Origin of the sequence: Citrobacter sp. Cf136, assembly GCF_030333815.1 — a bacterium.
GTDB classification, from domain to species: Bacteria; Pseudomonadota; Gammaproteobacteria; order Enterobacterales; family Enterobacteriaceae; genus Citrobacter; species Citrobacter freundii.
In genome coordinates this window covers 1543678-1600995 of the sequence record NZ_JAOWFE010000032.1, presented here as the reverse complement: position 1 = coordinate 1600995, position 57318 = coordinate 1543678, and the positions used below count along the sequence as shown (strand labels likewise).

General features: G+C 51.7%; 58 protein-coding genes (1 of these 58 only partly in view). 36 read left to right on the top strand and 22 right to left on the bottom strand.

The features are described from left to right. Together mdoH and OGV98_RS12280 are read left to right on the top strand one after the other, a co-directional pair. Window positions 1–1820, top strand: the 3' portion of a protein-coding gene (mdoH, locus tag OGV98_RS12285) for a glucans biosynthesis glucosyltransferase MdoH (protein WP_003036122.1). The gene continues 709 nt to the left of window position 1, outside the view; only the last 1820 of its 2529 coding nucleotides appear in the window; its start codon lies beyond the left edge, outside the window; its stop codon occupies window positions 1818–1820. A gap of 76 nt (window positions 1821–1896) precedes the next feature. Further along, the gene (locus OGV98_RS12280) at window positions 1897–2124 is read left to right on the top strand and encodes a YceK/YidQ family lipoprotein (protein WP_003832117.1); all 228 of its coding nucleotides are present in this window, start codon (window positions 1897–1899) and stop codon (window positions 2122–2124) included. On the opposite strand, the gene OGV98_RS12275 is transcribed toward OGV98_RS12280, so the two are convergent. After that, a complete protein-coding gene (locus OGV98_RS12275; protein ID WP_032936472.1) occupies window positions 2125–2502 on the bottom strand; it encodes a MysB family protein in 378 nt (125 codons plus the stop codon). Between the two features lie 693 nt (window positions 2503–3195). Between OGV98_RS12275 and OGV98_RS12270 the strand changes: the two genes are divergently transcribed. Further along, the gene (locus OGV98_RS12270) at window positions 3196–4527 is read left to right on the top strand and encodes a sensor domain-containing diguanylate cyclase (protein ID WP_172960241.1); all 1332 of its coding nucleotides are present in this window, start codon (window positions 3196–3198) and stop codon (window positions 4525–4527) included. A 63-nt stretch (window positions 4528–4590) separates the two neighbouring features. Here OGV98_RS12270 and mdtG read toward each other — a convergent pair whose 3' ends face one another. Both mdtG and OGV98_RS12260 read right to left on the bottom strand, forming a co-directional pair. Further along, window positions 4591–5811, bottom strand: a complete 1221-nt coding sequence (gene mdtG / locus OGV98_RS12265) for a multidrug efflux MFS transporter MdtG (RefSeq protein WP_115489670.1) — start codon at window positions 5809–5811, stop codon at window positions 4591–4593. A gap of 155 nt (window positions 5812–5966) precedes the next feature. Beyond that, window positions 5967–6887: a Kdo(2)-lipid IV(A) acyltransferase gene (locus OGV98_RS12260; RefSeq protein WP_049002775.1), complete on the bottom strand. Its 921-nt coding sequence runs from the start codon at window positions 6885–6887 to the stop codon at window positions 5967–5969. 220 nt (window positions 6888–7107) lie between these two features. On the opposite strand from OGV98_RS12260, the gene trhO reads away from it, so the two are divergent. Further along, window positions 7108–8160, top strand: coding sequence for an oxygen-dependent tRNA uridine(34) hydroxylase TrhO (gene trhO, locus OGV98_RS12255; RefSeq protein WP_044711575.1), 1053 nt, complete (start codon window positions 7108–7110; stop codon window positions 8158–8160). 46 nt (window positions 8161–8206) lie between these two features. Here trhO and OGV98_RS12250 read toward each other — a convergent pair whose 3' ends face one another. The 9 genes from OGV98_RS12250 to mdtH all read right to left on the bottom strand — a co-directional run bounded on the left by OGV98_RS12250 (window position 8207) and on the right by mdtH (window position 14955). Next, window positions 8207–8782: a YceI family protein gene (locus OGV98_RS12250; protein ID WP_003832130.1), complete on the bottom strand. Its 576-nt coding sequence runs from the start codon at window positions 8780–8782 to the stop codon at window positions 8207–8209. Between the two features lies 1 nt (window position 8783). Beyond that, on the bottom strand, window positions 8784–9350 hold the full coding sequence (locus tag OGV98_RS12245; RefSeq protein WP_044700695.1) for a cytochrome b: 567 nt from the start codon (window positions 9348–9350) through the stop codon (window positions 8784–8786). A 263-nt stretch (window positions 9351–9613) separates the two neighbouring features. Continuing rightward, window positions 9614–9727: a YceO family protein gene (locus tag OGV98_RS12240; RefSeq protein ID WP_003846814.1), complete on the bottom strand. Its 114-nt coding sequence runs from the start codon at window positions 9725–9727 to the stop codon at window positions 9614–9616. A 55-nt stretch (window positions 9728–9782) separates the two neighbouring features. Continuing rightward, the gene (gene solA / locus OGV98_RS12235; protein ID WP_003836779.1) at window positions 9783–10898 is read right to left on the bottom strand and encodes an N-methyl-L-tryptophan oxidase; all 1116 of its coding nucleotides are present in this window, start codon (window positions 10896–10898) and stop codon (window positions 9783–9785) included. A 114-nt stretch (window positions 10899–11012) separates the two neighbouring features. Beyond that, window positions 11013–11267: a biofilm formation regulator BssS gene (bssS, locus tag OGV98_RS12230; protein ID WP_181548110.1), complete on the bottom strand. Its 255-nt coding sequence runs from the start codon at window positions 11265–11267 to the stop codon at window positions 11013–11015. Between the two features lie 340 nt (window positions 11268–11607). Continuing rightward, window positions 11608–11853: a DNA damage-inducible protein I gene (dinI, locus tag OGV98_RS12225; protein WP_003036157.1), complete on the bottom strand. Its 246-nt coding sequence runs from the start codon at window positions 11851–11853 to the stop codon at window positions 11608–11610. A 66-nt stretch (window positions 11854–11919) separates the two neighbouring features. Next, window positions 11920–12966 (bottom strand): dihydroorotase, encoded by a 1047-nt coding sequence (gene pyrC / locus OGV98_RS12220; RefSeq protein WP_003036160.1) that lies wholly within the window; start codon window positions 12964–12966, stop codon window positions 11920–11922. A 105-nt stretch (window positions 12967–13071) separates the two neighbouring features. Then, entirely contained in the window at window positions 13072–13632 is a 561-nt protein-coding gene (locus OGV98_RS12215; RefSeq protein ID WP_003836774.1) for a lipoprotein, read from the bottom strand. A gap of 114 nt (window positions 13633–13746) precedes the next feature. Beyond that, window positions 13747–14955, bottom strand: a complete 1209-nt coding sequence (gene mdtH / locus OGV98_RS12210; protein ID WP_210943636.1) for a multidrug efflux MFS transporter MdtH — start codon at window positions 14953–14955, stop codon at window positions 13747–13749. A 259-nt stretch (window positions 14956–15214) separates the two neighbouring features. Between mdtH and rimJ the strand changes: the two genes are divergently transcribed. The 4 genes from rimJ to murJ all read left to right on the top strand — a co-directional run bounded on the left by rimJ (window position 15215) and on the right by murJ (window position 19164). Next, window positions 15215–15799, top strand: a complete 585-nt coding sequence (gene rimJ / locus OGV98_RS12205) for a ribosomal protein S5-alanine N-acetyltransferase (protein ID WP_003832145.1) — start codon at window positions 15215–15217, stop codon at window positions 15797–15799. A 34-nt stretch (window positions 15800–15833) separates the two neighbouring features. Then, a complete protein-coding gene (locus OGV98_RS12200) occupies window positions 15834–16481 on the top strand; it encodes a YceH family protein (RefSeq protein WP_202580620.1) in 648 nt (215 codons plus the stop codon). 1 nt (window position 16482) lies between these two features. Then, window positions 16483–17406 carry a Gfo/Idh/MocA family protein gene (locus OGV98_RS12195; RefSeq protein WP_060855240.1) on the top strand — a complete coding sequence of 308 codons (924 nt, stop codon included), beginning with the start codon at window positions 16483–16485 and terminating at the stop codon, window positions 17404–17406. Between the two features lie 222 nt (window positions 17407–17628). Continuing rightward, window positions 17629–19164 carry a murein biosynthesis integral membrane protein MurJ gene (gene murJ / locus OGV98_RS12190; protein WP_087878701.1) on the top strand — a complete coding sequence of 512 codons (1536 nt, stop codon included), beginning with the start codon at window positions 17629–17631 and terminating at the stop codon, window positions 19162–19164. Between the two features lie 85 nt (window positions 19165–19249). On the opposite strand, the gene flgN is transcribed toward murJ, so the two are convergent. The 3 genes from flgN to flgA form a co-directional block, all read right to left on the bottom strand. Beyond that, window positions 19250–19672 (bottom strand): flagella biosynthesis chaperone FlgN, encoded by a 423-nt coding sequence (gene flgN / locus OGV98_RS12185; protein WP_003036178.1) that lies wholly within the window; start codon window positions 19670–19672, stop codon window positions 19250–19252. Window positions 19673–19675: 3 nt separating this feature from the next. Further along, window positions 19676–19969, bottom strand: a complete 294-nt coding sequence (flgM, locus tag OGV98_RS12180) for a flagellar biosynthesis anti-sigma factor FlgM (protein ID WP_003036183.1) — start codon at window positions 19967–19969, stop codon at window positions 19676–19678. 93 nt (window positions 19970–20062) lie between these two features. After that, on the bottom strand, window positions 20063–20722 hold the full coding sequence (gene flgA / locus OGV98_RS12175) for a flagellar basal body P-ring formation chaperone FlgA (protein WP_003036186.1): 660 nt from the start codon (window positions 20720–20722) through the stop codon (window positions 20063–20065). A 157-nt stretch (window positions 20723–20879) separates the two neighbouring features. Here flgA and flgB point away from each other — a divergent pair, with 157 nt between their 5' ends. The 11 genes from flgB to flgL all read left to right on the top strand — a co-directional run bounded on the left by flgB (window position 20880) and on the right by flgL (window position 30818). Then, complete coding sequence (gene flgB, locus OGV98_RS12170) at window positions 20880–21296, top strand: flagellar basal body rod protein FlgB (protein WP_003846806.1); 417 nt, start codon at window positions 20880–20882, stop codon at window positions 21294–21296. A gap of 3 nt (window positions 21297–21299) precedes the next feature. Further along, the gene (flgC, locus tag OGV98_RS12165; protein WP_003036191.1) at window positions 21300–21704 is read left to right on the top strand and encodes a flagellar basal body rod protein FlgC; all 405 of its coding nucleotides are present in this window, start codon (window positions 21300–21302) and stop codon (window positions 21702–21704) included. Window positions 21705–21715: 11 nt separating this feature from the next. Continuing rightward, window positions 21716–22414, top strand: coding sequence for a flagellar hook assembly protein FlgD (gene flgD / locus OGV98_RS12160; RefSeq protein WP_003836761.1), 699 nt, complete (start codon window positions 21716–21718; stop codon window positions 22412–22414). A gap of 26 nt (window positions 22415–22440) precedes the next feature. Continuing rightward, window positions 22441–23727 carry a flagellar hook protein FlgE gene (gene flgE, locus OGV98_RS12155; protein WP_003846805.1) on the top strand — a complete coding sequence of 429 codons (1287 nt, stop codon included), beginning with the start codon at window positions 22441–22443 and terminating at the stop codon, window positions 23725–23727. Window positions 23728–23747: 20 nt separating this feature from the next. Continuing rightward, entirely contained in the window at window positions 23748–24503 is a 756-nt protein-coding gene (locus OGV98_RS12150) for a flagellar basal body rod protein FlgF (RefSeq protein ID WP_003036200.1), read from the top strand. 13 nt (window positions 24504–24516) lie between these two features. Further along, window positions 24517–25299 (top strand): flagellar basal-body rod protein FlgG, encoded by a 783-nt coding sequence (flgG, locus tag OGV98_RS12145; protein WP_003036202.1) that lies wholly within the window; start codon window positions 24517–24519, stop codon window positions 25297–25299. A gap of 57 nt (window positions 25300–25356) precedes the next feature. Further along, complete coding sequence (gene flgH, locus OGV98_RS12140; protein WP_003836756.1) at window positions 25357–26055, top strand: flagellar basal body L-ring protein FlgH; 699 nt, start codon at window positions 25357–25359, stop codon at window positions 26053–26055. Between the two features lie 33 nt (window positions 26056–26088). Then, window positions 26089–27165, top strand: a complete 1077-nt coding sequence (locus OGV98_RS12135; RefSeq protein ID WP_085954040.1) for a flagellar basal body P-ring protein FlgI — start codon at window positions 26089–26091, stop codon at window positions 27163–27165. After that, window positions 27165–28115 carry a flagellar assembly peptidoglycan hydrolase FlgJ gene (gene flgJ, locus OGV98_RS12130; RefSeq protein ID WP_003836755.1) on the top strand — a complete coding sequence of 317 codons (951 nt, stop codon included), beginning with the start codon at window positions 27165–27167 and terminating at the stop codon, window positions 28113–28115. Before OGV98_RS12135 ends, flgJ begins: the two co-directional genes overlap by 1 nt. Window positions 28116–28179: 64 nt before the next feature. Next, a complete protein-coding gene (gene flgK, locus OGV98_RS12125; RefSeq protein ID WP_049016420.1) occupies window positions 28180–29850 on the top strand; it encodes a flagellar hook-associated protein FlgK in 1671 nt (556 codons plus the stop codon). A 14-nt stretch (window positions 29851–29864) separates the two neighbouring features. Then, window positions 29865–30818 carry a flagellar hook-associated protein FlgL gene (gene flgL, locus OGV98_RS12120; RefSeq protein WP_048216620.1) on the top strand — a complete coding sequence of 318 codons (954 nt, stop codon included), beginning with the start codon at window positions 29865–29867 and terminating at the stop codon, window positions 30816–30818. 77 nt (window positions 30819–30895) lie between these two features. Here the strand turns inward: flgL and OGV98_RS12115 are convergent, their stop codons facing one another. Beyond that, a complete protein-coding gene (locus tag OGV98_RS12115; protein ID WP_137348250.1) occupies window positions 30896–32095 on the bottom strand; it encodes an MFS transporter in 1200 nt (399 codons plus the stop codon). A 21-nt stretch (window positions 32096–32116) separates the two neighbouring features. On the opposite strand from OGV98_RS12115, the gene OGV98_RS12110 reads away from it, so the two are divergent. Next, complete coding sequence (locus tag OGV98_RS12110) at window positions 32117–33142, top strand: LysR family transcriptional regulator (RefSeq protein WP_138828373.1); 1026 nt, start codon at window positions 32117–32119, stop codon at window positions 33140–33142. 40 nt (window positions 33143–33182) lie between these two features. On the opposite strand, the gene rne is transcribed toward OGV98_RS12110, so the two are convergent. Beyond that, window positions 33183–36455 carry a ribonuclease E gene (rne, locus tag OGV98_RS12105; protein WP_202580617.1) on the bottom strand — a complete coding sequence of 1091 codons (3273 nt, stop codon included), beginning with the start codon at window positions 36453–36455 and terminating at the stop codon, window positions 33183–33185. A gap of 699 nt (window positions 36456–37154) precedes the next feature. On the opposite strand from rne, the gene rluC reads away from it, so the two are divergent. Continuing rightward, window positions 37155–38108, top strand: a complete 954-nt coding sequence (rluC, locus tag OGV98_RS12100) for a 23S rRNA pseudouridine(955/2504/2580) synthase RluC (protein WP_003036228.1) — start codon at window positions 37155–37157, stop codon at window positions 38106–38108. A gap of 82 nt (window positions 38109–38190) precedes the next feature. On the opposite strand, the gene OGV98_RS12095 is transcribed toward rluC, so the two are convergent. Next, window positions 38191–38775 carry a Maf family protein gene (locus OGV98_RS12095; protein ID WP_003836743.1) on the bottom strand — a complete coding sequence of 195 codons (585 nt, stop codon included), beginning with the start codon at window positions 38773–38775 and terminating at the stop codon, window positions 38191–38193. Window positions 38776–38972: 197 nt separating this feature from the next. Here OGV98_RS12095 and yceD point away from each other — a divergent pair, with 197 nt between their 5' ends. From yceD to ptsG, 14 genes are all read left to right on the top strand, one after another. Further along, window positions 38973–39494: a 23S rRNA accumulation protein YceD gene (gene yceD / locus OGV98_RS12090; protein ID WP_003036239.1), complete on the top strand. Its 522-nt coding sequence runs from the start codon at window positions 38973–38975 to the stop codon at window positions 39492–39494. Window positions 39495–39510: 16 nt separating this feature from the next. Further along, window positions 39511–39684 carry a 50S ribosomal protein L32 gene (gene rpmF / locus OGV98_RS12085; protein WP_003036242.1) on the top strand — a complete coding sequence of 58 codons (174 nt, stop codon included), beginning with the start codon at window positions 39511–39513 and terminating at the stop codon, window positions 39682–39684. A 122-nt stretch (window positions 39685–39806) separates the two neighbouring features. Then, complete coding sequence (gene plsX, locus OGV98_RS12080; protein ID WP_003846798.1) at window positions 39807–40886, top strand: phosphate acyltransferase PlsX; 1080 nt, start codon at window positions 39807–39809, stop codon at window positions 40884–40886. Window positions 40887–40963: 77 nt separating this feature from the next. Continuing rightward, window positions 40964–41917 carry a beta-ketoacyl-ACP synthase III gene (fabH, locus tag OGV98_RS12075; protein ID WP_003832181.1) on the top strand — a complete coding sequence of 318 codons (954 nt, stop codon included), beginning with the start codon at window positions 40964–40966 and terminating at the stop codon, window positions 41915–41917. Between the two features lie 15 nt (window positions 41918–41932). Then, on the top strand, window positions 41933–42862 hold the full coding sequence (fabD, locus tag OGV98_RS12070) for an ACP S-malonyltransferase (RefSeq protein ID WP_044700679.1): 930 nt from the start codon (window positions 41933–41935) through the stop codon (window positions 42860–42862). A gap of 12 nt (window positions 42863–42874) precedes the next feature. Then, window positions 42875–43609, top strand: coding sequence for a 3-oxoacyl-ACP reductase FabG (gene fabG / locus OGV98_RS12065; RefSeq protein ID WP_003036255.1), 735 nt, complete (start codon window positions 42875–42877; stop codon window positions 43607–43609). Between the two features lie 155 nt (window positions 43610–43764). Beyond that, a complete protein-coding gene (gene acpP / locus OGV98_RS12060; protein ID WP_000103754.1) occupies window positions 43765–44001 on the top strand; it encodes an acyl carrier protein in 237 nt (78 codons plus the stop codon). A gap of 85 nt (window positions 44002–44086) precedes the next feature. Continuing rightward, window positions 44087–45328 (top strand): beta-ketoacyl-ACP synthase II, encoded by a 1242-nt coding sequence (gene fabF / locus OGV98_RS12055; protein ID WP_003036260.1) that lies wholly within the window; start codon window positions 44087–44089, stop codon window positions 45326–45328. A 135-nt stretch (window positions 45329–45463) separates the two neighbouring features. Next, window positions 45464–46273 carry an aminodeoxychorismate lyase gene (gene pabC / locus OGV98_RS12050; protein WP_202580616.1) on the top strand — a complete coding sequence of 270 codons (810 nt, stop codon included), beginning with the start codon at window positions 45464–45466 and terminating at the stop codon, window positions 46271–46273. Window positions 46274–46275: 2 nt separating this feature from the next. Continuing rightward, window positions 46276–47298 (top strand): cell division protein YceG, encoded by a 1023-nt coding sequence (yceG, locus tag OGV98_RS12045; RefSeq protein ID WP_202580615.1) that lies wholly within the window; start codon window positions 46276–46278, stop codon window positions 47296–47298. After that, window positions 47288–47929 (top strand): dTMP kinase, encoded by a 642-nt coding sequence (gene tmk, locus OGV98_RS12040; RefSeq protein WP_003036268.1) that lies wholly within the window; start codon window positions 47288–47290, stop codon window positions 47927–47929. The genes yceG and tmk overlap by 11 nt, the downstream gene beginning before the upstream one ends. Continuing rightward, window positions 47926–48930: a DNA polymerase III subunit delta' gene (holB, locus tag OGV98_RS12035; RefSeq protein ID WP_032948994.1), complete on the top strand. Its 1005-nt coding sequence runs from the start codon at window positions 47926–47928 to the stop codon at window positions 48928–48930. The genes tmk and holB overlap by 4 nt, the downstream gene beginning before the upstream one ends. Window positions 48931–48940: 10 nt before the next feature. Next, window positions 48941–49738, top strand: a complete 798-nt coding sequence (locus OGV98_RS12030) for a metal-dependent hydrolase (protein ID WP_032936194.1) — start codon at window positions 48941–48943, stop codon at window positions 49736–49738. A 293-nt stretch (window positions 49739–50031) separates the two neighbouring features. Beyond that, window positions 50032–51465 (top strand): PTS glucose transporter subunit IIBC, encoded by a 1434-nt coding sequence (ptsG, locus tag OGV98_RS12025; protein ID WP_003836725.1) that lies wholly within the window; start codon window positions 50032–50034, stop codon window positions 51463–51465. 55 nt (window positions 51466–51520) lie between these two features. Here the strand turns inward: ptsG and OGV98_RS12020 are convergent, their stop codons facing one another. The 4 genes from OGV98_RS12020 to OGV98_RS12005 form a co-directional block, all read right to left on the bottom strand. Beyond that, entirely contained in the window at window positions 51521–53299 is a 1779-nt protein-coding gene (locus OGV98_RS12020; RefSeq protein ID WP_202580613.1) for an aminopeptidase P family protein, read from the bottom strand. 16 nt (window positions 53300–53315) lie between these two features. Next, on the bottom strand, window positions 53316–54770 hold the full coding sequence (locus tag OGV98_RS12015; RefSeq protein ID WP_003836722.1) for an AMP nucleosidase: 1455 nt from the start codon (window positions 54768–54770) through the stop codon (window positions 53316–53318). Window positions 54771–54888: 118 nt separating this feature from the next. Then, window positions 54889–56205, bottom strand: a complete 1317-nt coding sequence (gene shiA / locus OGV98_RS12010) for a shikimate transporter (protein WP_003036285.1) — start codon at window positions 56203–56205, stop codon at window positions 54889–54891. Window positions 56206–56449: 244 nt separating this feature from the next. Further along, window positions 56450–56644 (bottom strand): N-acetyltransferase, encoded by a 195-nt coding sequence (locus tag OGV98_RS12005; protein ID WP_202580612.1) that lies wholly within the window; start codon window positions 56642–56644, stop codon window positions 56450–56452. 97 nt (window positions 56645–56741) lie between these two features. Between OGV98_RS12005 and OGV98_RS12000 the strand changes: the two genes are divergently transcribed. Next, window positions 56742–56963: a hypothetical protein gene (locus OGV98_RS12000; RefSeq protein WP_003036289.1), complete on the top strand. Its 222-nt coding sequence runs from the start codon at window positions 56742–56744 to the stop codon at window positions 56961–56963. The last annotated feature ends 355 nt before the right edge of the window (window positions 56964–57318 follow it).

Sequence of the window (57318 nt, the reverse complement as noted above, 5' to 3'; positions counted from 1 at the left end):
CGTTGAATCCTGAACACCGTACGGCGTTGATTATGCCAATCTGTAACGAGGACGTTGATCGCGTATTCGCGGGACTTCGCGCCACGTGGGAGTCGGTCAAAGCAACGGGCAACGCTGAGCATTTCGATGTTTACATTCTGAGCGACAGCTACAATCCTGATATCTGCGTGGCAGAACAAAAAGCGTGGATGGAGCTGATTGCCGAAGTGCAGGGCGAAGGACAGATTTTCTACCGTCGTCGTCGTCGTCGCGTGAAGCGTAAAAGCGGCAACATTGATGACTTCTGCCGTCGCTGGGGAAATCAGTACAGCTACATGGTTGTGCTGGATGCGGACTCAGTGATGAGCGGTGACTGTCTGAGCGGCCTGGTGCGCCTGATGGAAGCGAATCCGAATGCCGGGATTATCCAGTCTTCACCGAAGGCTTCCGGTATGGATACGCTGTATGCGCGCTGTCAACAGTTTGCGACCCGTGTTTATGGGCCGCTGTTTACTGCCGGGCTTCACTTCTGGCAGTTAGGCGAATCACACTACTGGGGCCATAACGCGATTATTCGCGTGAAGCCGTTTATCGAGCACTGTGCGCTCGCGCCGTTACCGGGCGAAGGTTCGTTTGCGGGATCGATTCTCTCCCATGACTTCGTGGAAGCTGCGTTGATGCGTCGTGCTGGCTGGGGCGTGTGGATTGCTTACGATCTGCCGGGCTCTTATGAAGAGCTACCGCCGAACCTGCTGGATGAACTCAAGCGTGACCGTCGCTGGTGCCACGGCAACTTGATGAACTTCCGTCTGTTCCTGGTTAAGGGGATGCACCCGGTTCACCGTGCGGTGTTCCTGACTGGTGTGATGTCCTATCTGTCCGCGCCGCTGTGGTTTATGTTCCTCGCGCTCTCTACCGCATTGCAGGTGGTGCATGCGTTGACGGAACCGCAGTACTTCCTGCAACCGCGTCAGCTATTCCCGGTATGGCCGCAATGGCGACCTGAACTGGCGATCGCGCTGTTTGCTTCAACGATGGTGCTGTTGTTCCTGCCGAAGTTGCTGAGTATTTTGCTCATCTGGTGTAAAGGGACGAAAGAGTACGGTGGGTTCATCCGCGTTACGCTGTCGCTGCTGCTGGAGGTTCTGTTCTCCGTGCTGCTGGCACCGGTGCGCATGCTGTTCCATACCGTCTTCGTCGTGAGCGCTTTCCTCGGTTGGGAAGTGGTGTGGAATTCGCCGCAGCGCGATGACGATTCCACCCCATGGGGTGAAGCGTTTATGCGTCACGGTTCTCAGTTACTGTTGGGGCTGGTGTGGGCTGTGGGTATGGCCTGGCTGGATCTGCGTTTCCTGTTCTGGCTGGCACCGATTGTCTTCTCGCTGATCCTGTCGCCGTTTGTTTCCGTGATTTCCAGTCGTTCCACGGTGGGGTTACGTACCAAGCGCTGGAAGCTGTTCCTGATCCCGGAAGAGTATTCCCCGCCGCAGGTGCTGGTGGATACCGATACTTATCTGGTGATGAACCGTAAACGTACGCTGGACGATGGCTTTATGCATGCGGTGTTTAACCCGTCGTTTAACGCACTGGCCACGGCCATGGCGACTGCACGCCACCGCGCCAGCAACGTGCTGGAGATTGCACGCGATCGTCATGTGGAACAGGCGCTGAACGAAACGCCGGAGAAACTGAATCGCGATCGCCGCCTTGTATTGTTGAGCGATCCAGTGACCATGGCACGTTTACATTATCGCGTCTGGAATTCACCTGATAAGTATTCTTCGTGGGTAAACTACTATCAGGGATTGACTCTGAACCCGTTGGCGCTCAGGAAAAAATAAGCGTTCTGTAACGTGAAAATACCGGCCTGGTGCCGGTATTTTTTTATATTGAATAGAATGAGTCGTGAGGTAGCAGGTGCGAATATTGGCTGTAGGAATAATGATCTTCTTCCTGAGCGGATGCGGCAGCATTATTAGTCGTACCATCCCAGGGCAAGGACACGGAAATCAATACTATCCTGGCGTGCAATGGGATGTTCGGGACTCGGCATGGCGCTACGTCACGATCCTCGATCTGCCATTTTCGCTGGTGTTTGATACGTTGCTGCTGCCGCTCGACATACATCATGGACCTTACGAGTAATTATCGCTCATCCCATTCATCGGCTGCGGTCTGCCCCTCTTCGGTATCAAGGGGAGGTTCCAGCTGGAATTCACCTTCATCCCATTCGTGAAGCGTATTTTCTTCCTGCCACTCCTGGCGAATTTCAATTTCATCATAGTCGCCATCAAAAACGCTCTGAGCCGCTTCTCCGCTCAGCATTGGTAGACATTCACCATCTACATCATCCTCGTCAGCAAAGAATTCCGCCTGCCACATAATGTCGCCATCCTGTAGCACGTATTTTTGGATGCTTAGCTGTTGAACGCTGGCATCGTCTGACTCAAGGTCAGGGTTATCAGCCAGAAACACTTCACGAGCCGCATCAATAGCCTCTTCCAACGTGGCATAAAAATTCATGTCATTCTTTGCCATATTTCTTCTCCTAAGGCGAACAATAAAGGGGGATGATTCAATCTATAGACGGCGATCCGCAGAGCGTCAAACCCGTTAGCTGCGTGGCTAACTCAATCAGATGATTACTGCCTGCAATGCCAACGAGAGCAGGTGAAAGTAACTTCGGTAGTTTATGAAAAAATTTACATTGGCAGATACTGAAGCCTACGTAATATCAGGAAAAAAATTCAAGAAAAAAGAGTAATGTATGTGGTTTGCAATGCAGTAATGAAAATCAAATAAATAAAAGCTGGCGTTATATTAGAAAATCTTCAGTTTTAAACACCATTTTTTATGTGTTTTAGAGGGAGGGATGCGAACGCTTATGAATTAACATTGCATAACCCAATAAAAGTAAAGGAGAAAATTAATGCCCAATACGGAAGTGTTACAGAGGTAATCAATGAAAGTGGCTAAACTTAGTGGTGTCTCTGGAAGTGACAATGCGTCTTTTGCATATAGAGGTTGTGAATGGTGTGAGTGATACTAAAATAGTATACATAATAAAATATTATTAATGACAAAGGTTATAAATCTATAAGAAACCATTAAATAAGAAATGAATTAATGTTATTGAAATTGTGCGGGTATAATAGTTTGCAAAATCTTATGCTTTATTATATAAAATGCAAAATTAAGATTTACCTTAAGGTTGTTATGGATAACTATAATTCAAATAATGGAAGATTAATGGCTTTCTATATAATCTGTTTGGCTAGCTATATTCTTGGTGGTTTGTGTCTTACACAATTTAAATTAACGATGCAAAGTGTCCCGCAAACTGTATATCTGATTATAATTGTAGGGTTGTTCTTTTTATATGGGATAATTTTTCTGTTTATGCTATTTCAGTATCTTTGTAGAAAAGATCTCACCTGCCTCATGATATTAGGCATGGCGTTTCTTGGCAATAACATATTTTTCGTCGAGACTATCTACATCGTTCAGGACTTGATTAATGATTATGCATCAATCGAAAAAAGAACTAACGATATAGCTATATTCTATTACTTTCGGCAGATTAGTTTCATCGCTCTGCTATTTGTTTCATTGAAATGTTATAAAACATCATCGACAGTTATTGAAACCAAAGAAAGAGAACCTTGCTATATCGTTCTGTCATTTTTAATCATGCTAGCTATCGCGGTGATGGCGCACACTCTGGCCAGTTACAACCCTAATTTTACACTCGAGATAACAAGCCTGAAGCCTGATAATGTCACGGTGCACTGGCATATTGGGTACATTTATTCGCTTATTGTATCCTGGGGACTGGTCCTGTTGTATTTAATCATTAAAACCAAAACGCACAACATCTTGTGGAAAAGTATAGGGCTACTGTGTTGCTCTGCAATATTGACCAATGTACTACTTCTGAGCCTGGATGAATATAGCATGTATATTTGGTATGTTAGCCGGGGGATTGAGGTGATAAGTGCCCTGTGTATAATCTCAATACTGATGTACAACACCTTCATCATCTTAAAAAAAGAAAGAGATTCAGCTATTAAAGACGCAATGACTAAAATATATAATCGTAAAATATTCTATAAGTCATTAAAATCATCATTAGCAAAAGGTGCAGTGTGTGTAATGGTTCTGGATATTGATAAATTCAAACGGATTAACGATACCTACGGTCATCAGGAAGGTGACAGAGTAATAATCAGCATTGTCGATATTATCAATAAATCAATCAGAGATACGGATATTTTCGCCAGAATAGGTGGCGAAGAATTTGCGATCCTTCTTAAGTGTAACGAACAAGATGAGGCAATTGTTGTTGCAGAGCGAATTAGGCGAAATGTCGAGAATGGTACGACAATACCAAATTCATATGAGTTAAAAGAAAAAATGACGATAAGTATCGGTGTATATTGCAGTAAAATTGATGATGAATCAGCGGATAAAGTTGTTTCATATGCTGATGCCGCTTTGTATGAAGCCAAAAATTCTGGAAGAAATAAGGTGTGTTACTATTATCATTAAGACTGAAATATATGTCATGTGAGATGATTTTTTATTCTGAACCTGCGAATATAAATATATAAATCATCCCGCGACCTCTGTACTCCGACGACGGCGCAGGCTATTCCACGAGTACAGGGCGTTGAACAGTACGACTCCTGCGGTCACACAGAATACAGCACGAAAACCGTAGTTGGCGGATATCGCTGCCCCCATTAGAGGTCCTGTTACGTTACCAATGTCGCGAAATGACTGGTTATAACTGAAAATACGTCCAGCTATTTGATTAGTCGAGTTATAGACCAGCAGCGTTTGTACCGCCGGGAGCAGAGCGCCGTCGGCCGCCCCCAATAAAAAGCGCAGAATACCAAGCTGCCAGGGCGTCTGGACAAATGACATTGGAATTAGCAGTAACACGGAAACGATCAGCGCGACGATCAGGATCTTCTCCGGGCCAATCCGATCGCCTAATTTGCCAAGTTTAGGGGCGCTGATTAATGCCGCAACGCCGGGGACTGAGGCTATCATCCCACTGATAAACGCAATATTGCCGACGTTGCCAGCCAACTCTCGAACGTACAGTGTCAGTATTGGCGCGATAGAACCGGTGGCTACCTGAATGATCAAAGTGGTGACAAACAGGCTCAGCACCAGTTTGGGGTTCTTTAAAGAGGCCACGACTTCACGAATGTGCAGCATTTCCTTCTTGCTCACTGGCTGGAATCGCTCGCGGATAAAAAATAGCGTCAAGATGAAGCAGACCAGCAGCACGCTGGCGGTGATGAAAAATACGGGGCGCAGTCCGTACTGATCCGCGAGGAGGCCGCCCGCCAGCGGCCCGAGCAGTGCGCCACTAACACCACCGGTGGAAAGCGTTCCCAGTGCCCAGCCGCTTTTATTGCGTGGAACCTGGGTGGCGATCAGTGCATTCGCATTGGGGATGAATCCACCAAGCAGCCCCAACAAGGCGCGCAGGATCAAGAACTGCCAGATATTTTGCGCCAGTCCCATCAGCAGCATCACAACAGCCATACCCAACGCAGATCGTAGCAGCATGATTTTTCGCCCCTTGCGATCGGCAAGGCCACCCCAGAAAGGAGAGGCGATGGCGGAAAAAAGAAAGGTGATGCTGAAGACCAGGCCTGACCACATATTCAGTGCGCTATGTCCCGTGACGCCGAGACTCTCGACGTAAAGGGGCAAAAAGGGCATGACCAGGCTAAATGCTGCGCCGGTTAAAAAACAACCTAACCAGGCAACGGTGAGGTTGCGTTTCCAGTTTATGGGATCATCTGAGGGTGACATAGCGTTCCGCAGTGTGGCGCGCTGTTTGCGCTATCGATTGAATATAAGTAAGCAGGCTAATTATGCGCCTGGTTGATAGTTGCTGCAATGCGGATAGCAGTTAAACCTAAAGCAGGCAGGGAAGGTGTTGCAGCCCACAGGACTGCAACAGTGTTTTAGTACAGGGAAGGAGAACCTTCAGGGCGCGTCTTGAAGCGACGATGCAGCCACATATACTGCTCTGGTGCCATCATGATGCATTGCTCAACAATTTTGTTCATCCACGCAGCAGTGGTCTCTGCGTCGTCCAAAGGCGGTGAACACTCCGGAGGCAGCATAATCAATTGATACCCTTTACCGTCAGGTTTGCGGCGAGGAACAAACGGTACCAGGCAGGCATTGGACATGCGTGAAAGCATCCAGGTCCCAGAGGTCGTTGCGGCCTGTTCAACAGCAAAAAGTGGTACAAACACACTGGCACGAGGGCCGTAATCGTGATCCGGCGCGTACCAGACCACTTCGCCCTTTTTCAACGCTTTAATCATCCCTTTCAGGTCTTTACGATCGAGCATTGATTTATTCGAGCGCATACGGCCCCAGGTTTGTAGCCAGTCGAGAAGCGGGTTGTCGTTAGGGCGATACACACCAATACCCGGCTCCTGCAAACCAAACTGACGCGCACCCAGTTCCAGAGTCAGAAAGTGCAGACCCACTAACAGGATCCCGCGTTTTTGCGCCTGAACGTCACGGATATGTTCCATCCCGATCACTTCAGTCCAGCGTGAAATACGCTTATCGGACCAAAACCAGGCCATCCCGGTTTCCATTACGCCCATGCCCACGGATTCGAAGTTCTTGACGACCATCTGCTTGCGTTCCTGCTCACTCATCTGCGGGAAGCACAGTTCCAGATTTCGGGAAACAATTTTTGCCCGACGTTTCATCAAACGTAGCGCCAGTCGACCTAATGCACAGCCCAACTTAAAGAGGATGGGGTAGGGTAACTGCACAATTAACCAAAGGATGCCAATACCCAGCCAGGTTAACCAATAACGTGGATGCAGTAACGCAGCCGAAAACTTGGGTAAATTCGTCATGTCTATCCTGTCTTCAAACGACCAATTCCCTGTATTGTCGCATTTTTTCGCGCGTATCAAAAATTTGTGACGGGAGAACGGTGATTAATTCCGCAATTGTTGTTGCAACTTTATAGTGAAGTATGAAATGTAGCGTAAAATGTGTGGATGTAAATTGGCGATGTTTGCTTTATTATGCCGCCGATTTCCATTTATTCCCTATTTGCAGGATACGTACACCATGCCAGTGTTACACAACCGCATTTCAAACGACGCCCTCAAAGCCAAAATGCTGGCCGAGACCGAGCCGCGTACGACGATCTCATTCTATAAATATTTCACCATTGCCAATCCTCAGCACACGCGTGATGCACTGTACCAGATGTTCACCGCATTGAACGTCTTCGGGCGAGTATATCTTGCCCATGAAGGAATTAACGCGCAAATCAGCGTACCGCAAAGCAACGTCGAGGCATTTCGCCAGCAACTCTATGCGTTTGATCCTGCATTGAACGATTTACGTCTGAATATTGCGCTGGATGATGACGGTAAATCGTTCTGGGTACTGCGTATGAAAGTCCGTGAACGTATCGTGGCGGATGGTATTGACGATCCTGACTTTGACGCCAGCAACGTGGGGGATTATCTCAAGGCAGCAGAAGTGAATGCCATGCTGGACGATCCTGAAGCGGTATTCATTGATATGCGCAACCACTATGAATATGAGGTGGGTCACTTCGAGAATGCGCTGGAGATCCCGGCAGACACATTCCGCGATCAGTTGCCGAAAGCTGTTGAAATGATGCAGGCGCATAAAGATAAAAAAATCGTGATGTACTGCACGGGTGGGATCCGCTGTGAGAAAGCTAGCGCCTGGATGAAACACAATGGATTTAGCAAAGTCTGGCACATTGAGGGCGGTATTATTGAGTATGCCCGCAAGGCGCGTGAGCAGGGACTTCCGGTGCGTTTTATCGGTAAAAACTTTGTCTTTGATGAGCGCATGGGCGAAAGGATCTCTGAAGATGTTATCGCACATTGCCATCAGTGCGGCACGGCGTGCGATAGCCATACTAATTGCAAAAATGATGGCTGCCATCTGTTGTTTATTCAGTGCCCGGCTTGTGCGCAGAAATATAAAGGCTGCTGTAGCGAGCTGTGTAGCGAAGAGAGTGAGTTGCCGGAAGAGGAACAACGGCGTCGTCGCGCTGGGCGTGAAAATGGCAATAAAATCTTTAATAAATCACGTGGTCAACTGAATACCAAACTGGGTATTCCAGACCCTGCACAATAGTCGCTATGCCGGATGGTGGCTTGAGCCCCATCCGGCCATTCATGCGTTACTTCTGTTGCACACCTTCCACTGAGATGATCAAATCGACTTCCTGCGACGCCGGACCGAGATCGGTGGTGATGTTGAAATCCTTCAGCTTAATCTTACCTTGCGCTTCAAAACCAGCGCGCGTACCGCCCCAAGGATCGCCGCCCTGACCGATGAGCTTCGCGTCCAGCGTAACCGGTTTGGTAACGCCGTTCAGGGTTAAATTACCGGTGATATCCAGGTCATTACCTTCTTTCTTCACGCTGGTGGAGCTGAAGGTCGCCTGCGGGAATTTTGCTACGTTAAGGAAATCTGCGCTGCGCAGATGCTTGTCACGTTCGGCGTGATTAGTGTCAACACTGTTGGTGTTGATGGTTACGTTAACCTTATCGGCTGCGGGATTTTTCTCATCAAAGGTAAACGTACCGTCGAAATCTTTAAATGTGCCGTACAGCCAGCTGTAACCCAGATGCTGAATACGGAAATTAACAAAGGCATGCTGTCCTTCCTTGTCAATTTTGTAATCTGCCGCCACGGCCGACCCGGTGGTGAATAACAGAGAGGCGAGTGTAAGTCCCAGCAGGTTTTTTTTCATTTTAAGCTCCATAGTCAGATGACGATTTTCCCAACATGCGATTGAGGGTATCGTCGTTATCAATAAAGTGATGTTTCAGGGCCATCAGTCCGTGCAGTAAGGATAAAATCACCACGGTCCACGCAAGCCACAGGTGCAAGCTACCGGCGAGGTCGGCCTGAGCACCAGCGTTGGCAACGGTGGCTGGAATGTCGAACCAACCAAAGACGCTTATCGCTTTGCCATCTGCGGTGGAAATTAGATATCCGCTGATGACAATTGAAAAGAGCAGCAAATAAAGAGCGAGGTGACCCATTGCCGCTGCGATGCGGGTTAAACGGGAGTAGCTTGCCAACGCAGCAGGCGGAGGGGAGAACAACCGCCAGATAACGCGGATAACCAGTCCCATCATGAGTAGGATGCCGATGCTTTTATGCAGTTCAGGGGCCTGGTGATACCAGCCGTCATAGTAGCTAAGCGTGACCATCCATAAGCCCAAGGCGAACATGCCATATACAGCAATCGCAACCAGCCAATGTAATGTGGCTGACACTACGCCATAGCGCTGTGAACTATTTTTGAATTGCATAAGCACACCGATTGATATTTCAGAAGTGAATGAAAATGGCGTGTAAAAGACATTAATGCAACTAATAAATAACAATGGTGATGATATTTATTTTTTTGTTCAGTAAAGTTGACTGAATATTGAATTAATCATCAAGGGATTAGTGTGAGAGTAGGTGATAATGCTTGGTTTATGGGTGGTTATGATTTTTATTATTGTTCAGTTTATTGCAATGAAAATTAAGGTAATTTCAATTTTTGTCAATTATTGTCAGCGCGCAGGAATCAGAAAAACATAATATATATTACATCCATAATGGCCAGCAGCGACCATAAAATAATGTAGAGCATAAAATGCTCGCGAATATTATTAACAAGATAGTGAAAGATACGGCGCATTGACGTTATTCCTGTCATTAAAAATGGCCTCACCATCGAGGCCATTCATTTATTATCACTTAAAACGGCTTAGCCTGAAGGGGGTCAGGTCAAAGTCAGACGGTTTGTCCTGAGCGAAGTTTGCCGCAATCTCTCCCAGAACAGAGGCAAACTTAAAGCCATGTCCGCTCAGCCCGGTAATGATTAGCGTGTTGTCGTGCGCTGGCAGAGTATCGATAATAAAGTCTTCATCCGGTGAATTATCGTAAGTGCAGGACGCGCCGTGCAGGCAGCAGCCAACGCCCGGCAGAATTGTGCGCAGGAATGGGAAGGCTTCAGAACCATCGCTGGCTACAGCGGCAAATGGCTTACGCTCATCAGCAGAGTGAATGACTTGTCCGCCGTTGTGCTTACCAATTTTCAGTTCGTCGTTTTCTGCCGGGAAACCGTAGTATTGATCACCATTTGGCAGCTCGCCGGTGAAGGCTGGGAAGTTATTCTTAACGCTGTAGCGCCCATCGGCCTGATACCAGGCGAACACTTTGCGCACCGGTTGTATCGGTAGTTCAGGGACTAAAGCCTGCACCCAGGTACCGGCGCTGATCACTGCTTTTTTCGCGTGGTAGTCACCGTCAGCCGTTTCTACCGTGATGCCATCATCACCGTGATGAATTGCGCTGACCGGGCATTTAAACAGTTGCGCACAGCCTGCTTCTTCCGCCAGACGGATCCAGGTTTTAATTGCTAACTCACTGCGTAAAAAACCGGACTCCGCTTCAAACAGACCGATATAGTTGTCAGGTACACGAATCTCCGGCCAGCGCGCCATGATGGCTGCCGCATCCAGTTGTTCAACGTTGAGTTGCCACTGTTTGGCGCTTTGCGCTGCAGTCGCTAAGAAGGTGGACTCTGCCGGACCGAGGTTGATAACACCGGAGCGAACAAAAATCGGTTCTTCATTATGGGTGGACAGTTCATCCCACAATGTTTGCGCACGTAGTACCAGCGGAACGTATTTTTCACCTTCGCCATAAGCATGACGAATTAATCGAGTGTCGCCGTGGTGGCTGCCCTGCTGATGAGGAGGCATATGTGCATCGATCATCAGAACCTTCAGACCGGCACGAGTGGCATAGTATCCAGCTGCGGCGCCTACTGAGCCGCTGCCAATAATGATTAAGTCGTATTTCATCCGCTTCTCTCTGCAATCGCGATAGTAGCAGGTTAAATAACTGACCCGGAATATTCAACCTGGAAATAAGAAAGGCACCGTTAAGGTGCCTTTTGATGGTTGGATGTATCAGGTTTAATGTCGCTGATACTCATTTACCTGGTAATCGCCAGATTCAATTTTGGCGATTCCTGCTTCTAATATCGAAATAAATTGCCTGGCAACATCAGTGGTTAACCAGAGCGTTTGACCAACTTCAGTCCCATCCTGGTCAGGGCGATTCGGGGTCTGGTAGTGCAAACGCAGCATCAGCGCATCGTAGCTATCAACAGTGCTGATGTCCCACCCTACAAGCGGATGAGTCTGAATGACTTCATTATTCTTTTCCATCATGCCCCCTAATTCGTGTTACTAGACAACGGTTTTCGAGGTTCAATGCGTTTTTTTCTGAAGCAACTTCAGTATATCAATAAATAAGGGTATTCATTGAAAATTTAAAGAGGGAAGGGCATAAATTTTTTGTTTTCAGCGTTATCTGACTAAGAAACCAACATGTTATTCATTTTTTTTTAGTATGTTGCACAATTATTTTGTTGTATTGGTTAAAAGATAATCGGTGAGTTAATATTAAATTAAAAACTCGTCAGAAGAAATGCGCGATTGATTACAGGATAGTGTGTATAAAAAAGCCGGGGCGACCCGGCAAACAAACATCACTGCATATCATTATTTATTCGTTGATGAACCAGTCATCCGCGCTTTCCCAGGTTTCCTGTAGGATCTCGCTGATGCGTTCTTTGTCCTCTTTAGTCGCGCCAATAACCGACAAATTGTTTGCGCCGGCATAACGGACGGTAACGTTACCTTCGTTATCTGGAAAATGGTGCTGAATACGGCGGGAGAGTTCACCTGCCAGTGCGTCAATTGCACCGGCAGGTAAAGGTGAAGTTTTGGCAATAGTGACTTCAATACGCATAGTAGCCCCCTGTGGAATATACTGTTTATTTATACAGTATATTCGCATCAGTTGGCTACACTTTTTTTAGCTTTTTACTGACCAGCGTACCGTTTCGCCACCCAGGAAAGGCACCAGCGTATCGTCTTCCAGTGCAATGCTCTCAGGAACCAGGTGCTCCATGCGTTCCAGCTCAATAAAGGTCTCATTTACCGGCAAGCCATAGAACTGTGGGCCGTTGAGTGAGCAGAAGGCTTCGAAATGGTCGAGCGCATTCATCTCTTCAAACACGGTGGCATAGCTGCCCAGCGCGGTCGGTGCATTAAAACAGCCCGCACAGCCACAGCTTGACTCTTTGCGATGACGAGCGTGCGGCGCTGAGTCGGTACCGAGGAATGCGCGCTTAAACCCGCTGGCAACCAGTTCACGCAGCGCCTGTTGGTGGACGTTACGTTTGAGGATTGGCAGGCAATACAGGTGAGGGCGAATCCCGCCAACCAGCATGTGGTTGCGGTTAAACATCAGGTGCTGTGGCGTAATGGTTGCAGCCAAAAGTTCGTTACCATCGCGCACGTATTCGGCAGCATCTTTGGTGGTGATATGCTCGAACACCACTTTCAGCGAGGTCAAACGCTGACGCAGCGGCTCCATCACCGTTTCAATAAAGCGTGCTTCGCGATCGAAAATATCGATATCTGCATGCGTGACTTCGCCGTGCACCAGCAGTGGCATACCCAATTTTTCCATCCGCTCCAGCACCGGCATGATGGCGTCAATAGAGGTTACGCCATGCGTCGAGTTGGTGGTGGCATTGGCTGGATAGAGTTTTGCCGCGGTGAATACGCCTTCGTTGAATCCACGTTCCAGCTCGTTGGGATCCAGCGTATCCGTTAAGTAGCAGGTCATTAATGGCGTGAAGTCGTGTCCGGCAGGTACCGCGTCAAGAATGCGCTGGCGATAAGCGATAGCCGCGTCAACCGTGGTGACGGGCGGTACCAGGTTCGGCATGACAATGGCGCGGCCATAAACTTCACTGGTATAGGGCACGACAGTTTTTAACATGTCGCCATCGCGAAAGTGAAGATGCCAGTCGTCTGGGCGGCGGATCTTTAAAACCTGGGATGGTGCAGTCATCAATATGCTCCGGCTGAGGATGGTCTTTTTTGCCGGAAACAAAGGATAAGCGGAAACGTTTTCGTTTGCACGAAAAAAAAGGGCGCATCAGCGCCCTCAGTTTTATTAGTCGGTGAACGGGATGATGATTTCACCCGGTTTGACCTCAATACCTTTCGCCAGTTTTTTCGCCAGCGCTTCACCCTGGCTGCTGTCTTCCTTCAGAATGTACGCTGGCTGCTGGTTGAAATAGTTACGCAGCGACTGATTTAAATAAGGCATCAGGGTTTGCAGTACTGACTGCATTTTCTCTGGCGTGACGGTGGCGTCGACGACTTCCATCTCTTGCAGATAAATCGCGCCTTTTTCTTTATTGAAAACCGGTAAGGCTTTCAGCTTCAGCTTCATGGTCGCTTTCTGACTGCCAAAAAGGGAGTTCATGTCCAGGTTGGCATCGCCGGTCAGGGTTACTTTGTTTGGCTCTTCACGACCAATCTGGCTGGCGAGATTATTCAGTACGATATGTGCTTCAGCAACGCCGGGCAAACCGATGTCTTTTGAAAAGTTATTATGCTTTGCCAGGGCTTGATTAATTTCTTGCTCGCTAACCGTGTATTGCGTGAGTTGATTACAACCAACCAACAGGCCGCTGACAATCAGTGCAGCGGCAAAAAAAAACTTTTTCATGGGGTTCCTCAACATGATGCATGTGGCGTAATCGTGACACAAAGCATCATCGAGTACCAGCGCCCCGGACGCCAGCAGAAAAAACTGAAAAGTGCCCGGACGCAGGTTCGGCTATCAGGCGTCTGGTTCCAGCATACCTCGCGTTGGGCGTTTGAGACTGAATTGCCAGCCCAGCGCCAGGAAGGTGATGAAGCCAATAATACCGAGCATCATCCAGGGCAGCTCAGGCTGTGCCAGGGCTTTGCCCATGTCAAACAGCCAGCCGCCGCCGACATAGCCAATTGCGCCACCGATGGCGAGTCCCAGTCGGCTGAAGCCCATATAGCTTCCTCTGGCCCGCGCATTCGCCAGCGAGGCGCTCAGGGTTTCACGCGCCGGTTCGGCGATGATCGAGCCAATATAGAACGTGCAGATAAGGGTGAACAACTGCTGCAAATTCCCGACCAACCCAATGGGCATCATGCTCAGAGACATCACCAGCAGGCCCGCCATCAGACGATGTTCAAGGCGAAAGCGTTTTTCACTCCAGCGGGCAATCGGGTACAGCAGCGTTAAAGAGAGACATGCCTCAATGGCATACATCCATTTCACGGCGGCCGGTGAGCCAGCGATGTCGTTCACCATGATGGGCAGCATCAGCATCACCTGTACCGCCAGCATGTAATAGCCCGCCAGCGTCAGCACATAGGTGACAAAGCGCTTGTCATGCATCACATGGCTCATCCCTTCACGCACCGGAATTTTCACCGTCGACAGCTTCCATGCCGGGAGCAGCCAGGCGTTAAACGCCGCGCACAGAACGAACAAAATTGCGCCGGTGGCACATACCAGACGGAAATCGTATTGCAATAACCAACTGCCGAGTAACGCGCCGACCACGGCCCCGGCGCTATCCTGCATCATCAAAATAGTGAAAAAACGCCCGCGCTTTTCCGGGCGGATCAGCTTGACTACCAGCGCCGAACGGGGAGGGTCAAACAGCGTGCCACCCAGCCCGGAAAGAAAGCAGGAAAACCACAGCAGCCACGGTTCATGCGCAATGCCCATGGTGGCGAACCCGGCTGCGCGCATCAGCATGCCGGTGACGATCATCGGTTTGGCGCCGAAACGGTCAGCAATAGCACCACCGAAAATACCCAACCCCTGCTGGATAAATTGACGTAATCCAAGCGCGATACCGACCATCACGGCGGCCCAGCCCATTTGGTCGACGAAACGAATTGAGATCAGCGGGAAAACGACGAAGAAACCCAGCACGACCAGCATATTATCGATGAGAAGGAAGTATTTACCCAGGTTCCTTGCCTGCGAGACTTGCGACATTTCCCCTCCAGGGAAAAACTCGTCACTCTGGATAGAGTTTAAAAGATAAGCACCTCCTATTCTGCGGTGTCGTCATCGCTTTTCCCACCCTTCGCGGGACAATATTTTTTTATCAAAAGTCCGTCTTGATAGAGAGTTTTCATCAAAATGTGTGAATAATTCAAAAAATGGCATTTTGCTCTTTTCACAGGGTGTATTCGCACAGGTATAGTAATGCGAATAGCGTATTGAAGACGTTACGGGAAGGAGTAGGTATAGAATGTTTGGCTATCGCAGTAACGTGCCAAAAGTGCGCTTAACCACGGACCGCCTGGTCGTGCGTTTAGTGCATGAGCGTGATGCCTGGCGTCTGGCAGATTATTACGCAGAAAATCGTCATTTCTTAAAACCCTGGGAACCTATTCGCGATGAAAGCCACTGCTATCCGTCCGGCTGGCAGGCGCGTCTCAGCATGATCTCTGAGTTTCATAAACAGGGCACCGCTTATTATTTTGCGCTGCTCGATCCGGACGAAAAAGAGATTATCGGCGTTGCGAACTTCTCAAACGTGGTGCGGGGATCCTTCCATGCCTGTTATCTCGGCTACTCCATTGCGCAGAAATGGCAGGGGCAGGGGCTAATGTATGAAGCCTTAACTTCGGCCATCCGTTATATGCAGCGCACGCAGCATATTCACCGCATTATGGCTAACTACATGCCACATAATAAGCGCAGCGGTGACCTGTTGGCGCGACTGGGTTTTGAAAAAGAAGGCTATGCCAAAGACTACCTGCTGATTGACGGGCAGTGGCGCGATCACGTGCTGACGGCGTTGACCACATCAGAATGGACCCCCGGCCGCTAAGTTTCAGATGCAGCCATGATTAATGGAGAAGACGATGAAATACGAATTAACCGCCACCGAAGCACGAGTGATTGGCTGTTTATTAGAAAAACAAGTGACAACGCCGGAACAGTACCCACTCTCCGTTAATGGAGTCGTAACAGCCTGCAATCAAAAAACGAATCGTGAACCGGTGATGAACCTGTCGGAATCGGACGTGCAGGAGCAGTTGGATAACCTGGTTAAGCGACATTTTCTGCGCACGGTGAGCGGCTTTGGCAATCGCGTTACGAAATATGAGCAGCGTTTCTGCAACTCTGAATTTGGCAATCTGAAGCTTAGTGCCGCAGAGGTGGCCGTAATCACTACACTGCTGCTGAGGGGCGCTCAGACGCCTGGTGAATTGCGTAGTCGCGCATCCCGTATGTACGAATTCAGCGATATGACCGAAGTGGAATCGACACTGGAAAATCTGGCAACCCGAGAAGATGGGCCTTATGTGATCCGCCTGGCGCGCGAGCCGGGCAAACGTGAAAGTCGCTATATGCACCTGTTTTGCGGTGAGGTTGATGAAGCCATTGCCGCGGCAGATGAGCTCCCTGCAGCCTCCGGTGATCTGCAGGCTCGCGTGGAAATGCTGGAAACGGAGGTCGCAGAACTTAAGCAGCGACTTGATTCCTTGCTGGCGCACCTGGGAGACTAACGTGAATAAATTACGTATCGGCGTTGTCGGCCTTGGCGGTATTGCACAAAAGGCCTGGCTACCCGTGCTGGGCACCTCCGCGGACTGGACGCTGCAAGGCGCCTTTTCACCTTCGCGCGATAAAGCACAGCGTATCTGTGATACCTGGCGGATACCCTACGTGGATTCACTGGTGAATCTGGCGCAAACCTGCGACGCGGTTTTCGTCCATTCCAGCACCACGACGCACTACGCGGTCGTCAGTGAATTGTTGAATGCCGGAGTTCACGTGTGTGTGGATAAACCGCTGGCGGAAAACCTGCGTGAGGCTGAGCAACTGGTGGAACTGGCCGCGCGGAAAAAACTCACGCTGATGGTCGGGTTTAACCGCCGGTTTGCACCGCTGTACCAGGATCTCAAAACCCAGTTGAGCACCGCAGCGTCTGTACGTATGGATAAGCACCGTACGGATAGCGTTGGGCCGCACGATCTGCGTTTCACTTTGCTGGACGACTATCTGCACGTAGTCGATACCGCATTGTGGTTGGCGGGAGGGCAGGCGCAGTTAAATAACGGCACGCTGCTGACCAATGAATCTGGTGCGATGCTTTACGCCGAGCACCATTTTTCTACCGGTCAAATGCAGATAACGACCAGTATGCATCGCCGTGCCGGTAGCCAGCGTGAGAGCGTGCAGGCGGTGACGGACGGTGGCCTGATTGACGTAACTGATATGCGGGAATGGCGGGAAGAGCGTGGGCAAGGTGTTGTTCATAAGCCGATAGCGGGCTGGCAAACGACCTTAGAACAGCGTGGTTTTGCCGGATGTGCGCGTCATTTCATTGAGTGCGTGCAAAATCAGACGGTTCCCCAGACGGCAGGCGAGCAGGCGCTACTGGCCCAGCGTGTTGTTGAAAAGCTGTGGCGGGAGGCGATGGCTGAATAACCCCCTGTAACATCTGGCGGTAGTAATTCATTGTAATCCAGGTACTATATGCCCACTCAAAATAACACCTCTTTTCAACCATAGGCTGATTTGTCGGCCTGATAAGGCGCTACGGTGTCGCCATCAGGCACAGCAAAAGTGTCGGATGGCGGCGAAAATGCCTTATCCGACCTACGGGCAGGTTTGTCGGGGTTTTGCCTCAGAGTCTGGAATACAACATAGATGAATTTATTAAAGTCGCTGGCAGCCGTCAGCTCGATGACGATGTTTTCACGTGTGCTGGGTTTTGCGCGTGATGCGATTGTCGCCAGAATCTTTGGTGCAGGGATGGCGACAGATGCCTTTTTTGTGGCATTCAAACTTCCTAACCTGCTGCGCCGAATTTTTGCCGAAGGCGCATTTTCGCAGGCGTTTGTGCCGATTCTTGCTGAGTATAAAAGCAAGCAGGGGGAAGATGCTACCCGCGTGTTTGTTGCCTACGTTTCCGGACTGTTGACGCTGGCGCTGGCTGTGGTGACGGTAGCCGGGATGTTGGCTGCGCCATGGGTGATTTTAGTTACCGCGCCGGGGTTTGCCGACACAGCGGATAAATTTGCACTGACCACTCAACTGCTGCGGATCACTTTTCCCTATATTCTACTGATTTCACTGGCCTCACTGGTTGGTGCGATCCTTAACACCTGGAACCGCTTTTCTATTCCTGCGTTTGCCCCGACTTTTCTGAATATCAGCATGATCGGTTTCGCACTGTTTGCGGCCCCTTATTTTCATCCGCCAGTGCTGGCGCTGGCGTGGGCCGTTACCGTGGGTGGCGTGCTACAGCTGATTTATCAGCTTCCGCATCTGAAGAAAATTGGCATGCTGGTACTGCCGCGTGTGAACTTCCGCGATGCGGGGGCGATGCGCGTCGTCAAGCAGATGGGCCCGGCGATCCTTGGGGTATCAGTCAGCCAGATTTCACTGATCATCAATACGATTTTCGCCTCGTTTCTGGCCTCTGGCTCAGTTTCGTGGATGTACTATGCCGACCGTCTGATGGAGTTTCCGTCCGGTGTGCTTGGCGTAGCGCTGGGGACTATCCTGCTGCCATCGCTGTCAAAAAGCTTTTCCAGCGGTAATCATGATGAGTATTGTCGCCTGATGGACTGGGGCCTGCGCTTGTGTTTCCTGTTGGCATTACCGAGTGCCGTAGCGTTGGGTATTCTGGCCAAACCGCTGACGGTGTCTCTGTTCCAGTACGGTAAATTTACTGCCTTTGATGCTGCGATGACCCAGCGTGCGCTGGTGGCGTATTCGGTAGGTTTGATTGGTTTGATCGTGGTGAAAGTGTTGGCTCCGGGCTTTTACTCGCGCCAGGATATAAAAACGCCAGTGAAGATTGCCATTGTGACGCTGATTATGACCCAGGTGATGAACCTGGCGTTTATCGGGCCGTTAAAGCATGCCGGGCTGTCGCTGTCGATTGGTCTGGCGGCGTGTCTGAACGCTTCACTGCTGTACTGGCAGTTGCGTAAGCAGAAAATCTTCACCCCGCAACCGGGCTGGACCTGGTTCCTGGCGCGACTGGTGATTTCCGTGTTGGTGATGTCGGCGGTGCTGATTGGGATGCTCTACATCATGCCAGATTGGTCGCAGGGAACGATGTTATGGCGCCTACTGCGTCTGATGGCGGTCGTGGTGGCAGGTATTGCTGCTTACTTCGCAGCACTCGCTGTACTGGGCTTTAAAGTAAAAGAGTTTGTGCGCCGGACGGCATAAAGAATCAATGCCGGATGGCGGCATAACGCCGTATCCGGCCTACAAAAAGTGTAGGCCTGATAAGCAAAACGTTATCAGGCTTGCATCAGATAGAGAATTTTTTCCCGCCGCGGTGCGCAGCTGAAGTTTGACCGTTTGCGCCATACAACGCCGGTTCCTGGTGCGGTTTCAGCACTTGTATTGCTTGTTGATTACGCTCGATCTGCCCTTCCAGCAGCCAACCATTGTGCTGGTTGAGGTCGCGTAAGTGCTGTGTTTTCTTGGTGATAGTCTGCCAGCGTTCAGCAATCTCATCATTGGCGCTGCGCGTGGCGTCATGCTCCAGGCGGCGCTGTTGCTCAAGATAATCAAGGGTTGCCAGCAGCGAGCTTTTTTCTTCTGTAATACGCTGTAGCTGGCTGCCATTGATATGCCCTGCGGAAAGCTGCTGCTGTTCAGCATCCATTACCGTTTTCAGGTCATTGAGGACAGTTGTCATCTGGTCAAGTATTTCTGACAAACGAGTCATACTTTATTTACTCTGTAGGTAGCTCTGCGCCTCGCGAATCAGCGAGTCGGCAATTTTTCCGGTATCCATTTTCAATTCACCGTTACGGATTGCGGTTTTCAGTGCTTCCACGCGTTCCATATTGATGTCATTGGTGCCGGGCTGCATCAGTTTGGCCTGGGCGTCGCTCAGCATGACGCTGGTGCTGGTGGTCGCGGTGGTTTTTTCCTTCTGCGCTTTTTGTACCGGCGCATCGCTGGTTTCACGCGGCTGAACGGTGCTTACTGGCTTCAATGGTGAGGTACGATCAATGCTCATTTTATTTTTCCTCATCGAGGGGTTACGCTATAGCGGCCCGCTGTAATCATTGGTTGTTTATCTATCGGCACACGCTAAAAAATCTTTAACCTATTATAGGTTAATAAGAATATTCCCATCAGAATCGACGACGCCGCTCACCACCTGGCCTGAAATCATCCGCACTCGCGCATTCTGTGCGACAGCGGCGTTGTTCAGCGCTTTACCTTCGGCATTAACCCGAAAGCCATCTCCGTTGGCAATAACCAGCACGCGCTGACCGGCCTTGATCCGCCATGCCTGGCGCAACATCGAAAGCTGTATCGGTTGGCCCGGGACCAGATCGCGCAGGCTCACAGCATCCTGCACCTGACTCATATCCAGCACCGCGCGCGGCGGTAGTTGGTCCAGCCGACCACGTTTCAGCGTTACGCTGGCTGGGGTCAGGGTGCTACCTCGTGCTACAGGCGCGGCGGCTACTACGTAGTTTCCCGTCGCCTGGACGTTCACCTGCAGATAACGTTTTTCGTTGGCGCAGCGAGCCAGCACATTCACATTACCCCACAGTTTCGCGCTACCTGACACGCTTAATGCCGGTTGCTCACAGCTCGGCAATAAGTTTGGTGACGTTCGGATAGTGACCACCACCTCATCGCTAAATCCGGCCAGGCGCTGGGAAAACCATGCCGTTAGCTGCGAATTCAGGTCTTGCGCCAGCGTCATAGGGCTGAACAGCAGTGCTGCCACGACTATTCCACGTTTAAACGTTTGCATCAAAACCTCGCGCTTTTTCAGGTAATGGCAGGATTTTACCTGTGTGACGCAGTCATCAACGCAACAAATAGCGACGCATTTTGCGTTTATTCCGGCGATAACGCGCGCGTAATGGGATTTAAGCTGTCGGCTGAATTTTGTCATTTGCGGAGGAGATATGCTCGATAAGCTCGACGCCGCCTTACGTTTTCAACAGGAAGCGCTGAATTTGCGCGCCCAACGCCAGGAAATATTGGCGGCCAACATTGCCAATGCCGACACGCCGGGGTACCAGGCGCGCGACCTGGATTTCGCCAGTGAATTAAAAAAAGTCATGGTGCGAGGACGGGAAGAAACCGGCGGCGTTTCGTTGACGCTGACCTCTGCACAACACATTCCGGCCCAGACCGTTTCTTCGCCGTCTACGGAGCTGCTCTACCGTATTCCTGACCAGCCATCTCTTGATGGCAACACGGTGGATATGGACCGGGAGCGCACGCAATTTGCAGACAACAGCCTCAAGTATCAAATGGGGCTGACCGCGCTGGGTGGGCAAATCAAAGGCATGATGAACGTGCTGCAAGGAGGGAACTAATTCGTGGCGCTGTTAAATATTTTTGATATCGCAGGTTCTGCGCTGACGGCTCAGTCTAAACGCCTGAACGTCGCGGCCAGTAACATGGCGAATGCGGATAGCGTCAGCGGGCCCGACGGTCAGCCGTATCGCGCGAAACAGGTTGTTTTTCAGGTAGATGCTGCGCCAGGTGCGGCAACTGGTGGCGTAAAAGTTGCTGACGTCATTGAAAGTCAGGCACCGGATAAGCTGGTTTATGAACCCGGTAATCCGCTGGCCGATGCGAATGGCTACGTAAAAATGCCGAATGTGGACGTCGTTGGTGAGATGGTCAACACCATGTCAGCCTCGCGTAGCTACCAGGCAAACGTCGAAGTGCTCAACACCGTGAAAAGCCTGATGCTCAAAACGCTTACGTTAGGCCAGTAAAGGAGGCGCATATGTCTATTGCTGTAACCATGAATGACCCGAGCAATGCAGGCGTTAAAGCTGCCACCGGGAATAGCTCCCTGACGGGCAGCAATGCCGCTGACCTGCAAAGCAGTTTTCTGACGCTGCTGGTCGCACAACTGAAAAACCAGGATCCTACCAACCCGCTGCAAAACAACGAACTGACTACCCAGTTGGCGCAAATCAGTACCGTGAGCGGGATTGAGAAACTGAACACCACGTTAGGGTCGATCTCCGGGCAGATCGACAACAGTCAGTCGCTGCAGGCCAGTACGCTGATTGGCCACGGGGTCATGATCCCGGGTACCACCATCCTGACCGGTAAAGGGACGGAAGAGGGTGCCAAAACCACGACAACACCATTTGGCGTTGAGCTGCAGCAACCGGCAGATAAGGTTACCGCAACCATTACCGATAAAGACGGCAAAGTGGTACGCACCATTGACATTGGTGGATTGAAAGCGGGCGTTCATACCTTTACCTGGGACGGCACCATGACCGATGGCACGGATGCACCAAGCGGTTCTTACAACGTGTCAATTGCTGCCAGCAATGGTGGAACGCAACTGGTGGCACAGCCGCTTCAGTTTGCGCTGGTGCAGGGCGTTATTCGCAGTAACGGCGGTAATACGCTGGATCTTGGCACCTATGGAACCACCACCCTCGACGAAGTACGGCAGATAATTTAAGCCTTCACACTTATCAGGAGTAAGTCATGGCCTTTTCTCAAGCGGTCAGCGGTCTGAACGCTGCAGCGACCAACCTCGATGTCATTGGTAACAACATCGCCAACTCCGCCACCTACGGTTTTAAATCCGGTACGGCATCTTTTGCCGATATGTTTGCCGGTTCGAAAGTCGGTTTGGGCGTTAAAGTTGCGGGTATTACTCAGGACTTTACCGACGGTACTACCACCAACACCGGACGTGGTCTGGATGTTGCTATCAGCCAGAACGGTTTTTTCCGCATGGTAGACAGTAACGGTTCCGTTTTCTACAGCCGTAACGGTCAGTTCAAGCTCGATGAAAATCGCAATATCGTTAATATGCAGGGGCTGCAGTTGACGGGCTATCCGGCTACCGGTACACCACCGACAGTTCAGCAGGGTGCAAACCCGGCACCGATCACTATCCCGAATACGCTGATGGCGGCTAAATCCACCACTACCGCGTCAATGCAGGTCAACCTGAACTCCACTGACAAATTGCCAACGAAGACCCCGTTTAACCCAAGCGATGCGGACTCCTACAACAAAAAAGGCAGTGTTACCGTTTTCGATAGCCAGGGTAATGCCCATGACATGAACATTTTTTATGTCAAAACAGGCCCTAACAAATGGGATGTCTACACCCAGGACGCCAGCGTTACGGGTTCAGTTGCCACCAAGAATGCGGTGATGAACTTTAGTGCTAACGGTACGCTGACTTCTGTGAATAATTATGTTGAAGAGCCAGTAGACCCCTTAGATCCAACCGGACCAAAACATCTGGTTGAAGGTCCGGCTAATGCCCAACCGCAAATTCAGATCTCCACCGGTACGATCAATGGCGCAGTTCCGGCGAACTTCTCCCTGAGCTTCCTGAACTCCATGCAGCAAAACACCGGTGCCAACAACATCGTCGCCACGAGTCAGAACGGCTATAAGCCGGGCGATCTGGTGAGCTACCAGATTAACAATGACGGTACGGTGGTCGGTAACTACTCCAACGAACAGCAACAGGTTCTGGGGCAGATCGTGCTGGCAAACTTTGCCAATAACGAAGGTCTGGCATCTCAGGGCGATAACGTCTGGGCGGCCACTCAGGCCTCCGGTGTGGCGCTGCTGGGTACCGCGGGTACGGGTAACTTCGGCAAGCTGACCAACGGGGCGCTTGAAGCGTCAAACGTGGATTTGAGTAAAGAACTGGTGAATATGATTGTCGCCCAGCGTAACTATCAGTCGAACGCGCAGACCATCAAAACCCAGGATCAAATCCTCAACACGCTGGTCAACCTGCGCTAAGCGCCTGACGGGATGGCTTAATGGATCACGCAATTTATACCGCCATGGGCGCGGCCAGTCAGACGCTGAATCAACAGGCGGTGACGGCCAGCAACCTGGCAAACGCCTCCACGCCAGGGTTTCGTGCACAGCTCAATGCACTGCGCGCGGTTCCTGTAGAAGGATTGTCTTTACCGACGCGTACGCTGGTCGTGGCCTCCACACCGGGGGCCGATATGACACCGGGTCAGATGGACTATACCTCCCGCCCGCTGGATGTGGCGCTGCAACAGGATGGCTGGTTGGCTGTGCAGACCGCGGATGGTAGCGAAGGATATACCCGTAACGGTGCTATTCAGGTAAGCCCAACGGGTGAACTGACTATTCAGGGACACCCGGTAATTGGCGAAGCCGGACCGATAGCCGTACCGGAAGGTTCAGAAGTCACCATTGCGGCGGACGGGACAATTTCTGCACTTAACCCTGGCGATCCGGCTAATACGGTCGCGCCAGTGGGGCGGCTGAAGCTGGTGAAGGCTACAGGGATCGAAGTGCAACGTGGCGATGACGGTATGTTCCGTCTGACCCAGGCCGCACAGGCTACCCGTGGTGCGACGTTACAGGCCGACCCCAGCATCCGTGTGATGTCGGGCGTGCTGGAAGGCAGTAACGTTAAACCGGTTGCTGCGATGAGCGACATGATCGCCAACGCCCGCCGCTTTGAAATGCAGATGAAAATTATCAGTAGCGTGGATGATAACGCGGGCCGCGCCAACCAACTGCTGTCGATGAGTTAATACAGGACATTTTATGATCAGTTCATTATGGATCGCCAAAACCGGCCTGGATGCGCAGCAAACCAACATGGATGTGATTGCCAACAACCTGGCAAACGTCAGCACCAACGGATTTAAGCGCCAACGCGCCGTGTTTGAAGATCTGTTGTACCAGACGATTCGTCAGCCTGGCGCACAGTCTTCTGAACAAACCACGCTGCCGTCTGGTTTGCAGATTGGTACCGGTGTACGTCCGGTTGCAACCGAGCGTTTACACAGCCAGGGTAACCTGTCGCAGACCAACAACAGTAAAGATGTGGCGATTAAAGGCCAGGGCTTTTTCCAGGTCATGTTGCCCGATGGTACGTCCGCTTATACCCGCGACGGTTCTTTCCAGGTGGATCAGAACGGCCAGTTGGTGACGGCGGGTGGTTTTCAGGTTCAGCCTGCCATCACCATTCCGGCTAACTCGCTCAGTATCACCATTGGACGCGACGGTATTGTCAGCGTGACCCAGCAGGGACAGGCGGCGCCTGTTCAGGTCGGGCAGCTTAACCTGACAACATTTATGAACGATACCGGTCTGGAAAGCATTGGTGAGAATCTGTACACCGAAACGCAGTCATCCGGTGCGCCGAACGAGAGCACGCCGGGGTTGAACGGCGCGGGTCTGCTGTATCAGGGCTATGTTGAAACCTCTAACGTCAACGTGGCGGAAGAGCTGGTAAACATGATCCAGGTTCAGCGCGCTTACGAAATCAACAGTAAAGCGGTATCGACCACCGATCAGATGCTGCAAAAACTGACGCAACTCTAAAGTGGAGTCCGGTGGGGTGAAAACCTCACCGGCACACTGATTTTGAAGATGACCGCAATGCGAAAATACGCGCTTCACCCATACCCTATTTTAGCCCTGCTGGTGGTTTCACTAACAGGATGTGCCTGGATCCCGGCCACGCCCCTCGTGCAGGGCGCGACGACTGCCCAGCCCGTTCCAGGTCCAACGCCGGTGGCGAATGGCTCAATCTTCCAGTCGGCACAACCGATTAACTATGGTTATCAGCCACTCTTTGAAGACCGTCGTCCACGCAATATTGGCGATACGCTGACCATCGTATTGCAGGAAAACGTCAGCGCGAGCAAAAGCTCTTCGGCGAACGCCAGCCGCGACGGCAAGACAAACTTTGGCTTTGATACCGTACCGCGCTATCTGCAAGGTCTGTTCGGTAACGAACGTGCCGACGTAGAAGCCTCAGGCGGTAACTCCTTTAACGGTAAAGGCGGCGCGAACGCCAGAAATACCTTCAGCGGTACGCTGACCGTAACGGTCGATCAGGTACTGGTGAATGGCAACTTACATGTCGTGGGTGAAAAACAGATCGCCATAAATCAGGGCACTGAATTCATTCGCTTCTCCGGGGTCGTTAACCCGCGCACCATCAGTGGCAGCAACTCCGTACCGTCAACCCAGGTTGCGGACGCGCGTATTGAGTACGTCGGCAACGGCTACATCAATGAAGCGCAAAATATGGGCTGGTTGCAGCGTTTCTTCCTTAACTTGTCGCCGATGTAAGCGAGGTACCCCGTGTTTAAATTTTTTGTTGGAATGGCACTGGTGCTGGTAACCGGCTTCGCGCATGCCGACCGTATTCGTGACCTGACCAGCGTGCAGGGCGTGCGGGAAAACTCGCTGATTGGTTATGGGTTGGTGGTGGGTCTGGATGGTACAGGTGACCAGACCACCCAGACGCCGTTTACCACGCAAACGCTCAACAACATGCTGTCGCAGTTGGGGATCACCGTGCCCACCGGCACTAATATGCAGTTGAAAAACGTGGCAGCGGTAATGGTCACCGCGCAGTTCCCGGCCTTTGGTCGTCAGGGGCAAACTATTGACGTTGTAGTCTCTTCCATGGGTAACGCTAAAAGCCTGCGCGGCGGAACGCTGCTGATGACCCCGTTAAAAGGGGTCGATAGCCAGGTATATGCGTTGGCGCAGGGGAATATTCTGGTTGGCGGTGCGGGCGCAGCTGCGGGTGGCAGCAGCGTGCAGGTAAACCAGCTCAATGGCGGACGCATTACCAACGGCGCGACCATCGAACGTGAATTACCCAGCCAGTTCGGCGGCGGTAACACCATTAATCTGCAACTGAATAATGAAGATTTCACGATGGCGCAGCAAATTACCGACACTATTAACCGCTCGCGTGGTTTTGGCAGCGCAACGGCGTTGGATGCCCGCACTATTCAGGTGCGCGTGCCAAGCGGCAACAGCTCGCAGGTGCGTTTCCTTGCTGATATCCAGAATATGGAGGTGAACGTCACGCCGCAGGACGCTAAAGTGATTATCAACTCGCGCACCGGATCTGTCGTCATGAACCGCGAAGTAACGCTGGATAGCTGTGCCGTGGCACAAGGCAACTTGTCGATCACGGTGAACCGCCAGGCGAACGTCAGCCAGCCGGACACACCGTTTGGCGGTGGACAAACCGTAGTGACGCCACAAACCCAGATTGACCTGCGCCAAAGCGGTGGTTCGCTGCAAAGCGTGCGTTCCAGCGCCAACCTGAACAATGTTGTGCGTGCGCTGAATGCACTGGGGGCAACGCCGATGGATCTGATGTCCATTCTGCAATCGATGCAGAGCGCGGGTTGCTTACGCGCCAAACTGGAAATCATCTAATGATTGGTGACAGCAAACTGCTGACCAGTGCCGCCTGGGATGCGCAATCTCTGAACGAACTGAAAGCGAAAGCGGGTCAGGACCCGGCGGCGAATATCCGCCCGGTCGCCCGTCAGGTTGAAGGGATGTTCGTGCAAATGATGTTGAAAAGCATGCGTGAAGCGTTACCGAAAGATGGCGTGTTTAGCAGCGATTCAACGCGCTTGTATACCAGCATGTATGACCAACAAATTGCGCAGCAGATGACCGCAGGCAAAGGTCTGGGGCTGGCTGAAATGATGGTCAAGCAGATGACTGAAGGGCAAGCGCAACCTGCGGATGACGCGCCGCAGGTGCCGATGAAGTTTTCACTGGAAACGGTGACCAGCTATCAAAATCAGGCACTGACGCAACTAGTCCGCAAAGCCATCCCCCGGGCGACAGAAAGTAATGATCAGCCGCTGTCAGGTGACAGCAAAGACTTCCTCGCCCAGCTGTCACTGCCGGCTAAGCTGGCCAGTCAGCAGAGCGGGGTCCCGCATCATCTGATTTTGGCGCAGGCGGCGCTGGAGTCCGGATGGGGGCAGCGACAAATTCGTCGCGAGAATGGCGAACCGAGTTTCAACATTTTTGGTGTGAAGGCTTCGGGAAGCTGGAAAGGTCCAACCACTGAAATCACCACCACTGAATATGAGAACGGTGAGGCGAAAAAGGTGAAAGCCAGATTCCGTGTCTATAGCTCTTACCTTGAGGCGTTGTCGGATTATGTCGGTCTGATATCCCGTAACCCGCGCTATGCGGCGGTGACCGCTGCCGCGACCGCCGAACAGGGGGCGCAGGCATTGCAAAATGCGGGTTACGCCACAGACCCTAACTATGCACGTAAATTAACCAGCATGATCCAGCAGTTGAAATCGATGAGCGAAAAGGTGAGTAAAACCTACAGCACGAATCTCGATAATCTCTTTTAAATAGCTCAAGTCTACCGACCTGCTGCCGATAATAACGAGTATTGAAGGATTACAAGGAACCTCCATGTCCAGCTTGATTAATAACGCGATGAGTGGACTCAGCGCAGCGCAGGCCGCGTTGAATACTGCCAGTAATAACATCTCCAGCTATAACGTTGCCGGATATACCCGACAAACAACAATTATGGCGCAAGCGAACAGCACGCTGGGTGCGGGGGGCTGGGTAGGCAATGGCGTCTATGTTTCTGGTGTACAACGTGAATATGACTCCTTTATCACTAACCAGTTGAGAGCAGCGCAGAACCAGAGCAGCGGTCTGACGACGCGCTATGAGCAAATGTCAAAAATCGATAATTTGCTCTCCAGCAAAACCAGCTCTATTTCGACCTCAATGCAGGACTTTTTTACCAGCCTGCAAACGCTGGTCAGCAACGCCGAAGATCCGGCGGCGCGCCAGGCGCTGATCGGTAAAGCTGATGGGTTGGTAAATCAGTTTAAAACGACTGACCAGTATCTGCGCGATCAGGATAAGCAGGTTAATACCGCGATTAAAGCCAGCGTCGATCAGATCAACAACTATTCGAAACAAATTGCCAGCCTCAACGACCAGATTTCTCGTATGACAGGCGTCGGCGCAGGTGCATCTCCTAACGACCTGCTTGACCAACGCGATCAGCTGGTCAGTGAACTGAATCAGATTGTCGGTGTTGAAGTCAGCGTTCAGGATGGTGGCACCTACAACCTGACAATGGCCAACGGCTATTCGCTGGTGCAGGGCAGCAATGCACGTCAACTGGCGGCAGTGCCTTCCAGCGATGATCCTAATCGTACAACGGTGGCCTATGTTGATGGCGTTGCCGGAGCTGTTGAAATTCCTGAGAAACTGTTGAATACCGGTTCACTGGGCGGACTGCTCACCTTCCGTTCTCAGGAGCTGGATCAGACGCGTAATACCCTAGGCCAACTGGCGCTTGCATTTGCCAGTGCATTTAACGCCCAGCATAAAGAAGGTTTTGATGCCAACGGCGATAAGGGTGAGAATTTCTTCGATATCGGCAGCCCGTCTGTACTGAGTAATGCTAAAAATATTGGCAAAGCGGAATTAACTGCAGAAGTTGGTGACAGTTCGAAAGTACAGGCTACCGACTATAAGGTTGTGTTCAGTGGCGGTAAGTGGCAGGTGACGCGTCTGGCAGATAACACAACGTTTGAAGCTACACCAGGTGCGGATGGAAAACTGGATATTGATGGTCTGAAAGTGACAGTGACTGTTAATCCCCCCAATCCCGGGCCTCAAGAGAATGACAGTTTTATTCTGAAACCGGTAGAAAACGTTATCGTTGATATGAAAGTCAAGGTGACCGACGAGTCGAAAATCGCCATGGCGTCAGAGAAAAACACTGATCCTGCTGCGGATACAGGTGCAAGCGATAACCGTAACGGTCAGAAACTGCTGGATCTGCAAACCAAAGCAACTGTCGGCAATAAGACCTTCAACGATGCATATGCCACCCTGGTAAGCGATGTCGGGAACAAAACCGCTACGCTGAAGACCAGCAGTACCACGCAAAACAATGTGGTCAAGCAGCTTTATAACCAACAGCAGTCTATTTCCGGCGTTAACCTCGACGAAGAGTACGGTAATTTACAGCGTTTTCAGCAGTATTACCTGGCTAACGCTCAAGTGCTGCAGACCGCGAATGCGTTGTTTGATGCACTGATTAATATCCGCTAAGGGAGAGGGACACAATGCGTATCAGCACCCAGATGATGTACCAGCAGAATATGCGTGGCATCACTAACTCTCAGGCTGAATGGATGAAGTTCGGCGAGCAAATGTCAACGGGCAAACGCGTGATCAACCCATCAGACGATCCGATTGCCGCCTCGCAGGCCGTGGTACTTTCTCAGGCTCAGGCGCAGAACAGCCAATATACGCTGGCACGCTCGTTCGCGACGCAAAAGGTGTCGCTGGAAGAGAACGTTCTGAGCCAGGTGACGACGGCAATTCAGGCTGCGCAGGAAAAAATTGTTTATGCTGGGAACGGAACGTTAAGTGATGACGACCGTGCATCGCTGGCCACCGACCTGCAAGGGATCCGCGATCAACTGATGAACCTGGCAAACAGTACCGACGGTAATGGTCGCTATATTTTCGGTGGATATAAAACAGAATCCGCACCGTTTGCGCAGGCTGATGGTTCTTACAGTGGCGGTACCACAAATGTGACCCAGCAGGTTGATGCTTCACGTACCATGGTTATTGGCCATACGGGCGATAAAATCTTCGCCAACCTGACCAGCAACGCCGTACCGGAACCAGGTGGCGGTACTCAGGAAAAGAACCTGTTCAAAATGCTGGATAGCGCGATTGAAGAGCTAAAAATTCCTATTGCAGGTGATGATGTGGCAAAGGATAAAGCCGCAGCAGCTATCGATAAAACCAATCGTGGTCTGAAAAACTCGCTGAATAATGTGCTGTCCGTTCGTGCAGAATTAGGTACGCAACTTAGTGAATTAAGCTCGCTGGATTCACTGGGCGCCGATCGTGCATTAGGGCAAACCCAACAGATGAGTAACCTGGTGGATGTCGACTGGAATGCGGCGATTTCGTCTTACGTCATGCAGCAGGCCGCGCTTCAGGCTTCTTATAAAACGTTTACCGATATGCAGGGAATGTCGCTGTTCCAGCTTAACCGGTAACGATCCATTTTGAACATATCTTGAAACTGGGTATGTTTGACTGCCCGCTCCTTTAACACCCCGGAGCGGGCATTTTTTTAGGCAACCGACGCCTTACTAAGCGACGGGTTCCCCGTCAGTCTTATGACCAACGCGATCGCACTGCTGAAGGTTGCCAGCGTCACCACACCTTCCCAGTTGGCAAGCGCATAGACCTGACTCCCGAGAACGGAACCCAGCGCCATACCGATAAACACCATCGTAAACAGCAGAGCGTTCAATCGTCCTCGTGCCTGAGGCTCCAGGCTATAGACCAGGTTTTGGTGGGCAACCAGGCTGGATTGCAATCCGAGATCAAAACCTACCGCTGAAAGGGCGATAAGCAGCCACTGCCCCTGAACGGGCAGGGCGGGTAACAAAAACATCAGTGCGAACGATACCGTTACCAGCAAAGCACCCAATTGCGTCACTTTTGCTGCACCCACTTTATCGGCAAGATGGCCCGCCATCGGTGCAGCAAGCGCTCCTGCTGCTCCCGCGATACCAAAAGCACCCGCTATAGCGCTACCCAGGTGGTAATGCTCAGATAACATCACTGCCAGCGTAGACCAGAAGGCGCTAAAAGCAATGGACAGAAAGCCTTGTGCCAGTGCTGCGCGGCGCAAGGTGGAATATCGTTGCCAAAGTTGCACCATCGAGAGCATTAATGATGGATAGCTCAACGTGGAATGGACCGTAAAACGAGGCAGTGCTTTCCACAAAATCGCGGTAATTACGGCAATACTGACGGCAGCAAGTTGGTACATCTCACGCCAGCCAAACGCCTCACCGACCAGTCCACTGACGGTACGTGAGAGTAAAATTCCCAGCAGAAGGCCCGTCATTACGGTGCCCACCGTTTTTCCCTGTTTGCCTTCGGGCGCCAGTATTGCCGCCGCAGGCACAATATCTTGTGCCATGGTTGCCGCCATGCCCATCAACAGGCTCACTATTAACAGTGAATGCAACTGCCCGGTAAAGCTGCATGCCAGAAGCAGCACAGCAAGAGAGATACTTTTCAGCAGGATTAATGTCCTGCGGTCATAACGATCGCCCAATGGCAATAAAAACAAAATACCCAGCGCGTATCCCGCCTGGGTCAGCGTCGGGACCAACCCCATGCCGGTAATACTTAAGTTCAGATCCTGACCCATTAAAGGCAGAAGGGGTTGAGCATAGTAGATAGCAGCGACACTGAATCCGGCACCTACTGCCAGAACGAAAGTGACCCAACGGGAAAGTGCGGTATATGTGTTCACAAATGATTCCTCAATCACTGGATGTGCGGCTATTTTTATCCTTCAGCGAGTGGCGTGGTAGCGAGTGCAGTGGTAAAACAGTTATACGTCAGGCGTATGATGAAACAGAAAATGATAAAAAATGAGCGTATAGACAGGGTGGAGCTGATGCGTACGTTTGTACGTATTGTCGAAGCAGGATCGCTTTCGGCAGCGGCAAAACAGATGGGGACAACGCAAGCGACCGTAAGCCGACGGTTGCAATCCCTGGAAACTCTGCTGGGTGTGAAACTGATCATGCGTACCACGCATGCGATGAAATTGACCGACGACGGCGAAAGAGGTTACCAGCATGCCAAGAAGATTATTGATGCCTGGCTGGCGCTGGAAGATGGACTTAATGTCACAGAAGATGAACCGGTGGGGACGTTGCGAGTCCGTGCACCGCATGCGTTCGGGCAACAACAACTGCTTGAGCCGCTTTTGCAGTTTCTTTCGCGCTATCCCCAGGTAGCAGTAGAGTGGATGCTCAACGATAAAACCGTTGATTTTCTGAGCGATAATATTGACTGCGCTATCAGGGTTGGTGCCGAGGTGGATCCGGCCACGGTTGCCGTTTTACTGGCTGAAGTTCCCCGTAGTATGGTGGCGAGCCCTGGGCTGCTGGAACAATTCGGCGAGCTTTCTCATCCTGAGCAGTTATCAGCGCTGCCCTGGATTGCCGTGAATACGTTTTATCAACATAGCGTTTCGTTGTTGCACCAATTGCGTAATGAGCCAGTCACGTTGAATATTTCACCCAGATTAAGTACCGACAGTATTTATGTCGCAAGGAATGCCGCGCTGGCGGGGTTGGGAGTGACTATTGTTTCAAGTTGGATGGTGGCGGAGGATATTGCCAACGGACGTCTGGTTGCGTTGCTACCTGAGTGGCATGCGGCGCCGTTGCCTGTACATTTGGTTTATCCGTGGGCGCGTTACTATCCGATTCGCTTACGCAAGTTTCTGGACTTAATGAAGGATGTTATGCCGCAGCTGACGGGGATGAAAGGCGTAGATCAGATATAAAAAAGCCGACCCGAAGGCCGGCTTTGATATTGATTATGGCTTACTCGACAGGCTGAGGACGTGTTGCTGGCGCAGTCGCTTGATGCGTTGCACTGTGTCCTCCTGCGGCACCTTTGCCTTCAAAGGCGAATGCCGGACGCTGCCAGTCGCTATGACGCGGCGCTTCTGGCACATATTCCGGTGCCGGGGCGCGGGTCATCGGTGCGGTCGCATGGCTGTGAAGGTGTTCAGCATCAACACTGGCTGCGACAACTTCAGGCTTAACGACAGTCGCTTCTACAATTGGCGCTGCAACAACTTCCTGCGGCGCAGCAATCTCTTCAGCAACTGGAGCTGTTTCCACAACTTCGGCAATCTCTTCAACCACTTCTGGCTGGGAAATAACAACCTCTGCAGGCTCTTCAACAACCGGCGCAGTCACAACGTCAGCCACAGGTTCGGCTTCAGCGGCGATTTCTTCTGCAACGGGCGCATCAGATGCAGCGATAATTTGCGGTTGTTCCTCGACCGGGGTCGCAATAACTTCCGGATGCGTGGTTTCAACCTGTGTGGTTTCAACAACGGCGGCCTGAGGCTCAGCTACGACAATCTCTGGCTGCACGGCTTCAACTGGCGCAGGGGCATCCACAATGTGTTCCACGGCAGCTGCAGCAACCTGAGGCTCTACGGCGACAGGTGCGGCTTGCTGCTGGACCATTTCTTGTTCGCGCTGTTCTTCAACCTGCTGATCCTGAGGACGTGCGACAGGGTAGCGGATCCAAACTTTACCGGACGCTAATTCAGGAGATGCACAGGCGACCGTTAACGGCATTGGTGACTGAACCGGATAACGCTCGTCACGGTAACGACGACGACGCTGTCCACTGACGCGCAGATGGCGAGGGGAGCGACGGGAACGACGCGGCATACCATTGGAGTCACGCGCGTCGCTGTTGTCTTCCTGCTCAGTCGCAACGACGGCTGGCAGATCAACTTTCGCCAGTTCGGTACGCTGTACCGGCGCAGACTGTTCAGTAGGCTGAGCGACAGCGGTTTCAGCGACTACTGCGGCAGTTGCCACTTCGGCTTCAACCGCCGGGCTGTCAGTGAAACGCACTTTCTGAGTCAACTGACGCTGTTTACGGCGAGTCTGAGGCTGACGTACGCGCTCTTCCTGCTCGGCATCCTGCACAGGTTGTTCAGCCTGGTTCAGCTCTTTAACTTCCTGTTGAGCCTGACGCTTGTCATCGTTACGACGGCGGTTGCGTTCGCGACGCGGAGCCTGCTGCTCATCGCCAGATTTCGCTTTGTCTGCAACGTCAGTAGTTTGCTGGCGGTTATCGCGAGCTTCCGCATTTTGCTGCTGTGACTGACGACGGTTACGGCGGTTATCTTCACGGTTTTCGCCGTTTTCTGAACGTTCGTTACGGTTGTCACGGTCACCGCGATTATCACGGTTATCACGGTTATCACGACGATCGTTACGGTCACGACGATTGTTCTGACGCGGTTTACGACGATCCTGCTGGCGTTCGGTTTTCTCTTCAGCTTTCGGCGCAGGTTGTTCAACCGGTTTCACTTCTTCGCTACCACCGAAGATGGACTTCAGTGCGCCAAAGAAACGGCTAATCAAACCGGGCTGTTCGGCAACGGCTGCGGTCGCTGCCGCAGCTTTAGGCGCGGCGGCTTTCGCGGCAGGTTCCTGCAGAGCAGGAGCTGGCGGAACGTCTGGCATGGCGAAGGTGGCCAGCGCCGGTTGCTCAGGCTGTTTACGCTCGACGTACTCTTCTTCCGTCGGCAATGCCATTGCCTCTTCATGCAGTTTCGGCAGTAGATAGCTCAGGGTCGGGGTTTCTTCCCCTTTACGTACGCGCAGCACAGAATAGTGCGGGGTTTCCATCTGATCATTTGGCACGATCACACAGCGCACGCCATTCTGACGCGTCTCGATTGCATTTACCGCGGTACGCTTTTCGTTGAGCAGGTAGGAAGCGATCGGCACAGGAACAATAGCGTGTACTTCCTGCGTATTTTCTTTCAGTGCTTCTTCTTCGATCAGACGCAGAATAGACAGCGACAGTGATTCGTTATCACGTACGGTACCGGTGCCGGAGCAGCGCGGGCACACGTGATGGCTGGATTCACCCAGTGACGGGCTCAGACGCTGACGGGACATTTCCAGCAGACCGAAGCGAGAAATATGGCTGATCTGAATACGCGCTCTGTCCTGGCGTACGGCCTCGCGCAGACGGTTTTCAACCGCGCGCTGGTGACGAACCGGCGTCATATCAATGAAGTCGATTACAATCAGACCGCCGAGGTCGCGCAGACGCAGCTGACGTGCAATTTCATCGGCTGCTTCAAGGTTGGTGTTGAACGCTGTTTCTTCGATGTCGCCGCCGCGGGTTGCGCGTGCGGAGTTGATATCGATAGCGGTCAGTGCTTCAGTGCTGTCGATAACGATTGAGCCGCCGGACGGCAGACGCACTTCGCGTTGGAATGCGGACTCAATCTGAGACTCGATCTGATAGTGGCTGAACAGCGGGATTTCGCCGGTGTACAGTTTGATTTTGCTGCTGAAATCCGGACGACCCAGCGCGGCGATGTGCTGACGCGCCATCTCCATGACTTTTGGGTTGTCGATGAGGATTTCGCCGATGTCCTGGCGCAGATAGTCGCGGAAGGCACGCACGATAACGTTGCTTTCCTGATGGATCAGGAACGGAGCAGGGCGGCTGTCAGCGGCTTTTTGAATCGCTTCCCAGTGCTTCAGGCGGAAGCTTAGATCCCACTGCAGCGCTTCGGCGGATTTGCCTACACCTGCGGTACGCACGATAAGCCCCATGCCATCAGGCAGTTCCAGGCTTGCCAGCGCTTCTTTTAATTCGGTACGGTCGTCGCCTTCAATGCGACGGGAGATGCCGCCCGCGCGCGGGTTGTTCGGCATCAGAACCAGATAACTACCCGCCAGGCTGATAAAGGTAGTCAGCGCAGCGCCTTTGTTACCGCGTTCTTCTTTATCGATCTGAACGATGACTTCCTGACCTTCACGCAACACGTCTTTAATGTTGGGACGACCATGGGAGTTGTAGTTAGCGGGAAAGTATTCGCGGGCAATTTCTTTTAACGGGAGGAAACCGTGACGTTCAGCGCCGTAATCAACAAAAGCAGCTTCCAGACTCGGTTCAATACGGGTAATTTTGCCTTTATAGATGTTGGCTTTTTTCTGTTCGTGTCCAGGACTTTCGATATCCAGATCGTACAGACGTTGCCCATCTACAAGGGCGACACGCAACTCTTCCTGCTGAGTCGCGTTAATTAACATTCTTTTCATCGTAACTTACTCATTATTCTTACATTGACGACTAAGCTGCGGGCAGAGTAATGCCTTTCCGGGTGTGAACCGATGGCCTCGTGTCTATTCGCGTCGCCAACCTCACGGTTATCGTCAGCTCAAAGAGGCGCAGAGTGTCGGTTGCCTGTATTTCATACGGAAACACAGCGCAATTATCAGGGGAACAGTCTGGGTGTTACTCTCCAGAGAAGCTTCCATTGTGCTTGTCGTCTTTCACGCTGTCGGTGCGTTGGCTTTATCTTCTCACCCTGGTCACTTACAGGAGTAAGAACCTGGGGGTATCCAGACTTGCCGCCTTCCTACAATGTGAAATCCATAGAGCACTTACCGGTAAGGACTGCAACCCGCAGCCCGCTAACTGCCTGAAAGATCAATACGTCTTACGCCATTGCTGCGTTGATGATCGGTCGGGCAAAATTGGGTCATTCCGGAAAAGTTCTTGTTTTAACAAGATTCAACACGGAAACAACCGCATTATTCCACTGCTAACCTTGTTATAGCAAGATGACTTTTGCCATTTATCACCCGGTTACTCACAGTTTTTTCACTTCCACGTAGTGATTGCTTTAATAACCACCAAATCGGCTATGTCAAACTTAAGTAATAAGGTATAGCAGTTAATATAAGCATAGAAAAATGTGTGGCGCGAATCTTGATGGCTATTTAAAATCGGCCCCCATGAAAACAGAGACTCCAGCCGTAAAAACAGTTGCCATTACTGCCGACGAAGCAGGGCAACGCATCGACAACTTTTTGCGCACCCAGCTTAAGGGCGTGCCGAAAAGTATGATTTATCGCATTTTGCGTAAAGGCGAAGTGCGGGTGAATAAAAAACGCATTAAACCCGAGTACAAACTCGAAGATGGGGATATTGTGCGTATTCCACCTGTGCGTGTCGCTGAACGTGAAGAAGAGGCCATTTCGCCAAACCTGCAGAAGGTTGCGGCGCTGACCGATGTCATTTTATATGAAGATGACCACATTCTGGTGCTGAACAAACCTTCAGGTACGGCCGTGCATGGCGGAAGCGGGTTAAGCTTTGGCGTCATTGAAGGATTACGTGCGTTGCGTCCGGAAGCGCGTTTCCTTGAGCTGGTGCATCGCCTCGACCGGGATACCTCCGGTGTGCTGCTGGTTGCCAAAAAACGCTCAGCCTTGCGTTCATTGCATGAACAACTGCGTGAAAAAGGCATGCAGAAAGATTACCTCGCGCTGGTTCGAGGCCAATGGCAGTCGCATGTCAAAACCGTGCAGGCGCCGCTGTTAAAGAACATTCTGCAAAGCGGCGAGCGTATTGTGCGGGTGAATCAGGAAGGCAAACCGTCAGAAACACGTTTTAAAGTGGAAGAGCGCTATGCGTTTGCCACGCTTGTGCGCTGTAGCCCGGTGACCGGCCGTACGCACCAGATCCGTGTGCATACCCAGTATGCCGGTCATCCAATTGCTTTTGACGATCGCTACGGTGACCGTGAGTTCGATAAGCAACTGGCGGATACGGGGTTGAACCGACTTTTCCTGCATGCCGCAGCGTTGAAGTTTACTCATCCGGGTACGGGGGAAGTGATGCGTATTGAAGCGCCAATGGATAAACAGTTGAAGCGCTGCCTCGAGGTATTACGCAGCAAAGCCTGATGCGCGTTGCTTATCAGGCCTACAATCGTGTGATGGACCGTAGGCCTGATAAGACGCATCGCGTCGACATCAGGCAGATTAATCAGGCGTTCAACGGGTTCATTTCTTCCCGCCGCAGCATTTGACACAACGCGATCAGCGGCAAACCTACCAAGGTATTTGGGTCACGACCCTCCAGGCGTTCAAAGAGTGCAATACCTAATCCTTCACTTTTGAAACTACCTGCACAATGGAGCGGACGCTCTTTGCGCAGATAATCATCAATTTCCGCCTCGCTTAAATGACGGAAATGGACGTCAAAAGGTTCTACTTCAGTTTGTAAATGTCCGGTCGCAGAATTATACAGCGCCAGTCCGGTGTAAAATGTCACAATATTGCCACGGGCTTTGAGTAATTGCTGGCGCGCATTTTCTTCTGTTAATGGTTTGCCGGTTATTTCACCATCAAGAACACAAATTTGATCGGAGCCAATAATCAGATGCGAGGGATAACGGTGGGCGAGTGATTGCGCTTTTTGCTGCGCCAGTCGCAACACCAGATGACGTGGCGCCTCGCCTGGTAATGGTGTTTCATCAACCTCTGGTGCTGCGCATTCGAACGGAATTGCCAGTTTTTCGAGTAAAGCGCGACGCCAGGGAGAGGTGGAAGCAAGAATAAGTTGAGGCATATTTTTTCCCTCGCATATAGCGTATTGATGAGAGCCATTTTAAACTATGGACTTCGACCTACAAGCTGGCTGTAGTGGCTTGTCTTGAGCGATTTTAAGTCGATGACCCGCAATGTGTGCGAATTATTGGCAAAAGGCAACCACAGGCTGCCTTTTTCTTTGACTATATGACGTTACAAAGTTAATATGCGCGCCCTATGCAAAAGGTAAAATTACCCCTGACTCTTGATCCGGTTCGTACGGCTCAAAAACGCCTCGATTATGAAGGTATCTATACTTCTGATCTGGTTGAGCGCGTCGCCGATTCTGTAGTCAGTGTGGACAGTGATGTGGAATGCTCCATGTCGTTCGCTATCGATAACCAGCGTCTCGCCGTTATAACCGGTGATGCGAAGGTATCGGTTACGCTCGAATGTCAGCGTTGCGGGAAACCGTTCCCACTTCATGTTCACACAACATATTGTTTTAGTCCTGTCCGTTCTGACGAGCAGGCTGAAGCACTCCCGGAAGCGTATGAGCCGATTGAGGTTAACGAATTCGGTGAAATCGATCTGCTTGCAATGGTTGAAGATGAGATTATCCTCTCCTTGCCGGTAGTTCCGGTGCATGATTCTGAACACTGTGAAGTGTCCGAGGCGGACATGGTCTTTGGCGAATTGCCTGATGAAGCGCAAAAACCAAACCCATTTGCCGTATTAGCCAGCTTAAAGCGTAAGTAATTGAGGAGTAAGGTCCATGGCCGTACAACAGAATAAACCAACCCGTTCCAAACGTGGCATGCGTCGTTCTCATGACGCTCTGACCGCAGTCACCAGCCTGTCTGTAGACAAAACTTCTGGTGAACAACACCTGCGTCACCACATCACTGCCGACGGTTTCTACCGTGGCCGTAAGGTAATCGCTAAGTAATCACGCATGACTCAATGGCTTTCCCACCCTGGTGAGAAAGACAAAGAGTGAACGCGTGATGAAGCTTAGTGAGGCTTTCCCCGGGTAACTGGGGAAACACCTAACCGGGCAGCGACGATACCTTGACACGTCTAACCCTGGCGTTAGATGTCATGGGGGGAGATTTTGGCCCTACCGTGACAGTGCCTGCAGCATTGCAGGCACTGAATTCTAATTCGCAACTCACACTTCTTTTAGTCGGGGATCCCGATACAATCACGCCATTACTTGCCAAAGCTGACTTCGAACAACGTTCGCGTCTGCAGATTATCCCTGCTCAGTCAGTTATTGCCAGTGATGCCCGGCCCTCGCAAGCTATTCGCGCCAGTCGTGGAAGCTCAATGCGTGTTGCCCTGGAGCTCGTGAAAGAAGGTCAGGCACAAGCTTGTGTCAGCGCCGGTAATACGGGCGCACTTATGGGACTTGCGAAGTTATTGCTCAAACCCCTTGAGGGGATTGAGCGTCCGGCGTTGGTGACGGTGTTACCGCATCAGCAAAAGGGCAAAACGGTGGTGCTGGATTTGGGCGCCAACGTAGATTGTGATAGCACGATGTTGGTGCAATTTGCCGTCATGGGTTCCGTGCTGGCAGAAGAGGTTGTTGGCATTGCCAATCCTCGCGTAGCGTTACTCAACATCGGCGAAGAAGAAACGAAAGGTCTCGACAGTATTCGAGATGCTTCAGCTGTGCTAAAAACAATCCCTTCCATTAATTATATCGGCTATCTTGAAGCCAATGAGTTACTGACTGGCAAAACCGATGTGTTGGTCTGTGACGGCTTTACAGGTAATGTCACATTAAAGACGATGGAAGGTGTTGTCAGAATGTTCCTTTCACTGCTGAAATCTCAGGGTGAGGGCAAAAAACGGTCGTGGTGGCTTCTGTTATTAAAACGATGGTTACAAAAAAGCCTGACAAGGCGATTTAGTCACCTCAACCCCGACCAGTATAATGGCGCCTGTCTGTTAGGATTGCGCGGCACGGTGATTAAGAGTCATGGTGCGGCCAATCAGCGAGCATTTGAAGTCGCGATTGAACAGGCAGTGCAGGCGGTGCAGCGACAAGTTCCTCAGCGAATTGCCGCTCGCCTGGAATCTGTATACCCAGCTGGATTCGAACTGCTGGACGGTGGCGAAAGCGCAACCTCACGAGCACACAGATAACGGTGCGTTTGTGAATGTAGCCAACGTATCAGCGATTTGCTCGTGGCGGTATATAACCAAAAAGTGACTGAGCGTACATGTATACGAAGATTATTGGTACTGGCAGCTATCTGCCTGAACAAGTGCGTACTAACGCCGATTTGGAAAAAATGGTTGAGACATCTGATGAGTGGATTGTCACTCGTACAGGTATCCGTGAACGCCATATTGCAGCGCCAAATGAAACAGTTGCGACGATGGGCTTTGCCGCCGCAAATCGTGCGATTGAAATGGCGGGCATCGACAAAGAGCAAATTGGTCTGATTGTGGTTGCTACCACATCATCCACTCACGCATTTCCAAGCGCGGCGTGCCAGATCCAAAGTATGCTAGGGATCAAAGGCTGTCCGGCGTTTGACGTTGCAGCCGCTTGCGCTGGTTTCACTTACGCCCTGAGCGTTGCCGACCAGTATGTTAAATCTGGCGCAGTTAAGCATGCTCTGGTCGTTGGTTCTGATGTTCTGGCGCGCACCTGTGATCCAACCGATCGCGGAACGATCATCATTTTCGGTGATGGGGCGGGCGCGGTTGTACTGAGCGCATCAGAAGAGCCAGGCATTCTCTCCACGCATCTGCACGCTGACGGTCGCTATGGCGAACTGTTGACGCTGCCTAACGCCGATCGCGTGAACCCAGAAAACCCGATTCATCTGACGATGGCGGGTAACGAAGTATTTAAAGTCGCGGTGACCGAGCTTGCGCACATCGTTGATGAAACGCTGGAAGCCAATAATCTCGACCGTTCTGCGCTGGACTGGCTGGTACCGCATCAGGCTAACCTGCGCATTATCAGCGCGACGGCGAAAAAGCTGGGTATGTCGATGGATAATGTTGTCGTGACGCTCGACAGACATGGTAATACCTCTGCTGCCTCCGTACCGTGCGCGCTGGACGAAGCTGTCCGCGACGGGCGTATTAAAGCTGGGCAGTTGATATTGCTTGAAGCCTTCGGGGGTGGATTCACCTGGGGCTCCGCGCTGGTTCGTTTCTAGTATAAGGATTTAAACATGACGCAATTTGCATTTGTGTTTCCGGGGCAGGGTTCCCAGACCGTTGGGATGTTGTCTGAAATGGCAGCAAGCTACCCAATTGTTGAAGAAACATTTGCTGAAGCATCAGCTGCGCTGGGCTATGATCTGTGGGCGTTGACTCAGCAGGGTCCGGCCGAAGAACTGAATAAAACCTGGCAGACGCAGCCAGCGCTGTTGACCGCATCTGTCGCGCTTTACCGCGTATGGCAGCAGCAGGGTGGTAAAACACCTGCGCTGATGGCGGGTCACAGCCTGGGCGAATATTCTGCGCTGGTCTGCGCAGGCGTGATCGCATTTGCTGATGCCGTACGTCTGGTAGAACTGCGCGGTAAGTTCATGCAGGAAGCTGTACCAGAAGGCACAGGCGGTATGTCTGCGATTATCGGTCTTGATGATGCGTCTATCGCTAAAGCATGTGAAGAGTCAGCAGAAGGTCAGGTTGTTTCTCCGGTTAACTTCAACTCGCCAGGCCAGGTGGTTATCGCGGGTCATAAAGAAGCGGTTGAACGTGCGGGCGCTGCCTGTAAAGCTGCGGGTGCGAAACGTGCTCTGCCACTGCCAGTTAGCGTGCCGTCTCACTGTGCGCTGATGAAGCCTGCTGCTGAGAAACTGGCCGTTGAGCTGCAGAAAATCACCTTTAACGCACCGACAGTTCCGGTCGTGAACAACGTCGATGTGAAGTGTGAAACCACGGCAGACGCAATTCGCGATGCGCTGGTTCGTCAGCTGTATAGCCCGGTTCAGTGGACTAAAACCGTTGAATTTATGGCATCCCAGGGCGTAGAGCACCTGTATGAAGTTGGTCCGGGTAAAGTTCTGACCGGTTTGACGAAACGTATTGTTGACACCCTGACTGCTTCGGCACTGAATGAGCCGGCGGCACTGTCTGCGGCGCTAGAGCAATAAAAGAGGAAGACCATGAGTTTTGAAGGAAAAATCGCGCTGGTTACCGGTGCAAGCCGTGGCATTGGCCGCGCAATTGCTGAGACACTCGTTGCCCGTGGCGCGAAAGTTATCGGTACTGCTACCAGCGAAAGCGGCGCGCAGGCCATTAGCGATTATTTAGGTGCAAATGGTAAAGGTCTGATGTTGAATGTGACCGATCCTGCATCTATCGAATCTGTTCTGGAAAATATTCGCGCAGAATTTGGTGAAGTCGATATCCTGGTCAATAATGCCGGGATTACTCGTGATAACCTGTTAATGCGCATGAAAGATGACGAGTGGAACGATATCATCGAAACCAACCTGTCATCTGTTTTCCGTCTGTCAAAAGCGGTAATGCGAGCTATGATGAAAAAGCGTCATGGGCGTATTATCACTATCGGTTCTGTGGTTGGTACCATGGGAAATGCGGGTCAGGCTAACTACGCTGCGGCGAAAGCGGGTCTGATCGGCTTCAGTAAATCACTGGCGCGCGAAGTTGCGTCTCGTGGCATTACTGTAAACGTTGTTGCTCCGGGCTTTATTGAAACGGACATGACGCGTGCGCTGTCTGATGATCAGCGTGCGGGTATTCTGGCGCAGGTTCCTGCGGGTCGCCTTGGCGGCGCTCAGGAAATCGCCAGTGCGGTTGCATTTTTAGCTTCTGACGAAGCAAGTTACATCACAGGTGAGACTTTGCACGTCAACGGCGGGATGTACATGGTTTAACCACGATTGAAAAATATTTGCGTTATTAGGGTGAATGGCCTCAAAATAGCGCAAAATCGTGGTAAGACCTGCCGGGATTTAGTTGCAAATTTTTCAACATTTTATACACTACGAAAACCATCGCGAAAGCGAGTTTTGATAGGAAATTTAAGAGTATGAGCACTATCGAAGAACGCGTTAAGAAAATTATCGGCGAACAGCTGGGCGTTAAGCAGGAAGAAGTAACCAACAATGCTTCCTTCGTTGAAGACCTGGGCGCAGATTCTCTTGACACCGTTGAGCTGGTAATGGCTCTGGAAGAAGAGTTTGATACTGAGATTCCGGACGAAGAAGCTGAGAAAATCACTACCGTTCAGGCTGCCATTGATTACATCAACGGCCACCAGGCGTAAGTGAACATCTCCAGGCGGTCATTCGACCGCCTGAGTTTTATCTTTTTATCCCACTTGAATTATTTTCCCTCCCTGGAGGACAACCGTGTCTAAGCGTCGTGTAGTTGTGACCGGACTGGGCATGTTGTCTCCTGTCGGCAATACCGTAGAGTCTACCTGGAAAGCTCTCCTTGCCGGTCAGAGTGGCATCAGCCTGATCGACCATTTCGATACTAGCGCCTATGCAACGAAATTTGCTGGCTTAGTAAAGGATTTTAACTGTGAAGACATTATCTCGCGCAAAGAACAGCGCAAGATGGATGCTTTCATTCAATATGGAATTGTCGCTGGCGTTCAGGCCATGCAGGATTCTGGCCTCGAAATAACGGAAGAGAACGCCCACCGTATTGGCGCCGCTATCGGCTCTGGTATTGGCGGTCTCGGTCTTATCGAAGAAAACCATACCTCTCTGGTAAATGGTGGACCGCGTAAGATCAGCCCGTTCTTCGTTCCGTCGACGATTGTTAACATGGTGGCAGGTCACCTGACCATCATGTACGGCCTGCAAGGGCCAAGCATCTCCATCGCGACCGCCTGTACTTCAGGCGTGCATAACATCGGTCATGCTGCACGTATCATTGCATACGGCGATGCGGACGCGATGGTTGCGGGTGGTGCAGAAAAAGCCAGTACGCCGCTGGGCGTTGGTGGTTTTGGCGCGGCACGTGCGCTGTCTACGCGTAATGATAACCCGCAAGCGGCAAGCCGTCCGTGGGACAAAGAACGTGATGGCTTTGTGCTGGGCGACGGCGCAGGCATGGTTGTACTGGAAGAGTACGAACATGCGAAAGCGCGCGGTGCAAAAATCTATGCTGAAGTCGTTGGCTTCGGTATGAGCAGTGATGCTTACCACATGACGTCACCACCGGAAAACGGTGCAGGCGCTGCGCTGGCAATGGTTAACGCGCTGCGTGATGCGGCTATCGAAGCGGGTCAGATTGGCTATGTCAACGCGCATGGTACGTCTACGCCTGCAGGCGATAAAGCAGAAACCCAGGCAGTGAAATCTGTCTTTGGTGATGCGGCAAGCCGTGTAATGGTAAGCTCCACCAAATCTATGACCGGACACCTGTTGGGTGCGGCGGGCGCGGTAGAGTCTATTTTCTCTATCCTGGCGCTGCGCGATCAGGCTATTCCGCCAACCATCAACCTGGATAACCCGGATGAAGGTTGTGATCTGGACTTCGTACCTCACGAAGCGCGTCAGGTTAGTGGTCTGGAGTATGCACTGTGTAACTCCTTTGGCTTCGGTGGTACCAACGGCTCTTTGATCTTTAAAAAGATTTAAGCCCGTTAGCTGATGCGCTAGCATCGATAGCAAATTGAAAAGGTCCGCTTGTCGGGCCTTTTTTTATTCGGTTTTCCGCCCTTGTCCTGTGTTACTCATCCTGCCAAACTAGCGGACCAGAAATAAGGAGCCACCATGTTCTTAATTAATGGCTGCGAGCAGAATATGCTGGCAGCAAGCGATCGAGCGACCCAATTTGGTGATGGCTGTTTTACCACTGCCTGTATTATCGACGGCGAAATCCCTCTCTTTGCAGCGCATCTTGAGCGTTTACAAGACGCTTGCCAAAAACTGCTGATCTCTTTTGAAAATTGGTCCGAGCTGCAAAATGAAATGAAAATGCTGGCGAAAGGGCACGTACGCGGGGTGTTGAAAGTGATTATCAGCCGTGGCAGTGGAGGCCGGGGCTACAGTGGCAAAAATTGTCACAGCGCCACACGCATCCTCTCCGTTTCAGCCTGGCCCGTTCATTACGATCGTTGGCGGCAAGATGGCATTATGCTGGTGCTAAGCCCAGTACGTCTGGGACGTAATCCACTGCTTGCCGGGCTTAAACATCTGAATCGACTGGAGCAGGTGTTGATTCGCTCTCATCTTGAACAGACGGACGCAGATGAAGCACTGGTTCTTGACAGCGAGGGATGGGTTACGGAATGCTGTGCGGCTAATTTGTTCTGGCGTAAAGGTGATGTGGTTTACACGCCTCGCCTGGATCAGGCCGGAGTAAACGGCATTATGCGACAATTCTGTATCCGGATGCTGGCACAATCGCCATTCAGTATTGTCGAAGTGTATGCCGGGTTGGAGGAGGTTATGCAGGCTGATGAAATCGTCGTCTGTAACGCGTTAATGCCCATTATTCCCGTGCGTGCCTGTGGCGACACATTGCTGTCTTCACGTTTGTTATTCGATTTTTTAGCCCCACTTTGTGAGCACCCGAATTAGTCATGAAAAAACTGTTACTCGTTGTCCTGTTATTGCTGGTTGTGCTGGGCATTGCCGCGGGAGTGGGAATGTGGAAAGTTCGCCATCTGGCGGACAGTAAATTATTGATTAAAGAAGAGACGATTTTTACGCTGAAAGCGGGGACGGGCCGCCTGGCCCTTGGCGAACAGCTGTATGCGGACAAGGTTATTAACCGTCCACGCGTGTTCCAATGGCTGCTGCGTGTGGAACCTGAACTGTCGCATTTTAAGGCCGGAACCTACCGTTTTACACCCGACATGACGGTTCGGGATATGCTGCAACTGCTGGAAAGCGGAAAAGAGGCGCAGTTCCCGTTACGTCTGGTTGAAGGGATGCGCCTAAGCGATTACCTGAAACAGCTGCGCGATGCCCTGTATATCAAACATACGTTAAGCGACGATAGCTATGAGACCGTGGCCCAGGCGCTGAAACTGGAAAACCCGCAATGGGTGGAAGGTTGGTTCTGGCCAGATACCTGGATGTATACCGCCAATACTACTGACGTAGCGTTGCTAAAACGCGCGCATCAGAAAATGGTTAAAGCGGTGGATACTGTCTGGGAAGGGCGCGCTGACGGCCTGCCTTATCAGGACAAAAATCAGCTGGTAACCATGGCTTCTATTATTGAAAAAGAGACTGCGGTTGCCAGCGAGCGTGACCAGGTGGCTTCGGTGTTTATTAACCGTTTACGTATCGGTATGCGTTTACAAACCGATCCGACGGTGATTTACGGTATGGGGTCACGTTATAATGGCAAATTGTCGCGCGTGGATTTAGACACCCCGACCGCTTATAACACCTATACCATTACAGGACTGCCACCTGGCCCGATTGCCATGCCGGGAGAGGCATCGTTGCAGGCCGCGGCACATCCGGCAAAAACGCCGTATCTTTATTTTGTGGCTGACGGTAAAGGTGGCCACACGTTTAACACCAATCTTGCCAGCCACAACCGGTCCGTGCAGGATTACCTGAAAGTGCTTAAGGAAAAAAATGGGCAGTAACTATATCGTCATCGAGGGCCTGGAAGGCGCCGGAAAAACCACCGCGCGTAACGTAGTGGTAGAGACACTTGAGCAACTCGGTATTCGTGACATGGTTTTCACCCGCGAACCTGGCGGCACGCAACTGGCTGAGAAACTAAGAAGCCTGGTGCTGGACATTAAGTCGGTGGGTGACGAGGTTATCACTGACAAAGCCGAAGTTCTGATGTTTTACGCCGCGCGCGTACAACTGGTCGAAACCGTTATTAAACCTGCGCTGGCGAAAGGCGCGTGGGTAATTGGCGATCGTCACGATCTGTCTACCCAGGCGTATCAGGGTGGTGGACGTGGTATCGATCAAAACATGCTGGCAACCCTGCGCGATGCAGTGCTCGGCGATTTTCGCCCGGATCTGACTATCTATCTGGATGTGACGCCAGAAGTCGGGTTGAAGCGTGCCCGTGCACGCGGCGAGCTGGATCGTATTGAGCAGGAATCTTTCGATTTCTTTAATCGTACCCGCGCGCGCTATCTTGAGCTGGCTGCCAAAGACGCCAGCATTCGCACTATAGACGCTACGCAGCCGCTGGAGGCTGTGATGGCTGATATTCGCAATACCATCACCCAATGGGTGAAGGAGCAGGGCGCATGAAATGGTACCCATGGTTACGACCGGATTTTGAAAAACTGGTGGCCAGCTACCAGGCGGGTCGTGGTCACCATGCGTTACTGATTCAGGCGTTACCCGGAATGGGCGACGACGCGCTTATTTACGCCCTCAGCCGCTATTTAATGTGCCAGCAGCCGGAAGGACATAAAAGCTGCGGACAGTGCCGTGGCTGTCAGCTGATGCAGGCGGGGACGCACCCTGACTACTATTCGCTGCTGCCAGAAAAAGGCAAAAGCACGCTGGGGGTTGATGCTGTACGCGAAGTCAGTGAAAAGCTGTACGAGCATTCGCGTCTCGGCGGTGCGAAGGTCGTATGGATCCCTGATGCCGCCCAGTTAACCGATGCCGCCGCCAATGCCCTGTTGAAAACGCTGGAAGAACCCCCGGCACAGACCTGGTTTTTCCTCGCCAGCACAGAGCCTGCTCGTTTGCTGGCGACATTACGCAGCCGTTGTCGGTTACATCATCTTGCGCCACCTCCAGAGTCGTATGCTATCTCCTGGCTTGCTCGTGAAGTGACTGCGTCGTCAGAAGCGCTGCTTAGCGCGTTACGTCTAAGTGCCGGTTCGCCAGGCGCGGCACTCACGCTGTTACAGGCTGAAAGCTGGGCGCACCGTACAGATTTTTGTGCGGCACTGGTGAATACATTAAACGCCGGTGATTGGTATATCTTGCTCGCGGCGTTAAACCACGATCAGGCTGCCGCCCGTTTACACTGGCTGGCAACGTTGTTTACGGATGCGTTGAAACGTCCGTATGGGATTGCCCATTTAACCAATCCCGATGCCCTGGACCTGATATCTTCCATCGCAGAACGGTTATCCGTTGCCCAGATACAGGCGATACTCGGTGACGTTTGCCATTGCCGTCAGCAGTTGCTGAACGTGACGGGCGTAAACCGCGAGCTGGTATTAACCGATCTTATTCTTCGTATTGAGCATTACCTGCAACCAGGCACCGTACTGCCTGTTCCCCATCTTTGAGAGAGACATTATGTTTTTAGTCGACTCACACTGCCATCTTGATGGCCTGGATTATCAATCTCTGCATAAGGACGTTGACGACGTGCTGGCGAAAGCGGCCGCACGCGATGTGAAATTCTGTCTTGCCGTTGCAACCACCTTGCCAGGATACCGCAGTATGCGTGAACTGGTTGGTGAGCGTGACAATGTGGTTTTTTCCTGCGGCGTGCATCCGTTAAATCAGGATGAAACCTATGATGTTGAGGTGCTGCGTCGTTTTGCCGCCGAAGAGGGGGTTGTGGCGATGGGAGAAACCGGACTGGACTATTTTTACACGCCGGAAACAAAGGTGCGCCAGCAGGAATCTTTTATCCACCATATTCAGATTGGCCGTGAGTTACAGAAGCCAGTTATCGTGCATACCCGCGATGCGCGAGCCGACACGCTGTCTATTCTGCGCGAAGAAAAAGTGACGGATTGTGGCGGCGTACTACACTGTTTTACAGAGGACAGAGAAACGGCGGGCAAATTACTGGACCTTGGATTCTATATCTCGTTTTCCGGCATCGTCACGTTCCGAAATGCAGAGCAGCTCCGTGATGCTGCCCGCTATGTTCCTCTGGACCGGTTATTGGTCGAGACGGATTCTCCTTACCTTGCGCCTGTACCGCATCGTGGAAAAGAGAACCAGCCCGCCATGACTCGTGACGTTGCAGAGTACATGGCCGTAGTGAAAGGTGTTGCCGTTGAAGAACTGGCGCAGGCAACCACTGATAACTTTGCCCGCCTGTTTCACATCGACGCTTCTCGCCTGCAATCCGTTCGTTAACTGACTTTTTTTAAAGCTCGTAATTAATCACTAATGCGAGTAAAGTTCACCGCCACAAAATGGGCGGTGAATAACCAGCTTGACACATTCAGAAACGCATTTTATCGGAATGTGCGGATTTTGCGGCCATTCACGACTGAACTGTGATAGCCGTCAAACAAAAACAAACTGAATTATTTTACTCTGTGTAATAAATAAAGGGTACTTAGATGCCCTGTACACGGCGAGGTTCTCCCCCCTCGCTAATGCGTGAGAACGTAGAAAAGCACAAATACTCAGGAGCACTCCTAATTATGTTTAAGAATGCATTTGCTAACCTGCAAAAGGTCGGTAAATCGCTGATGCTACCGGTATCCGTACTCCCAATTGCAGGTATCCTGCTGGGCGTCGGTTCCGCTAACTTCAGCTGGCTGCCAGCCGTTGTATCGCACGTAATGGCAGAAGCAGGCGGTTCTGTTTTTGCGAACATGCCGCTGATTTTTGCTATCGGTGTTGCGTTAGGCTTCACTAATAATGACGGTGTATCTGCACTGGCATCCGTTGTTGCTTACGGCATCATGGTTAAGACCATGGCTGTTGTTGCGCCGCTGGTTCTGCATTTACCTGCTGAAGAGATCGCAGCTAAACACCTTGCTGATACGGGTGTTCTCGGAGGGATTATCTCCGGTGCGATTGCAGCGTATATGTTCAACCGCTTCTACCGTATTAAATTGCCTGAGTATCTTGGCTTCTTTGCGGGTAAGCGCTTCGTTCCTATCATTTCTGGTCTGGCTGCTATCTTCACCGGTGTGGTTCTGTCCTTCATTTGGCCGCCAATCGGTACTGCTATTCAGACGTTCTCCCAGTGGGCTGCATACCAGAACCCGGTCGTGGCGTTCGGTATCTATGGCTTCATTGAACGCTGCCTGGTGCCGTTTGGTCTGCACCATATCTGGAACGTTCCATTCCAGATGCAGATCGGTGAATACACCAACGCTGCAGGTCAGGTGTTCCACGGCGACATCCCTCGCTATATGGCGGGTGACCCGACTGCGGGCAAACTGTCCGGTGGCTTCCTGTTCAAAATGTACGGTCTGCCGGCTGCTGCTATCGCTATCTGGCACTCTGCTAAACCAGAAAACCGCGCGAAAGTGGGCGGTATCATGATCTCCGCTGCGCTGACCTCGTTCCTGACCGGTATTACCGAGCCGATCGAGTTCTCCTTCATGTTCGTGGCGCCGATCCTGTACATCATCCACGCGATTCTGGCTGGTCTGGCATTCCCGATCTGTATCCTGCTGGGTATGCGTGACGGTACGTCGTTCTCCCACGGTCTGATCGACTTTATCGTTCTTTCCGGTAACAGCAGCAAGCTGTGGCTGTTCCCGATTGTTGGTATCGGTTATGCGATCGTTTACTACACCATCTTCCGTGTGCTGATTAAAGCGCTGGACCTGAAAACTCCGGGTCGTGAAGATGCTACTGAAGACAGCAAAGCAGGTGCGACCGGTGAAATGGCTCCGGCTCTGGTTGCTGCATTCGGCGGTAAAGAAAACATCACTAACCTCGATGCGTGCATCACTCGTCTGCGTGTCAGCGTGGCTGACGTTGCTAAAGTGGATCAGGCTGGCCTGAAGAAACTGGGTGCGGCGGGCGTTGTGGTAGCTGGTTCCGGTGTTCAGGCGATTTTCGGTACTAAGTCCGATAACCTGAAAACTGAAATGGATGAGTACATCCGTAACAGCTAAGCAGTAAGAAATTGGGGAGAACTAAGGCAGCCTACGGGCTGCCTTTTTTATTGCATTAATTAGCCTGAACGCGAATCGGCGCGGTGACGGCGAACAGCCACGGACGAGCCTCTGCATTCACGCGAGGGGATAACGTCTCTCTGACCTGCTGGTGGTAATCATCAATCCATTGCTTTTCAGCTTCACTCAACAGATGCAGTTCAACCAGGTTCAAATCAATCGGCACCAGCGTCAGCGTTGAGAAACGACAGAAGCCTGGACGACTGTTGATAATCTCCACCTGGTTCTCAATACGGATCCCATATTGCCCGGCCAGATAGTAACCCGGTTCGATAGTGATGATATTGCCCGCGACCAGAGGCCAGGGGTTTACTTTCTTGGCAATGCGATGGGGTTGTTCATGGATAAGCAACTGGTGGCCTACGCCGTGTCCTGTTCCATGATCAAAATCCAGGCCTAAATCCCACAACGCCCGACGGCTAAAGGCATCCAGTTGATGGCCCTGAGTGCCGCTGGGAAACTGCAGTGAAATAAGCGACAAAAAGCCTTTCAGCACGGCGGTGTAATGCAGACGACGTTGCGGATCCTGTGGACCAAACGCGAAGGTACGCGTCGTATCCGTCGTACCATTGTGGTACTGGCCGCCGGAATCATTCAGATACATGGCCTGCGAGGTAATTGGCGTATTGGTTTTTTCACTGGAGTGGTAATGACACATCGCCGCATTGCTGGCAGAGGCCGATATCGTGCTGAAGCTTTGCTCAATAAATCCCGGCTGCTGCTGGCGAAATTCCAGTTGCTTCGCCTGGGCTTCCAGTTCGGTGACCGGATTGCCAGCCGCTTCGCGCAAAGGGACTTCATGGGCCAGCCAGGCAAGGAAATTAACCCAGGCAGCGCCATCTTGTTCATGGCATTCCCGATAGCCCGCCAGTTCAACGTCATTTTTGTGGGCTTTCATCAAGGTGATGGGATCAGGGGCCCATAAGACGTTGCCACCGTGTTCTTCAATGGCAAAACGCAACGCAACCGGGGCGTAGTCTTTATCGACCAGGAAGCGTTTCCCACTGGCCAGTTGCTGGCAACGTACCAGGAAACTCTCTTGCGGGGCCAGCGTGAGCGTGTTCAGCAGTGATACGGGGAGTTGCTGCGTTTTGTTGCTATCCACAAACCATTCCAGCTCACCGCTGCGATGGAGCAGGGCAAACGAAAACGGTACTGGCACCATAGCCAGATCTGAACCGCGAACATTCAACAGCCAGGCAATGTTATCCGGCAGGGTAATTGCCAGTACGTCAGCCTCATGTTGAGCGAGTTGTTCCACGACGCGGGCACGCTTTTGCGTGCTGCTTTCCCCGCTGATTTCAATGGGCATTTCACGAATGATGCCGCAGGGGGCTGCCGGTCGGTCAAGCCACACCTGGTCAAAAGGATCTTGCTCAAGAGGTACCAGCTCGCAATGAGTTGCCGACAAGGCTTCAAACTGGCTGTTGACCATCAGCAGCGGTTCAAAGCCGATACGTGCACCCGCTGCAACGTGAGACTGCAAATAGTCGGCCAGCGGTTCATCGTGTAAATGATGAATTTCAAAATCATCCAGAGAGACTTCATTGCGTACCTGGACCTGATAGCGTCCATCGACAAACATTAACGCGCGATCCCGAAGGACCAACGCGAGGCCGGCAGAGCCGCTAAATCCGGTCAGCCAGGCCAGTTTATTGTCATGCGGCGTACAATCTTCGCTTTGATGAGCGTCGGCGCGCGGAACAATCATGCCATCCAGCCCCTGCGCTATCAGCAGGTTGCGCAGGGCGGAAAGAGGAGTTGAGTTGTGCATAGTTAACCTTCAGGTCTTAACGGAACGGCGGTTCGTTGAATGTACGTAATTTACGGGAGTGCAGTCGGTCGCCTTCAGCACGCAGACGATCGATAGCCCGGATACCTATTTGCAGATGCTCAGAAATAGCACCTTCATAAAAACGGTTGGCCTGACCAGGTAGTTTGATCTCACCGTGCAGCGGCTTGTCGGAAACGCACAGCAGCGTGCCGTACGGAACGCGGAAACGGTATCCCTGAGCGGCGATGGTGGCGCTTTCCATATCGATAGCCACCGCGCGACTGAGGTTGAAACGCAGCGCAGAAGCGGAATAGCGTAGCTCCCAGTTACGATCGTCGGTGGTGACGACAGTACCGGTACGCAAGCGCTGTTTAACTTCTTCACCGGGCATACCGCTGACTTCTTTGGTGGCGTCATACAGGGCGCGTTGTACTTCCGCAATGCTCGGAATCGGAATATCCGGCGGTAGTACGGCATCCAGAACGTGATCGTCACGCAGATAAGCGTGGGCCAGAACATAGTCGCCAATCGCCTGGCTTTCACGCAGACCACCGCAGTGACCAATCATCAGCCAGACGTCAGGGCGCAGTACGGCCAGATGATCGCAAATGGTTTTGGCGTTAGACGGGCCAACGCCGATATTGACCAACGTGATCCCCTGACCGTCAGCCGTGATTAAATGCCAGGCAGGCATCTGGTGTTTCTTCCAGGCGAGATCGGAGATGGCTTCTTCTGGCGCTTCGGTTTCGGCGGTGATCCAGATCCCGCCCGCACAAGAAAGCGCGATATATGGGCTGTCCGGGTCGAGGATCTGGCTGCAACCCCAACGCACAAACTCATCGACGTAGCGGGTGTAGTTGGTGAACAGTACAAAAGGTTGAAAATGTTCAACCGGCGTTCCCGTGTAATGACGTAGTCGCGCCAGCGAAAAATCCACGCGTCGGGCATCGAAGTGAGACAGCGGAGAAAATTCCGCCGGATGAAAAATCCCGTCTGCCGTTTCGTCACCAATCTGCGACAATTCAGTGGTGGGGAAATGGCGCGTTAATCCGGCGCTCATCGAGCGATCCAGCGTCAGTTCTGAACCGTCAATCACATAGGGATAGGGGATTTCATGCTGCGACGGCTCGACGGAGATATGCGCATCATAATCCTGATACAGCAGCGTGAGCTGTTCTTCAAGATACGGACGAAAAAGCGACGGACGGGTAATCGTAGTGGTATAGCTGCCCGCATGGGTAAAACGACCATAGGCTCGGGTTTTCGGGGGATTGGTGGCGATACCATCCCAGGTGACACACAGTGATGGGTAAACAAAAAGACCGTTATGGCGGGCGATTACATCAGGGAGCGTCCCTGTTTCAATATACTTACCAATGGCGCTACGCAGTGCTTTAACCGACTGCTCGTACAGCGCGTCCAGTTTATCCAGTGCCTGAGTTGGGGTCAGGCTGGAGCCCTTATTGTTCATGTCTGTCTCCTTGTTCCACAGATGTACTGCTCTCCCGATAGTATGTCACAGGAATGTGAAACAAAAGTCAGACGTTGAGGAAGATTGTGCGAAGACCGGACGGCCTCCGCACCCGGGCTTAACCGTGCTGCTTATCCCGCATCAGCAATGCTGTAGTCGCGGAAATAAGACAACCCGCCATCAGATAAATGGCTACACTGTGCCAGTCTCCGCCGGAGAATGTTACCAGTGCAGCAGCAATGAAGGGGGTAAAACCGCCGCCAACTACGCTTGCTACCTGATAACCAACGCCTGCGCCGCTGTAGCGATAGCTTGCGCCAAACAAACCGGTAAACATAGGCTGCTGTACGCAGACCACCATATCGTGTGCAATGTTGGCCAACATAATCGCGAAGAACACGATCCAGAAAATGGATTGCGCTTCTAACGCCATAAAGAACGGGAATGCGCTAAGCGTCCCGACCAGTGCGCCAGTAATGTAAACGCGCCGGCGACCAAAGCGGTCGGCGAGCCAGGCAAAGCAGGGGATGGTCAGACAGCTCAGTCCACCAACTAACAACCCGATATTCAGAAACAGTTCGCGAGGTAAGCCCAGATTCTGCGTGGAGTAATTAAGGGCAAACGCGGTGACGATATACATCGTCAGCAGTTCACACAGGCGCAGAGCGATAATTTTCAAAAACGCCCCTGGATGACGGATTAATGCCTCGACTACCGGTAGTCTCTTTTTCTCTGGTTGCGGTGCCTGCTGCTGCTGTTCGAATTCGGCCGATTCATCCATTCGGTTACGCATCCACAACGCGCCCAATACCAGCACGATGCTGAACAGGAATGGAATACGCCAGCCCCAACTCAGGAACTGCTCATCGGTGGTTTGCGAGCTAATCAGCGAGACCAGACCGGTAGAAAGTAACAGTCCGACGCCGTAACCAACCTGAACGCCGCTGCTGTAGAAGGCTTTTTTATTTTTCGGCGCGCTTTCGACCGAGAGCAACGCTGCGCCGCCCCATTCACCGCCAACGGCGAATCCCTGAATAGCACGCAGCGTCACCAGCAGAACGGGAGCCCACCAGCCAATGGTGTCAAAAGAGGGAATAATCCCGATCAGCGCAGTGGCAATACCCATCATCCAGACGGTGAGCATCAGCATACGTTTACGGCCCAGACGATCGCCGAAGTGGCCGAAGATCACCCCGCCTAACGGACGGAACAAAAATCCGACGCCAAAGGTAGCAAATGCGGCAAGTGTCCCCATCGCTGGGCTGACTTGCGGGAAGAACTCGCGGTTAAAGACCAGTGCGGCAGTAATGCCATAAAGCAGAAAATCATACCAGTCGACCACGGCACCCGCGAAGCTGCCAAGCGCAGCGCGTCGGGCGCGGTTAAGCGAAGAGGCGTCCTGTTGGGGACCCGTGGAGGTGAGGGTGGAATCCATAGTTATCCTGTCTGTACTGTTTTTTAGTTATTAGTATTTGAGTTGGGTTACACACATTGCAGTCGCAATATTAACGACCGTTATGAGATTACCGCGACAGACGGGAAGTGAAAACGATTATCTCCCTCATCTGATGGCAACATGAAAAATAAGATGAATGAAAAATCTGAATCAGGTGGAATCGTGGCCTGTCAGGAGTGTTCTGATTTCAGGCGGAGCATTAGGAGTACTGTATTTGGGGAAGCTATAAACCCACTTTCATAATGGCATACGGAGATTCAGTGAAACCACATCGCTCATAAGCACGAATCGCACGCCCGTTATCTCCGTGGACATATAAGCGAAGCTCCAGTGCCTTTTGTTCAAAGTGCGTGCGGTAGCCCAGCGCATTGAGCAATATCGCGTCGGCCGGTGTGGCGTCACGGATTTGCAATGTCATGAATGATTCCCGTCCTGGTAATAAATTGACGATTACTGAATTATATCAAAACTGTCAGTGATACAGTGGGATGCGAATATATCAGAGGCTTGTCAGTATGAAGATTGTTTTTATCCCTGCGTTGATCGTAGTCCTGATTGATAAAGAACAGGACATAGGACGGGAATTGACCCGCGATGAGGTTGAGTCCATTCGCGATGGTGCTACAGCCATCCGCCTGCCGGCCGAAGCAGCCGAGGATATAATCAGAGAGCGTGGCTACCGCGATATTGATCCTGAGAATGTCTGGCGCGAGTGGCAGGCGTATAAAGCTGACTGAATGTCGATGGGAACACACTGCTTTAGTGCCACATGAAAATTGTGCACTTACACGGATGCGTTTACTCAGCACCTGGCGTAGAGCTGAGGGGCACCTCTCTTTAAGTCATCTTAAATGACTCTGAGGTGTCTGTTAAACCCGTGGCGATTCATACGAATAATTTCTTTCTCTTCTTCCGTCCACGGGGGATATGGAACCATTAGTCTCTGTTTCTGATTGCGTAATACCCATCTGACAGCATCAAAGGTTCGCCCCAGGATTTTTGCAATGTTTTCGGTAGGTACTGTACCGTAATACGTTTTCACGAATTCCAGTTCTACCTGAGTCCAGGCTTTACGATGATTTTCAGTTCTCG

What these genes read in the sequence shown, in the direction of transcription:
- OGV98_RS12275 (WP_032936472.1), bottom strand. Translation starts at nt 2,502, where the DNA reads ATGAATTTTTATGCCACGTTGGAAGAGGCTATTGATGCGGCTCGTGAA.
- OGV98_RS12270 (WP_172960241.1), top strand. Translation starts at nt 3,196, where the DNA reads ATGGATAACTATAATTCAAATAATGGAAGATTAATGGCTTTCTATATA.
- mdtG (WP_115489670.1), bottom strand. Translation starts at nt 5,811, where the DNA reads ATGTCACCCTCAGATGATCCCATAAACTGGAAACGCAACCTCACCGTT.
- OGV98_RS12260 (WP_049002775.1), bottom strand. Translation starts at nt 6,887, where the DNA reads ATGACGAATTTACCCAAGTTTTCGGCTGCGTTACTGCATCCACGTTAT.
- trhO (WP_044711575.1), top strand. Translation starts at nt 7,108, where the DNA reads ATGCCAGTGTTACACAACCGCATTTCAAACGACGCCCTCAAAGCCAAA.
- OGV98_RS12250 (WP_003832130.1), bottom strand. Translation starts at nt 8,782, where the DNA reads ATGAAAAAAAACCTGCTGGGACTTACACTCGCCTCTCTGTTATTCACC.
- OGV98_RS12245 (WP_044700695.1), bottom strand. Translation starts at nt 9,350, where the DNA reads ATGCAATTCAAAAATAGTTCACAGCGCTATGGCGTAGTGTCAGCCACA.
- OGV98_RS12240 (WP_003846814.1), bottom strand. Translation starts at nt 9,727, where the DNA reads ATGCGCCGTATCTTTCACTATCTTGTTAATAATATTCGCGAGCATTTT.
- solA (WP_003836779.1), bottom strand. Translation starts at nt 10,898, where the DNA reads ATGAAATACGACTTAATCATTATTGGCAGCGGCTCAGTAGGCGCCGCA.
- bssS (WP_181548110.1), bottom strand. Translation starts at nt 11,267, where the DNA reads ATGGAAAAGAATAATGAAGTCATTCAGACTCATCCGCTTGTAGGGTGG.
- dinI (WP_003036157.1), bottom strand. Translation starts at nt 11,853, where the DNA reads ATGCGTATTGAAGTCACTATTGCCAAAACTTCACCTTTACCTGCCGGT.
- pyrC (WP_003036160.1), bottom strand. Translation starts at nt 12,966, where the DNA reads ATGACTGCACCATCCCAGGTTTTAAAGATCCGCCGCCCAGACGACTGG.
- OGV98_RS12215 (WP_003836774.1), bottom strand. Translation starts at nt 13,632, where the DNA reads ATGAAAAAGTTTTTTTTTGCCGCTGCACTGATTGTCAGCGGCCTGTTG.
- mdtH (WP_210943636.1), bottom strand. Translation starts at nt 14,955, where the DNA reads ATGTCGCAAGTCTCGCAGGCAAGGAACCTGGGTAAATACTTCCTTCTC.
- rimJ (WP_003832145.1), top strand. Translation starts at nt 15,215, where the DNA reads ATGTTTGGCTATCGCAGTAACGTGCCAAAAGTGCGCTTAACCACGGAC.
- OGV98_RS12200 (WP_202580620.1), top strand. Translation starts at nt 15,834, where the DNA reads ATGAAATACGAATTAACCGCCACCGAAGCACGAGTGATTGGCTGTTTA.
- murJ (WP_087878701.1), top strand. Translation starts at nt 17,629, where the DNA reads ATGAATTTATTAAAGTCGCTGGCAGCCGTCAGCTCGATGACGATGTTT.
- flgN (WP_003036178.1), bottom strand. Translation starts at nt 19,672, where the DNA reads ATGACTCGTTTGTCAGAAATACTTGACCAGATGACAACTGTCCTCAAT.
- flgM (WP_003036183.1), bottom strand. Translation starts at nt 19,969, where the DNA reads ATGAGCATTGATCGTACCTCACCATTGAAGCCAGTAAGCACCGTTCAG.
- flgA (WP_003036186.1), bottom strand. Translation starts at nt 20,722, where the DNA reads ATGCAAACGTTTAAACGTGGAATAGTCGTGGCAGCACTGCTGTTCAGC.
- flgB (WP_003846806.1), top strand. Translation starts at nt 20,880, where the DNA reads ATGCTCGATAAGCTCGACGCCGCCTTACGTTTTCAACAGGAAGCGCTG.
- flgD (WP_003836761.1), top strand. Translation starts at nt 21,716, where the DNA reads ATGTCTATTGCTGTAACCATGAATGACCCGAGCAATGCAGGCGTTAAA.
- flgE (WP_003846805.1), top strand. Translation starts at nt 22,441, where the DNA reads ATGGCCTTTTCTCAAGCGGTCAGCGGTCTGAACGCTGCAGCGACCAAC.
- OGV98_RS12150 (WP_003036200.1), top strand. Translation starts at nt 23,748, where the DNA reads ATGGATCACGCAATTTATACCGCCATGGGCGCGGCCAGTCAGACGCTG.
- flgG (WP_003036202.1), top strand. Translation starts at nt 24,517, where the DNA reads ATGATCAGTTCATTATGGATCGCCAAAACCGGCCTGGATGCGCAGCAA.
- flgH (WP_003836756.1), top strand. Translation starts at nt 25,357, where the DNA reads ATGCGAAAATACGCGCTTCACCCATACCCTATTTTAGCCCTGCTGGTG.
- OGV98_RS12135 (WP_085954040.1), top strand. Translation starts at nt 26,089, where the DNA reads ATGGCACTGGTGCTGGTAACCGGCTTCGCGCATGCCGACCGTATTCGT.
- flgJ (WP_003836755.1), top strand. Translation starts at nt 27,165, where the DNA reads ATGATTGGTGACAGCAAACTGCTGACCAGTGCCGCCTGGGATGCGCAA.
- flgK (WP_049016420.1), top strand. Translation starts at nt 28,180, where the DNA reads ATGTCCAGCTTGATTAATAACGCGATGAGTGGACTCAGCGCAGCGCAG.
- flgL (WP_048216620.1), top strand. Translation starts at nt 29,865, where the DNA reads ATGCGTATCAGCACCCAGATGATGTACCAGCAGAATATGCGTGGCATC.
- OGV98_RS12110 (WP_138828373.1), top strand. Translation starts at nt 32,117, where the DNA reads ATGTGCGGCTATTTTTATCCTTCAGCGAGTGGCGTGGTAGCGAGTGCA.
- rne (WP_202580617.1), bottom strand. Translation starts at nt 36,455, where the DNA reads ATGAAAAGAATGTTAATTAACGCGACTCAGCAGGAAGAGTTGCGTGTC.
- rluC (WP_003036228.1), top strand. Translation starts at nt 37,155, where the DNA reads ATGAAAACAGAGACTCCAGCCGTAAAAACAGTTGCCATTACTGCCGAC.
- OGV98_RS12095 (WP_003836743.1), bottom strand. Translation starts at nt 38,775, where the DNA reads ATGCCTCAACTTATTCTTGCTTCCACCTCTCCCTGGCGTCGCGCTTTA.
- yceD (WP_003036239.1), top strand. Translation starts at nt 38,973, where the DNA reads ATGCAAAAGGTAAAATTACCCCTGACTCTTGATCCGGTTCGTACGGCT.
- rpmF (WP_003036242.1), top strand. Translation starts at nt 39,511, where the DNA reads ATGGCCGTACAACAGAATAAACCAACCCGTTCCAAACGTGGCATGCGT.
- fabH (WP_003832181.1), top strand. Translation starts at nt 40,964, where the DNA reads ATGTATACGAAGATTATTGGTACTGGCAGCTATCTGCCTGAACAAGTG.
- fabD (WP_044700679.1), top strand. Translation starts at nt 41,933, where the DNA reads ATGACGCAATTTGCATTTGTGTTTCCGGGGCAGGGTTCCCAGACCGTT.
- fabG (WP_003036255.1), top strand. Translation starts at nt 42,875, where the DNA reads ATGAGTTTTGAAGGAAAAATCGCGCTGGTTACCGGTGCAAGCCGTGGC.
- acpP (WP_000103754.1), top strand. Translation starts at nt 43,765, where the DNA reads ATGAGCACTATCGAAGAACGCGTTAAGAAAATTATCGGCGAACAGCTG.
- pabC (WP_202580616.1), top strand. Translation starts at nt 45,464, where the DNA reads ATGTTCTTAATTAATGGCTGCGAGCAGAATATGCTGGCAGCAAGCGAT.
- yceG (WP_202580615.1), top strand. Translation starts at nt 46,276, where the DNA reads ATGAAAAAACTGTTACTCGTTGTCCTGTTATTGCTGGTTGTGCTGGGC.
- tmk (WP_003036268.1), top strand. Translation starts at nt 47,288, where the DNA reads ATGGGCAGTAACTATATCGTCATCGAGGGCCTGGAAGGCGCCGGAAAA.
- holB (WP_032948994.1), top strand. Translation starts at nt 47,926, where the DNA reads ATGAAATGGTACCCATGGTTACGACCGGATTTTGAAAAACTGGTGGCC.
- OGV98_RS12030 (WP_032936194.1), top strand. Translation starts at nt 48,941, where the DNA reads ATGTTTTTAGTCGACTCACACTGCCATCTTGATGGCCTGGATTATCAA.
- ptsG (WP_003836725.1), top strand. Translation starts at nt 50,032, where the DNA reads ATGTTTAAGAATGCATTTGCTAACCTGCAAAAGGTCGGTAAATCGCTG.
- OGV98_RS12020 (WP_202580613.1), bottom strand. Translation starts at nt 53,299, where the DNA reads ATGCACAACTCAACTCCTCTTTCCGCCCTGCGCAACCTGCTGATAGCG.
- OGV98_RS12015 (WP_003836722.1), bottom strand. Translation starts at nt 54,770, where the DNA reads ATGAACAATAAGGGCTCCAGCCTGACCCCAACTCAGGCACTGGATAAA.
- shiA (WP_003036285.1), bottom strand. Translation starts at nt 56,205, where the DNA reads ATGGATTCCACCCTCACCTCCACGGGTCCCCAACAGGACGCCTCTTCG.
- OGV98_RS12005 (WP_202580612.1), bottom strand. Translation starts at nt 56,644, where the DNA reads ATGACATTGCAAATCCGTGACGCCACACCGGCCGACGCGATATTGCTC.
- OGV98_RS12000 (WP_003036289.1), top strand. Translation starts at nt 56,742, where the DNA reads ATGAAGATTGTTTTTATCCCTGCGTTGATCGTAGTCCTGATTGATAAA.